This window comes from Anaerococcus sp. NML200537 (assembly GCF_026131715.1).
Classification (GTDB): Bacteria; Bacillota; Clostridia; order Tissierellales; family Peptoniphilaceae; genus Anaerococcus; species Anaerococcus kampingae.
On record NZ_JAMXSL010000016.1, the window covers coordinates 1 to 45,592 of the forward strand.

General features: G+C 31.2%; 51 protein-coding genes and 1 tRNA gene. 47 read left to right on the top strand and 5 right to left on the bottom strand.

Annotation, left to right across the window (positions count from 1 at the left end; translation table 11 throughout):
* The first annotated feature begins 204 nt into the window (after positions 1–204).
* Genes NH288_RS05825 through NH288_RS05850 form a run of 6 tightly spaced genes read left to right on the top strand, consistent with a single transcriptional unit; the run spans position 205 to position 5,627 of the window.
* On the top strand, positions 205–558 hold the full coding sequence (locus tag NH288_RS05825; RefSeq protein WP_106460344.1) for an Asp23/Gls24 family envelope stress response protein: 354 nt from the start codon (positions 205–207) through the stop codon (positions 556–558).
* A 7-nt stretch (positions 559–565) separates the two neighbouring features.
* On the top strand, positions 566–2,128 hold the full coding sequence (locus NH288_RS05830; protein ID WP_265213844.1) for a DAK2 domain-containing protein: 1,563 nt from the start codon (positions 566–568) through the stop codon (positions 2,126–2,128).
* Complete coding sequence (locus NH288_RS05835) at positions 2,121–4,112, top strand: ATP-dependent DNA helicase RecG (protein WP_265213846.1); 1,992 nt, start codon at positions 2,121–2,123, stop codon at positions 4,110–4,112. The genes NH288_RS05830 and NH288_RS05835 overlap by 8 nt, the downstream gene beginning before the upstream one ends.
* Positions 4,112–4,654: a 16S rRNA (guanine(966)-N(2))-methyltransferase RsmD gene (gene rsmD, locus NH288_RS05840; RefSeq protein WP_199792147.1), complete on the top strand. Its 543-nt coding sequence runs from the start codon at positions 4,112–4,114 to the stop codon at positions 4,652–4,654. The genes NH288_RS05835 and rsmD overlap by 1 nt, the downstream gene beginning before the upstream one ends.
* A complete protein-coding gene (gene coaD, locus NH288_RS05845) occupies positions 4,651–5,133 on the top strand; it encodes a pantetheine-phosphate adenylyltransferase (protein WP_106460341.1) in 483 nt (160 codons plus the stop codon). Before rsmD ends, coaD begins: the two co-directional genes overlap by 4 nt.
* 8 nt (positions 5,134–5,141) lie before the next feature.
* Entirely contained in the window at positions 5,142–5,627 is a 486-nt protein-coding gene (locus tag NH288_RS05850; protein WP_106460340.1) for an ATPase, read from the top strand.
* Positions 5,628–5,672: 45 nt separating this feature from the next.
* Here the strand turns inward: NH288_RS05850 and NH288_RS05855 are convergent, their stop codons facing one another.
* Positions 5,673–6,839 (bottom strand): nucleotidyltransferase family protein, encoded by a 1,167-nt coding sequence (locus tag NH288_RS05855; RefSeq protein ID WP_265213850.1) that lies wholly within the window; start codon positions 6,837–6,839, stop codon positions 5,673–5,675.
* A gap of 144 nt (positions 6,840–6,983) precedes the next feature.
* Here NH288_RS05855 and efp point away from each other — a divergent pair, with 144 nt between their 5' ends.
* The 26 genes from efp (at position 6,984) to NH288_RS05985 (ending at position 29,363) form a co-directional block, all read left to right on the top strand.
* Complete coding sequence (efp, locus tag NH288_RS05860) at positions 6,984–7,541, top strand: elongation factor P (protein WP_106460338.1); 558 nt, start codon at positions 6,984–6,986, stop codon at positions 7,539–7,541.
* Between the two features lie 9 nt (positions 7,542–7,550).
* Positions 7,551–7,880 (top strand): Asp23/Gls24 family envelope stress response protein, encoded by a 330-nt coding sequence (locus NH288_RS05865; protein ID WP_265213852.1) that lies wholly within the window; start codon positions 7,551–7,553, stop codon positions 7,878–7,880.
* Positions 7,880–8,266 carry a transcription antitermination factor NusB gene (locus tag NH288_RS05870; protein WP_106460336.1) on the top strand — a complete coding sequence of 129 codons (387 nt, stop codon included), beginning with the start codon at positions 7,880–7,882 and terminating at the stop codon, positions 8,264–8,266. Before NH288_RS05865 ends, NH288_RS05870 begins: the two co-directional genes overlap by 1 nt.
* Positions 8,263–9,447: an exodeoxyribonuclease VII large subunit gene (gene xseA, locus NH288_RS05875; protein WP_265213854.1), complete on the top strand. Its 1,185-nt coding sequence runs from the start codon at positions 8,263–8,265 to the stop codon at positions 9,445–9,447. Before NH288_RS05870 ends, xseA begins: the two co-directional genes overlap by 4 nt.
* Complete coding sequence (gene xseB / locus NH288_RS05880; RefSeq protein WP_106460334.1) at positions 9,440–9,625, top strand: exodeoxyribonuclease VII small subunit; 186 nt, start codon at positions 9,440–9,442, stop codon at positions 9,623–9,625. Before xseA ends, xseB begins: the two co-directional genes overlap by 8 nt.
* The gene (locus NH288_RS05885; RefSeq protein ID WP_265213914.1) at positions 9,618–10,445 is read left to right on the top strand and encodes a polyprenyl synthetase family protein; all 828 of its coding nucleotides are present in this window, start codon (positions 9,618–9,620) and stop codon (positions 10,443–10,445) included. The genes xseB and NH288_RS05885 overlap by 8 nt, the downstream gene beginning before the upstream one ends.
* Before the next feature lie 8 nt (positions 10,446–10,453).
* Positions 10,454–10,906, top strand: coding sequence for an arginine repressor (locus NH288_RS05890; RefSeq protein WP_106460333.1), 453 nt, complete (start codon positions 10,454–10,456; stop codon positions 10,904–10,906).
* Positions 10,906–12,594 carry a DNA repair protein RecN gene (gene recN, locus NH288_RS05895; RefSeq protein ID WP_265213857.1) on the top strand — a complete coding sequence of 563 codons (1,689 nt, stop codon included), beginning with the start codon at positions 10,906–10,908 and terminating at the stop codon, positions 12,592–12,594. The genes NH288_RS05890 and recN overlap by 1 nt, the downstream gene beginning before the upstream one ends.
* Positions 12,587–13,135: an NUDIX hydrolase gene (locus tag NH288_RS05900; RefSeq protein ID WP_265213859.1), complete on the top strand. Its 549-nt coding sequence runs from the start codon at positions 12,587–12,589 to the stop codon at positions 13,133–13,135. The genes recN and NH288_RS05900 overlap by 8 nt, the downstream gene beginning before the upstream one ends.
* Positions 13,125–13,829: a segregation and condensation protein A gene (locus NH288_RS05905; protein WP_265213860.1), complete on the top strand. Its 705-nt coding sequence runs from the start codon at positions 13,125–13,127 to the stop codon at positions 13,827–13,829. The genes NH288_RS05900 and NH288_RS05905 overlap by 11 nt, the downstream gene beginning before the upstream one ends.
* Positions 13,819–14,349, top strand: a complete 531-nt coding sequence (scpB, locus tag NH288_RS05910) for an SMC-Scp complex subunit ScpB (RefSeq protein ID WP_265213862.1) — start codon at positions 13,819–13,821, stop codon at positions 14,347–14,349. Before NH288_RS05905 ends, scpB begins: the two co-directional genes overlap by 11 nt.
* Positions 14,336–15,031: a pseudouridine synthase gene (locus NH288_RS05915; RefSeq protein ID WP_265213864.1), complete on the top strand. Its 696-nt coding sequence runs from the start codon at positions 14,336–14,338 to the stop codon at positions 15,029–15,031. The genes scpB and NH288_RS05915 overlap by 14 nt, the downstream gene beginning before the upstream one ends.
* A gap of 30 nt (positions 15,032–15,061) precedes the next feature.
* A complete protein-coding gene (locus NH288_RS05920; RefSeq protein WP_265213866.1) occupies positions 15,062–16,273 on the top strand; it encodes an NAD(P)/FAD-dependent oxidoreductase in 1,212 nt (403 codons plus the stop codon).
* The gene (gene cmk / locus NH288_RS05925; RefSeq protein WP_265213868.1) at positions 16,270–16,923 is read left to right on the top strand and encodes a (d)CMP kinase; all 654 of its coding nucleotides are present in this window, start codon (positions 16,270–16,272) and stop codon (positions 16,921–16,923) included. Before NH288_RS05920 ends, cmk begins: the two co-directional genes overlap by 4 nt.
* The gene (locus tag NH288_RS05930) at positions 16,913–17,506 is read left to right on the top strand and encodes a lysophospholipid acyltransferase family protein (protein ID WP_265213870.1); all 594 of its coding nucleotides are present in this window, start codon (positions 16,913–16,915) and stop codon (positions 17,504–17,506) included. The genes cmk and NH288_RS05930 overlap by 11 nt, the downstream gene beginning before the upstream one ends.
* On the top strand, positions 17,506–19,578 hold the full coding sequence (locus NH288_RS05935) for a bifunctional 4-hydroxy-3-methylbut-2-enyl diphosphate reductase/30S ribosomal protein S1 (RefSeq protein ID WP_265213872.1): 2,073 nt from the start codon (positions 17,506–17,508) through the stop codon (positions 19,576–19,578). Before NH288_RS05930 ends, NH288_RS05935 begins: the two co-directional genes overlap by 1 nt.
* A 56-nt stretch (positions 19,579–19,634) precedes the next feature.
* Entirely contained in the window at positions 19,635–20,987 is a 1,353-nt protein-coding gene (gene miaB, locus NH288_RS05940; RefSeq protein ID WP_265213874.1) for a tRNA (N6-isopentenyl adenosine(37)-C2)-methylthiotransferase MiaB, read from the top strand.
* Between the two features lie 121 nt (positions 20,988–21,108).
* Positions 21,109–22,089 (top strand): V0D/AC39 family V-type ATPase subunit, encoded by a 981-nt coding sequence (locus NH288_RS05945; RefSeq protein WP_106460322.1) that lies wholly within the window; start codon positions 21,109–21,111, stop codon positions 22,087–22,089.
* A gap of 2 nt (positions 22,090–22,091) precedes the next feature.
* Positions 22,092–22,985 carry a hypothetical protein gene (locus NH288_RS05950; protein ID WP_106460321.1) on the top strand — a complete coding sequence of 298 codons (894 nt, stop codon included), beginning with the start codon at positions 22,092–22,094 and terminating at the stop codon, positions 22,983–22,985.
* Positions 22,969–24,333 (top strand): V-type ATP synthase subunit I, encoded by a 1,365-nt coding sequence (locus tag NH288_RS05955; RefSeq protein WP_399525098.1) that lies wholly within the window; start codon positions 22,969–22,971, stop codon positions 24,331–24,333. Before NH288_RS05950 ends, NH288_RS05955 begins: the two co-directional genes overlap by 17 nt.
* A 17-nt stretch (positions 24,334–24,350) precedes the next feature.
* Positions 24,351–24,785: an ATP synthase subunit C gene (locus NH288_RS05960; RefSeq protein ID WP_199792146.1), complete on the top strand. Its 435-nt coding sequence runs from the start codon at positions 24,351–24,353 to the stop codon at positions 24,783–24,785.
* A gap of 1 nt (position 24,786) precedes the next feature.
* Positions 24,787–25,023 (top strand): V-type ATP synthase subunit F, encoded by a 237-nt coding sequence (locus NH288_RS05965; RefSeq protein ID WP_106460319.1) that lies wholly within the window; start codon positions 24,787–24,789, stop codon positions 25,021–25,023.
* 11 nt (positions 25,024–25,034) lie between these two features.
* Positions 25,035–25,640 carry an ATPase gene (locus NH288_RS05970; RefSeq protein ID WP_265213879.1) on the top strand — a complete coding sequence of 202 codons (606 nt, stop codon included), beginning with the start codon at positions 25,035–25,037 and terminating at the stop codon, positions 25,638–25,640.
* Positions 25,624–27,366, top strand: a complete 1,743-nt coding sequence (locus NH288_RS05975) for a V-type ATP synthase subunit A (protein WP_265213880.1) — start codon at positions 25,624–25,626, stop codon at positions 27,364–27,366. Before NH288_RS05970 ends, NH288_RS05975 begins: the two co-directional genes overlap by 17 nt.
* 4 nt (positions 27,367–27,370) lie before the next feature.
* Positions 27,371–28,747: a V-type ATP synthase subunit B gene (locus NH288_RS05980; RefSeq protein WP_265213881.1), complete on the top strand. Its 1,377-nt coding sequence runs from the start codon at positions 27,371–27,373 to the stop codon at positions 28,745–28,747.
* Positions 28,737–29,363 carry a V-type ATP synthase subunit D gene (locus NH288_RS05985; protein WP_265213883.1) on the top strand — a complete coding sequence of 209 codons (627 nt, stop codon included), beginning with the start codon at positions 28,737–28,739 and terminating at the stop codon, positions 29,361–29,363. The genes NH288_RS05980 and NH288_RS05985 overlap by 11 nt, the downstream gene beginning before the upstream one ends.
* Before the next feature lie 25 nt (positions 29,364–29,388).
* On the opposite strand, the gene rodA is transcribed toward NH288_RS05985, so the two are convergent.
* The gene (gene rodA, locus NH288_RS05990) at positions 29,389–30,555 is read right to left on the bottom strand and encodes a rod shape-determining protein RodA (protein ID WP_265213885.1); all 1,167 of its coding nucleotides are present in this window, start codon (positions 30,553–30,555) and stop codon (positions 29,389–29,391) included.
* Between the two features lie 102 nt (positions 30,556–30,657).
* Between rodA and nth the strand changes: the two genes are divergently transcribed.
* From nth to NH288_RS06060, 14 genes are all read left to right on the top strand, one after another.
* A complete protein-coding gene (gene nth / locus NH288_RS05995) occupies positions 30,658–31,302 on the top strand; it encodes an endonuclease III (RefSeq protein ID WP_265213916.1) in 645 nt (214 codons plus the stop codon).
* Positions 31,295–32,137 (top strand): HAD family hydrolase, encoded by an 843-nt coding sequence (locus NH288_RS06000; RefSeq protein WP_265213886.1) that lies wholly within the window; start codon positions 31,295–31,297, stop codon positions 32,135–32,137. Before nth ends, NH288_RS06000 begins: the two co-directional genes overlap by 8 nt.
* Positions 32,130–32,588, top strand: a complete 459-nt coding sequence (locus NH288_RS06005; RefSeq protein WP_106460311.1) for a tRNA (cytidine(34)-2'-O)-methyltransferase — start codon at positions 32,130–32,132, stop codon at positions 32,586–32,588. The genes NH288_RS06000 and NH288_RS06005 overlap by 8 nt, the downstream gene beginning before the upstream one ends.
* Positions 32,589–32,597: 9 nt before the next feature.
* Positions 32,598–33,524 carry a thioredoxin-disulfide reductase gene (gene trxB / locus NH288_RS06010; RefSeq protein ID WP_265213889.1) on the top strand — a complete coding sequence of 309 codons (927 nt, stop codon included), beginning with the start codon at positions 32,598–32,600 and terminating at the stop codon, positions 33,522–33,524.
* 65 nt (positions 33,525–33,589) lie between these two features.
* Positions 33,590–34,597: a type I glyceraldehyde-3-phosphate dehydrogenase gene (gene gap / locus NH288_RS06015; protein WP_106460309.1), complete on the top strand. Its 1,008-nt coding sequence runs from the start codon at positions 33,590–33,592 to the stop codon at positions 34,595–34,597.
* Between the two features lie 49 nt (positions 34,598–34,646).
* Positions 34,647–35,843: a phosphoglycerate kinase gene (locus NH288_RS06020; protein WP_265213892.1), complete on the top strand. Its 1,197-nt coding sequence runs from the start codon at positions 34,647–34,649 to the stop codon at positions 35,841–35,843.
* A 10-nt stretch (positions 35,844–35,853) separates the two neighbouring features.
* Positions 35,854–36,606: a triose-phosphate isomerase gene (gene tpiA, locus NH288_RS06025; RefSeq protein ID WP_265213894.1), complete on the top strand. Its 753-nt coding sequence runs from the start codon at positions 35,854–35,856 to the stop codon at positions 36,604–36,606.
* Between the two features lie 42 nt (positions 36,607–36,648).
* A complete protein-coding gene (gene eno, locus NH288_RS06030) occupies positions 36,649–37,941 on the top strand; it encodes a phosphopyruvate hydratase (RefSeq protein WP_265213896.1) in 1,293 nt (430 codons plus the stop codon).
* Between the two features lie 106 nt (positions 37,942–38,047).
* Positions 38,048–38,275, top strand: a complete 228-nt coding sequence (gene secG / locus NH288_RS06035; RefSeq protein WP_106460305.1) for a preprotein translocase subunit SecG — start codon at positions 38,048–38,050, stop codon at positions 38,273–38,275.
* 51 nt (positions 38,276–38,326) lie between these two features.
* Positions 38,327–40,444, top strand: coding sequence for a ribonuclease R (rnr, locus tag NH288_RS06040; protein WP_265213899.1), 2,118 nt, complete (start codon positions 38,327–38,329; stop codon positions 40,442–40,444).
* Positions 40,425–40,868, top strand: coding sequence for an SsrA-binding protein SmpB (smpB, locus tag NH288_RS06045; RefSeq protein WP_106460303.1), 444 nt, complete (start codon positions 40,425–40,427; stop codon positions 40,866–40,868). The genes rnr and smpB overlap by 20 nt, the downstream gene beginning before the upstream one ends.
* 7 nt (positions 40,869–40,875) lie before the next feature.
* The gene (locus NH288_RS06050) at positions 40,876–41,310 is read left to right on the top strand and encodes a GNAT family N-acetyltransferase (RefSeq protein WP_106460302.1); all 435 of its coding nucleotides are present in this window, start codon (positions 40,876–40,878) and stop codon (positions 41,308–41,310) included.
* Positions 41,311–41,449: 139 nt separating this feature from the next.
* On the top strand, positions 41,450–42,379 hold the full coding sequence (locus NH288_RS06055; RefSeq protein ID WP_265213904.1) for a serine hydrolase domain-containing protein: 930 nt from the start codon (positions 41,450–41,452) through the stop codon (positions 42,377–42,379).
* Complete coding sequence (locus tag NH288_RS06060; RefSeq protein ID WP_265213906.1) at positions 42,369–42,671, top strand: DUF4298 domain-containing protein; 303 nt, start codon at positions 42,369–42,371, stop codon at positions 42,669–42,671. The genes NH288_RS06055 and NH288_RS06060 overlap by 11 nt, the downstream gene beginning before the upstream one ends.
* A 72-nt stretch (positions 42,672–42,743) precedes the next feature.
* Here NH288_RS06060 and NH288_RS06065 read toward each other — a convergent pair whose 3' ends face one another.
* The 3 genes from NH288_RS06065 to NH288_RS06075 all read right to left on the bottom strand — a co-directional run bounded on the left by NH288_RS06065 (position 42,744) and on the right by NH288_RS06075 (position 44,609).
* Positions 42,744–43,481: an ECF transporter S component gene (locus NH288_RS06065; RefSeq protein ID WP_265213909.1), complete on the bottom strand. Its 738-nt coding sequence runs from the start codon at positions 43,479–43,481 to the stop codon at positions 42,744–42,746.
* A gap of 127 nt (positions 43,482–43,608) precedes the next feature.
* Positions 43,609–43,684: transfer RNA gene (locus NH288_RS06070), tRNA-Lys, on the bottom strand.
* A gap of 49 nt (positions 43,685–43,733) precedes the next feature.
* Entirely contained in the window at positions 43,734–44,609 is an 876-nt protein-coding gene (locus NH288_RS06075; protein ID WP_265213910.1) for a C39 family peptidase, read from the bottom strand.
* Positions 44,610–44,877: 268 nt separating this feature from the next.
* Here NH288_RS06075 and NH288_RS06080 point away from each other — a divergent pair, with 268 nt between their 5' ends.
* A complete protein-coding gene (locus tag NH288_RS06080; protein WP_265213912.1) occupies positions 44,878–45,378 on the top strand; it encodes a QueT transporter family protein in 501 nt (166 codons plus the stop codon).
* Positions 45,379–45,592 lie beyond the last annotated feature (214 nt).

Genomic DNA, 45,592 nt, shown 5'->3' on the forward strand with positions numbered 1-45,592 from the left:
ATATATAATATATATAATTATAGGTATATTCTTATCAGTAGTAGGAATTTATGGTATAATGAATTAAAGGAATACTTACAAAGCTTTGATAAAATTAATTTACTCTTATCTTTGATAGTAGGTTTAGTTTTATAGATATTTTTATAAATATCAATTCAATCTTTTAAGTACAATCGTTAATACTTATATTTATGTGGAGGTATTATGACAATTAGATATGTAAATAATTTAGGAAAAATAACAATCGATGATTCCGTTATTGCTAATATTGCAGTAGCAAGCGTCATGCAATCTTATGGTGTTGTTGGACTTGCAAGTAGATCAGCAAAGGATGGTATATATAAACTCTTAGGTGTAAATAACATGCAAAGAGGAGTTAAGGTTATAAGAAGGGACAATGGTACAGTAGCAATATTTATATCTCTATTTTTAGAATATGGTATTAGAATACCGGTAGTATGTCAAAATATAATCGAAAATGTTAAATATAATATAGAAAACTCTTTGAATGTAAATGTTTCTGAAGTAAATATCTATGTCCAAGGAATCAATAGATAGGAGAAATATGAAAGTTATTGATGCAAATAAGCTCCAACAAATGGTCATTGGAGCCTTTAAATATTTAGAAGAAAACAAATCATTAGTTGATGAGCTAAACGTATTTCCGGTTCCAGATGGAGATACAGGAACAAACATGACCATGACAATGAAATCTGGTGTTGATAAGGTTAATACATCTGCTTTATCAAATGTATACGAAATTTCAAAGGCCCTAAGCCAAGGCACTCTTATGGGAGCTAGAGGAAACTCTGGAGTAATCTTATCTCAACTTGTAAGAGGTATGTCAAAAGCTCTAAAAGATAAAGAAGTGATAGAAGCAAGTGATATAAAAGAAATCTTTATAAATGCTTCTAAAACTGCTTATAGAGCAGTTATGCAACCAACAGAAGGAACAATTCTAACAGTAGCAAGAAAGATGGCTGAAAGAGCAGAAGAGTCCTACTCAGAAGATATAAATTTAGATGATTATCTTATAGATATTATTGGTGAAGGACAGAAGGCTTTAGATAATACACCAAAACAACTGCCGGTTTTAAAAGAAGCAGGTGTAGTTGACTCAGGTGGTCAAGGCTTGCTATTCTTACTAAGGGGAGCATTAAATGCACTAAATAATGATATCGATAGGGATATAGACTTATCAGATGAAAACGAAGAAGAAAAGAATTATAAGCTATCGTTTAGTCTTTCATGTAAGGAATCTGACTATGAAAAAATAATTGATTCCATTACAAATCTTTCAAGTCACCTCGATTCAGAATTTAATAATAATGTAATTGAGGCAAGCTTACAGACAGATCATCCTCATCAAGTTATATCTATATTATTACTAGATGGAGTTTTGTTAAAGGTTGAAATTGAAAACACTAACCCGGAAATCGCTAAAGAAGAAAAAGAAGTTAAGCTTAAAAAATATGGCTTTATAGCAGTATCTAGGGGTGATGGATACGACGATATTCTTAAGTCAATGAATATTGATAAGATAATTTCAGGCGGCCAAACAATGAATCCTTCTACAGAGGATATCTATAAAAATATAGAAGAAATAAATGCAGAAAATATTATTATTTTCCCTAATAATAAAAATATAATTATGTCTGCTAAGCAAGCTTGTGATCTAACAGATAAAAATGCAATGGTTGTTGAAACAAGATCAATACCAGAATCTTTCACAGCTATGCTAGAATTTGATGAATCAGAATCAATAGAAGAAAACATAGAAAACATGGCTGATGTAATTAGTGATATGCATACAGCAGAAGTTTCTATATCCATTAGAGATACAAGCGTGAATAATGTAGAAATCAAAAAAGATGATTTTATCGGGATTCTTGATGGAAAAATCGTGGTAAGTACTGATAAAATCGAGGAAACATTAAGACTTGCCTTAGAAAAAGCTATTGAAGAAGATCAAGATATATCATTAATTACCCTATATTATGGTGAAGAAGCTGATAAGAAAAAGGCCAAAGACCTTGTTAAAAAGCTTTCTAAGGACCATAAGGATATAGATGTTGAACTAATCTACGGCGGACAGCCAGTATATTATTACCAAGCAACCCTTGAATAAGGAATTAACAGACCTAAGAGGTATTGGCCCTAAAAAGGCCAAGACTCTTAACAAGCTTGATATATACACAGTCAGTGATTTATATAATTTTTATCCCAGAGCATATGAAGATAGGAGCAAAAAAATCCTAGCTAGTCAAGCTAGAGGAGATAGAGCCTATTTCTTTGTTTGGAAATCTGTGTCCAAACCATATTTTAAAAAACTTAAAAATGTCTCCTTATCTTATATGTATTTTGAAGATGAACTTGGGAACAAAATTAGAGTTGTGTGGTTTAACGATAGGTTTTCCATTAGAAGTATCGAACTTAATAAAAAATATAAATTCTATACCAAAGTGTCCTTAAAAAAAGGATTTTATGAAGCTATAAACCCCATTTTTGAGGGGCTTGAGGGAAATGAGATAGGTGGAATTTATTCTATCTATCCATTAACAAGTGGTCTGAGCCAGAAAAACATAAGGGCTTTTATTAAGGAAGCTTTATCTTTCTATAATCAAGACGAAGAGCTATTAAATCAAGCCAATAGGGATCAATGTAATCTTTTATCTAGACAGGAAGCCTTAAATATTGTTCATTTTCCAGATAATGTTAATGATTTATTGAGGGCAAAGTCTTATATAAAAATACTAGACCTTCTTAAAGAATTGATATTTTTGTATCATATAGGCAAAAATGCAAAGATAAAGCAAGATATCAACCTTAGCTATAAATTAGATAATATTTTAAGAAGGCTTGATTTTGCTTTAACAAAACCACAGCTAAGATCATTTAATGAAATACTTACTGATTGTTCAGGTAAATATGCTATGAATAGGCTCTTGGTTGGGGATGTAGGCTCTGGTAAAACAATAGTTGGCATTATAGCCATGATTGTATTTGGCTTAAGCTCATATCAATCAGCTATGATGGTTCCAACAGAGGTTTTGGCAATCCAACAATATGAAAAATATAAAGATTTAATTGAGTCTTTTTCTCTAAATGTTGCACTTTTAACAGGTTCTAGCAAAGATAAAGATGAAATAAAAGCTAAGCTATTAAATGGTGATATAGATATAGTAATAGGAACCCATGCTTTAATACAAGCAGATGTATTATTTAATGATTTAAGACTGGTTATAAACGACGAACAACATCGTTTTGGTGTTAAACAAAGACAAGCTCTTGCTAAAAAAGGACAAGCTGTAAACTATTTAACAATGACAGCCACTCCTATCCCAAGAACCCTATCTTTAAAGATAAATCAGATGCTTGATTTAAGTGTTATAAATGAACTGCCTATGGGTAGGGAAATAATTGATACCCATATAATAGTGCAGGATAGAGAAAAAATCCTTTTTGAACAAATCTCTAAAAATTTAGAAGATGGTAGACAAATCTATGTTGTAAGTAATAATATAGATTCTGATGATGATAATTCAGTAGAAAATCTTTATAAGAGATACAAAAAACAATTCAAAAGCTATAGGGTAGAAATCCTTCATGGCAAACTTAATTCTGAAATTAAAGAAAGTATACTTATTGATTTTTCAAGTGGTATTATCAATATTTTAATATCTACAACTGTAATAGAAGTTGGTATAGATGTAGCTAATGCGAATGTAATTGTAATTTATAATGCAAATAACTTTGGCCTATCTCAGCTGCATCAATTAAGAGGCAGGGTAGGAAGAGGTCAATATAAGTCATATTGTTATCTTGTAAATAAGAATGCTGATGCTAATCTTAAACTTAATATTTTAGAGAAAACAAATGACGGCTTTGAAATTGCACAAAAAGATTATGAGTTAAGAGGAGGAGGAAAGATTCTCTCTCTTATCCAACACGGTAAAAATCTCTCAGAGATAGAATACCTAAACATGACCCAAGAAGAAACTGACAGAAGCTTTGAGATTTTTGACTACTTAAAATCGATTGATTTTAAGGGTGTTAATATAGATTTCATAAAGAAATTTTTTGATGAAGATAAGGATATTATTTTAAACTAATGAAAGTAGTAGCAGGGAAATACAAAGGCTTTAATCTAGCTAGTCCAAAATCAAAAACATCTAGACCTACAGATAACAAGGTAAAGGAAGCAGTGTTTGATATGCTATATCCTTTTAAAGATAATTTTCTCGCTCTAGATTTATTTGCAGGTACAGGACAAATGGGAATAGAATTTCTCTCAAGGGGAGGGGCCGAAGTATATTTTAATGAAAAGAATTATTCTAATTTTTCAATATTAAAACAAAATATAGAAAAAATAGGATCAGACAGAGCCGTATTAATTAAAAACGATTTTGTTAAAACTCTTAAAAACTTAGGGCAAAAGAATCTTAAGTTTGACTATATATTTCTAGATCCACCTTATGAAAGTGATTTTTTAGATAAAGCTCTATTTTATATTAAAGAATATGACTTATCCAGTGAAGATGGTATAATTATAACTGAATCGAGCATGGACTTAGATTTTTCAGAAAAATATGACCTACATATATTAAAAGATAAGTCCTATGGAAGGAAATATATTAAAATATATACAATATGAAAATAATTTATCCAGGCAGCTTTGACCCACTAACAAATGGCCATATGGATATGATTAAGAGATTATCAATTCACTTTGACCATGTCATAGTTGCAGTTATTAGAAATGAAAACAAAAACTCTCTATTTTCTCTAAAAGAAAGAGAAGAGATAATAAGAGAGGCTATAAAAGAAGAAAAATTAGTTAATGTAAGCATAAAATCCTTTGATGGCTTACTAGTTAATTTTGCTAAAAAAGAAGATGTTAAACTTATAGCTAGAGGACTTAGGGCTGTCACAGATTATGAGTATGAAAAGAATATAGCTAGAGTAAATTCAACCTTATATGAAGGGCTTGAAACTATATTTCTACTAAGTAATCCTAAATATTCCTTTGTATCATCTAGTGGTGTGCGTGAGATAGCTGCCTTTAAGGGCGATGTATCAGCCTTTGTAAGTACAAGTGTCGAAAAGAGAATTAAAGATAAATATAATTATTAGGAGGAAGTATGGCAAACAAAATAACTGATCTTATCTACGAGATGGAAGACATAATGGAAGAAGCAAGCTCTGTACCATTTTCAAAAAAGGTAGCAGTAGATCCTGATGAAATTTATGATGTACTTAATGAGATGAAAGATTCTTTACCAGAAGAAATCAAACAAGCTCAGTGGGTAACAGACGAAAAAGAAAGAATTTTATCCGAAGCAAGCAACGAAGCTGATAGTAGATTAAATCAAGCTGAAGGTGAAATTAAAAATTTCAAGGAACAAGCAAAAAGCCAATTCCAAAGAATGGTTAGTGAACATGAAATCACTCAACAAGCTAGGGCTGAAGCTGATAGAATCTTACAAGAAGCAGCTGCTGAAGCTAAACATATCAAGGCTCAATCATATGAGTATGTAGATAAACTATTCTCAGGTTCTATAGATAACTTTAGCGGCCTTGTTCAACAATTAGAAAAAATTAGAAATAATTTATTAGAAAATAAGTAATTAAAGACGTCCAAGACATAATAATTATGTTGCTTGGACGTTTTTTTACTTAAAAGGTTTATTATTATGAATATAATCATAATTTATCTCTCTTCCAATAGCTAGATTATAGAGATTGGAAGAATTTATCATTTTTTCATAAATTTTAAAATTATTTTGATCCAATATTTTTGAATCAGCCTTATTTATAACTATATCAACCTTATCGTTGAAATTATTAAATATTTTGGTTGCCTTTTTATTATAAGCTAATATTCTTATAAAATGAACATCTATATAATTAAGTTTAAAGCTATTATCAAGAATATAATTAAGGATAAGCCTTCTTACTCTTGATTTAGTATACCTAAGACTTGTGGCCTCATTAATAAAATCTTCAAAAGTCCTGTTTCTATCTACAAGTTTTATTAGATGGTTTTCAATCCCCTCTTCATAACCGATAATATCTGTCATAGCTTTTTTCTCAACAATTAGCTTATAGGTAAAAATTTTATAGAAAAACTCATCGTTAATTCCATCATAATTTTTAAAAAAATTAGAAAAATTCTTAAAAGATGTTCTAGGCATAAGCTTACTTATATCGCCGGAAATATTATTTCTAATAGCAGTAGATGAGGCATAAAATTTGTCATTAATCGTTTTATCCTTATTAAGGCTTCCAACTCTACAAATTGGGTATGGGATAATTTTAGACTTTAATTTATCAATTGCCTTCATATATTCGAGAGCTAAAATATTGTTGGCTGAAATAAAATCATCGCCTACAAGCTTAGAAATAGCACTGTTAAGGGCTTTTGTATAGGATATACCATTTGAAAGGTACATTTTAAGCTCTTGATTAATAAAGTTATCATTATTTATTACGATTTTAGCTTTATCTAAAAAATCTCTTTCATCTAGTCTTTCAATCCCAAAACATAGGTAATCAATTTCCATTTTATCTAGAATTTCTAAAGATTTTAAGGCGAAAAATTCTGCAGCTTGTAAACTAATGAAATTAGGCATTTCAATTACTAGATCAAAACCATTTTCAACAGCAGTTTTTGCTCGTGTAAATTTATCAACGATAGCCGCTTCACCTCTTTGAACAAAATCACCACTCATAAAAGATATGGCTAAGTCACATGCCAAGTCTTCTTTAGCTTTATCAAGCAAATATTTATGACCATTGTGGAAAGGATTAAACTCTGAGATTATAGCAAGTTTTTTCATATGCACCTCTTTTTATTTATTATACTTATAAGCTTGATTTAATACATCATTCTTATATGTAAAATGATAAAAGCAGATGAATAAAATTTTCAATTAGCTCTTATATATGGTATAATAATGTAAGAATATAGCCAAGGAGGAATTATGATATCAGCTAACGATTTAAGAAAAGGTGTAACATTTGTATATGATGGGGATGTATATCAAGTTGTAGATTTCCAACACGTAAAACCAGGTAAGGGTGCAGCATTTGTTAGAACCAAAATAAGATCAGTAATGAATGGTGGAGCAAAGGATGTAACATTTAATCCTAATGAAAAATTTGAAAATGCCGTAATTTCTACAAAAGAAATGCAATATTTATACAATGATGGTCAACTATATTATTTTATGGACCCAGAAAGCTTTGAACAAATCGGTATAGAAGAAGAAGCAGTTAAAGAAGCTATAATTTATGTAAAAGAAAATGACAGTGTACTTATTAAATTTTATGAAGGCAAACCATTTTCAATTGATCCACCAAACTTTGTAGAGCTTAAGGTAGTAGAAACAGAACCAGGTGTAAAAGGTGATACAGCTACAAATGTTACAAAACCTGCAACAGTTGAATCTGGCGCAGTTATAAACGTGCCAATATTTGTAAACGAAGGTGATGTGATCAAAATAGATACAAGAAGTGGAGAGTATCTATCTAGAGTATAGGAGTATTAGATGACTAATAATTTTAAAGATGGTTCAGTTAAAATTGCTGATGAAATTCTAGATCAAATTGCAACCACAGCTGCTGAGGAAGTCTATGGAGTATATGAAGATACCTCCGAAGAAGGATTTATGCATTCACTACAAAGCAAGGCTACCAAGACAAATATCAGAAAAATAGCTGGTAATCTTGTAATAGACATAGATTTATCCCTAGACAAAAATATAAACGTTAGAAAGACCGTAAAAAAAGTCCAAAAAAATGTCAAAGATGTAATAGAAACAATGACAGGCATTGGAGTTAGTAAGGTTAATATTAACGTTAATAGATTAGAAATTTGATGAACAGAAGACAACAGAGGGAGTGGGTTTTTAAGCTTATCTTCCAAGATTCAATTAACGATATAAAAGAGAATAATGATTTATTTCAAAATCATGACCTAAGTGAGAATGAAACTTATATAATTAAATCTATAGATTCATATAAAAAACATTATGATGAGATTGTAGCAAAGCTTGAAGATAGCCTATCTGCTAGATACTCTAACATAAGCAAGGTAGCAAAGTCTATAATATTTCTTTCAATAAATGAAATATATTTTTTAGATATACCAGTCTCAGTCTCAATTAATGAAGCTGTTGATCTTGCGAAAAAATATACATCAAATGATGAGTATAAGATTATTAATAAAGTACTAGGTGACATCGTTAGAAAAGATAAAAAATGAAAAAACCTCTAACAGTTAAGCAATTTAATGAATATATAAAATCAAATATTAAACACGATCCTATTTTTAGAAGAATTTTTATAAGTGGAGAGCTTTCAAATGTTAGAATCAATAACCAACACTTGTACTTCTCTCTAAAGGAAGACTCAGATTTAATAGACTGTGTAATATATTATTATGAGGATAAGGATATAACCTTTGACTTTGAACCAGGAAAGAACGTTCTTGTTAGAGGTAGCTTATCCTATAATAATTTCTCTTCAAGACTAATTATAATTGCTAGCGAAGTTGAAGATGAAGGTCTTTCCAAGACCTATCTTGAATTTTTAAAAATAAAAGAAGAATTTATAAAAAAAGGCTATTTCGACCCAAAAAATAAAAAGCCAATAGATAAATTAGTCAAAAAAATAGGCCTAATAACATCAAAAGATGGGGCTGCAATTGTAGATTTTATATCAATGATTAATTCAAGACCTAATGACATAAAAATATTTTTAAATTCTGTAAAGGTTCAAGGAGATATGTCTCCGGGCTTAATAGCACAAGGAATTAATAAATTAGATTTACTAGATCTTGATGTTATTGTCTTAACAAGAGGTGGAGGGTCAAATGAAGACCTTTCAAGCTTCAATCATAAAGAAGTTATAGAGGCCATAAATAAAGCGAAGACACCTATTATTTCAGCAATCGGCCATAATATTGATAGAACTCTATCGGATTTAGCAAGTGATTTAAGCCTTCAAACACCGACAGAAGCAGGTTCTTACCTAATAAGCTTCTATGAAGACTACCACAAAAATTTAGAAAATTTATTCAAACAAAGAACTAAAGACATAGAAAATATATTAGAAAATTATGAATTAAAATTAAAATTTCTAAAAAAACGAATCGATATTAGCAATCCTAAGCTAATCTTAGACGCTAAATCCAAAGAGATTTCTAGTTTAGGCGTAAGAATTGAGAAAACAATTAGGGATAATTTTGTTTACAATGATCATAAGCTTAAAAGCCTTTCCTTTAATTTAAAGGCAGTAGAAAAAATTATTGAATATTCAAAAAAACATATACAAATTGAACATAATAATATATTGGTTTTTTCTAAACATTCACTTAAAGCTGATGATATTGTAAAACTTGTATTTAGCGATGGAGAAGTAATAGCAAGGATTATTGATGGATAAATCATTTGAAGAAAATTATAAGAAAATAGAAAGCCTATTAGAAGAAATAGAAAATAACAAAGATAACTTAGATAAGAGTGTAAAACTTTATAAAGAAGCTAAAGAACTCTATAAGAAGTTAGAAGCAAGTTTAGATGACTATAGGGCTAAGGTAGAAATAATTGATAGTGATGAATAAAGAAGAATTTATTAAAATATTAAATAATAAGAAGAAGGACATAGATGAAAGAGTAAGATCTTACTTTCCCAAAAAAGGTCTTATTAATGAAACAATGACCTATGCAGCAGATGGCGGCAAAAGAATAAGGGCCAGCTTGTATCTAGAAAGTAAGAAAATGTTTTCAAGCTCCCTTAGTGAGGAAGATTATAAAATGGCCTTGGCTATTGAATTAATTCATGCCTATTCTTTGGTCCATGATGACTTACCTGCCATGGATAATGATGACTATAGGAGGGGGATGGAGAGCCTTCACAAAAAATATGGTGAAGACTTAGCTATATTAACTGGAGATGCTCTTTTAAATGAAGCTGCTATTATTTTATTTGATGTTGCTATTATTAACAATACATATCTTAAATCTAGTAAGTATATAATGGAAAGAGCCTCTAAAAGGGGAATGATTCAGGGCCAAATCTTGGATTTAAGGAAAGATATCAAGGTAGATAAGTCCTATTTATTGGAGGTTTATAGCAAGAAAACCTCAGACCTTTTCAAGGCAGCATGCATTGGGGCTGCACTTTCAGCAAAGGCTAGCCATAGACAAATAGAGCTTCTTTCATTATATGCTGAAAACCTAGGCCTAGCTTTCCAAATACAAGATGATTTACTTGAAGATACATATGATGATGAACTAAATATACTCAATATAATGACTAAAGAAGAAGCCATTAATCTTCTTGATTCAATTAACAAAGATGCAAGAGATGCTATTTCTAATTTTAGCCATAACGAATTTTTAACTTATCTTATAGATTATTTATCAAAACGAAGTTATTAGGGGATATTATGAAAAAATACACTAGACAAAGATTAATATTAGATATTATTCAAAATAATGATGTCAAAACTCAAAGTCAATTATCTGAGATTCTAAGAGACCAAGGAGTAAATGCTACCCAGGCTACAATCTCTAGGGATATAAAAGAACTTAGAATATCCAAGGTTCAAAGTGATGACTACGAATATAAATACACAGTAGTTGATGCGGTTTATGACACACTTACAGAAAGAATTGAAAAAATTTTCAAGGAAGCAGTCCTATCAGTAGAAAAATCTTCTCAACTTGTAGTAATAAAAACTATATCTTACTGTGCAACTGTTTGCGGACAATATATTACTAATGCAAAGCTTGAAAATGTTGGAGGTATCGTAACAGGTATAGACACAATTTTTATTACTCCAAGAGATTCAAAAACTATTGACGATTTAGTAGAAGAATTAAGAGATCTTGTAAAATAATGCTTGCCGAGCTTTATATAGATAATTTTATAATAATCAAAAAAGATCATATATTTTTTGAGGATAGGTTTAATGTAATAACTGGCGAGACTGGTTCAGGAAAGTCCATTATACTTGAAGCAATAAATTTGCTTTTAGGAAAGAGGGCTAGCAAAGATATTATCGGCAAATTTAAGGACACTACAATTATTGAAGCAGTATTTATCATAGATGAAGATCAAAAATTATATCTTGAGAATAAAGATATAAGTTTTGATGATGACAAGCTTATTATTACCAGAAAAATAAGCGATAAGTCATCATCGATAAGGATAAATGGTAGACTTTCAAATTTAAATATCTTAAAAGATATAGGGGAATTTTTAATTGATATCTATAGACAAGGTGATAGCAACGTCTATATGAATAAGTCTAATTATATAAACTTAATAGATTCTTATCAAAACGACAAAGAAACTAAGTCTTTAAGAGATTCCTTGAAAGAATTATATAGAGAGAAAACAGAATTTATAAGAAAATTTCAAGACTTAGACTTAACCGATGAAGAGTTAAGCAGGGAAAGAGATCTTATTGATTATCAAATAAAAGAGATTGAAGCCATAGATTTATTTAATTTAGATGAAGATGAAATAGAAAGTGAATATCAGAGGCTATCAAATATATCAAGTTTGAGAGACAGCTATTATCAAATGATTGAAATCATTGACTCTGATGATTATCAAATTCCATCTATTAGTAGTTTATTAAATGAAGCTTCTTCTTCAATATCAAATTATGTAGGTATAGATAAAAAATCTGAGGACATATATGACAGACTAATATCAATATCAGATCAACTTAACGATATATATTCAGAAGCTGATTCCTATGTAGAAATTTTGTCCACTGATCCAGAAAGATTACAAGTGCTTGATGATTTAAATAAAAAACTCTTTGATCTTAAGAGGAAATATGGCAATAGCATAGATGATATCAAAGTTTATTATGAAGGAATGAAAGACCGCCTGGATGAGCTCAATCAAATTGAAGACCTAAGAATAAATATAGACTCTAAAATAGCAGATATAGATAAAAAAATGCTAGATAAGGCTGATAAGTTACATGCTATTAGAGTTAAAAAGATAAAAGAACTTGAGTCATCAATCAACAAAGAAATTGTGGAATTAAATATAAAAAATGGTAAATTTAAAGTTGAGCTTAAGAAGACTGATTTAATTGATAAAAAAGGTTATGATGATGTAGATTTCTTGATTAGAACCAATAAAGGAGAAAACCCATCATCTTTAACCAAGACAGCATCAGGCGGTGAGATTTCGAGAATAATGCTTGCCTTTAAAGAAGTTTTTGCAAGTTTTGATGATATAGATACGATGATTTTTGACGAGATAGACACTGGAATAAGTGGAAGGACAGCACAGGTTGTTGGTGAAAAAATCTTAGATTTATCTAAGAAAAGACAAGTAATAGCTATATCTCACTTGCCACAGCTAGCTTCACTTGCTAATAACCATATACTGGTTTGTAAAGAAGATGAAAAAGATGCTACTATTTCTTACTCAAAATCAATAAAAGGGGAAGAAAGAACTCTTGAAATAGCAAGGTTAATTGCGGGTGTTGATATAACTGAAACTACTAAAAAGTCAGCAAGAGAAATCTTGGAGATGGCGGAGGAATTAAGAAATGAATGAGCAAAAATTTTATGAAAAAACCATTAAGTCAGATACAATTTATGATGGTAAAATACTTAAATTAAGAGTTGAAACCGTAGAGCTTGAAAATAAAAGGTATTCTAAAAGAGAGATAGTTGATCACCAAAAAGGTGTTGGTATCATAGCATTTGACGGTGATGACAAGATTTGGATGGTAAAACAATATAGAAAGGCAATTGATAAAATAACCTTAGAGATTCCTGCAGGATTAGTTGATCCGGGTGAGATGCCTATAGAAACAGCTAAAAGAGAATTACAAGAAGAAGTAGGATATTTACCAGAAACTATTTCCTACTTATTTGATATGCATGCTTCACCAGGATTTACAAATGATAAATTATCATTTTTCTTAGCTAAAGATTTAGTTAAATCAAGTCTTGAGCAAGATGAGGATGAGAATGTCGAAGCATGCGCAATCGAGATAAAAGAATTATATAAGATGGTGGAAAATGGTGAAATTACAGATGCCAAAACAATTATAGCGATCTTATATTGTATAAAGTTATTAAATGAAGCTTAATATTGAACTAGAGGCCTTTGAGGGGCCTTTTGACCTTTTATTAAAGCTAATTGATAAACAAAAGATTGATATATATGATGTTAAGATTGAAGATATAACAAGTCCATTTTTAGAAGAAGTAGCTAAAATGAATATAGATTTGCCTTCTCTTTCTGAGTTTATATACACATCATCTATTCTTTTAACAATTAAGGCAAACAAGCTCTTACCAAAAGAGGAAAATGAAGGCTTAGAAGAAGATTTTTTAGCATATCTAATTGAGTATAAAAAAATCAAGTCCGTCCAAGATGATTTCAAGTATTTAGAAGAAGAAGCTCGTAAAATACATGTTAAATTTCAAGAAGATTTGACTAGCTTTGAAAAAGATGAAATAATCATTAATCAAGATATAGATATCCTTTCAAGAGAATTTAAAAAGCTTCTTAATAGACTAAAAAATGAAGAAAAATCTGAATCCAGAATATTTGAGCAAGAGATAATGCCAGATGTTAATGATTACCTTATTAGCCTTAGGAAAACACTGAATTTTTCTAAAGAATTAAAGTTAAACGATATAACAAAAAGGATCAATACAAAAGCTGAATGTATAGCTACTTTCTTAGCTCTTCTAGAAATGGTAAAGCTTAAAGAGATATATTTAAGTCAAGAAGATATTAATTCATTTAAAATAGTTAAGAGGGAAAATGACAGTTGACGAAATTAAAGGACTCATAGAAGAAATTTTATATATTTGGGGTGAACCCCTAGATTTTGCTGACCTATCAAAGATATTATTTGATATTGATAAAAAAGACATAAAAACTGCCCTTAAGGAATCTATTGAGGAGAGAAATAACAAAAATACTGGCCTAATCATTAGAAAATATAGTGACACCTATCAATTTTCTACAAGAAAGTCTACTGATAAATACTTAGAAAAATTAGTAGCCAAGTCAGAAAAAAAACTCACTAACTCAACCTTAGAAACCCTCTCTATAATTGCTTATAAGCAACCAATTACAAGGGCGGAAATAGATAAAATAAGGGGAGTTAACTCTCAATCGACAATTGATTCACTACTTGATAGAGGGCTAATTGTTGAAAAGGGAAGGTTAGATAAGATAGGAAAACCAATAATATTTGGCACAACAGATGAGTTTCTAAAATATTTTTCTATATCTTCACTAGAAGATTTACCTGAAATAAAGATTGGTGATGATAATGAGAATAAATAAATATATAGCAAATACAGGCTTTACTTCTAGACGAAAAGCAGACGACTTAATCAAAGAAGGTAGAGTAAAGGTTAATGATAACTTAATAACTGAGCCAGGATTTAAAGTAGAAGATACTGATAAGGTTACAATCGATGGTCAATTACTTGAGTTAGAAGAGAAATTTTATATTAAACTATATAAGCCTGTTGGTTATATAACTTCTAATTTTGATCCTTATAATAAATTAGACTTAAATGACTTGTTAGAAATTGATAAGAGGTTTTATGCTGCTGGAAGACTTGATAAAGATAGCGAAGGTCTTTTGATTATTACAAATGATGGGGAATTCACCAATAATATTATTCATCCTAAATTCAAACTAGACAAAGAATATATTGTAGATGTTGATAAAACCCTTAGCAAAAAAGAAGAAAATCTTTTTATGCAAGGTCTAGATATAGGAAATGGTGAACATACATCAGATGCTTATATTAAACTAATCGGTAATAAAAAATATCAAGTCATAATTCATCAGGGATATAATAGACAGATAAGGAGAATGTTTGAATATTTTAATAGCAGTGTTAAAAGGCTTAAAAGGATAAGGATAGGAGATATTAGCCTATCTGATCTTAAAGAAAAAGACTATAAATACTTTGACAAAGAAGAAATGCTCTTTGTTAAAAAAGTTAAAAGGTAGGCAACTATCTTTTTTTGTGGGAAAAATTATATGAAAAAAATTGGAATTATTGGAGCAGGACCAGCTGGACTTATGACAGCCATTCTTGCAAAAAACGAAAATAATGAAATATATATTCTTGAGAGGAATTCTAAAATAGCTAGGAAACTCAAAATGACAGGTGGAGGAAGGTGCAACATCACGAACATGTCATATGATGGAGATTTCCTCGATAAAGTTGTAAGAAATAAAAAATTTGTCTACTCTTCCTATGCTAAATTTAATAATTATGACTTAATAGACTTTTTAGAAAGTGAAGGCATTGCAACAATAGCAGAAGAAGATGGGAGGGTATTTCCTAAATCCCAACAGTCACAAAGCCTTATTGACTTTTTCTATAAAAAAATAAACGACTTAGGTATAAATTTATTAACAAATACAAAAGTTGTAGATATTAAGAAGAATAAAAAGTTTATTGTCAAAACTGATGATCATAAATTTGAATTTGATAGTCTTGTTATAGCTACTGGAGGTAAGTCGTATCCTAAAACTGGATCAGATGGACTAGGATATGACCTATGCAAAAAACTTGGTCACCATATTAGCAAAATTAGTCCAGTGCTGGTTCCTATCTTCATTAAAGATAAACTTAATATCAAGGCCCTATCTCTAAAAGATGTAGGCCTTAGTCTGGAGTCTGATGAAAATTCAGTATATCAGGTTGGAGATATATTAATAAATTCTGATTTTATAACAGGACCAGTAGTCCTAAGGGCAAGTTCCTTAATTGATAATGACAAGGTAAATCATATTTATATAGATTTTTTTACAAAATACACTTATAATGAATTAGACGACCTTTTACTTGATTTAATAAATCAAAATCCCAAAAAATCTATTCTAAATATTCTAAAATCTATAATCAACGATAGCTTAGTAGGGGTAATTGGTCAAAGACTTAAAATTGATAAAGACCTAAGGGCGAGTGAGCTTAGTAGGGACTTGAGGATGCTAATAATAGAAAATTTAAAGAAATTCGAGCTAAATTTTCTTAAATTTGGCGGCTATGAATCAGCAGTTGTTACCAGGGGTGGGGTAGACTTATCTGAAATAAATCCAAGCAACATGATGTCTAAAAAAATTGATAATTTATTTTTTGTAGGCGAAATCCTTGATATAGATAGCCTTACTGGAGGGTACAATCTTCAAATCTACTTTTCTACAGCTTATGCTTGCTCACAATATATAAGGGAGAAAATATGACATATATAATAGCGATAGACGGGCCAAGTGGTTCTGGAAAATCAACTGTTTCTGAAATTTTGGCTAAAAAATTAGGAATAGAATACTTAAATACAGGCCTAATGTATAGGGCTGTTACTAAGTTTTTCTTAGATAAGGGTATGGATGAAAAAACTGATGATCAGATTTTAATAAGGTTAATTGATGAAATAGAGATCGATTTTAAGGATGAAAAATTATATCTTTTAGGAAGTGACGTCACTAAAGCCCTAAGAAATGATCAAATTACAGCTAATGTCTCTTGGGTTTCAGCCAAATCCTATGTTAGGGAGAAGATGGTAGACCTTCAAAGACAAATAGCTAAAAATACATCTTTCATCCTAGATGGTAGGGATATAGGAAGTGTAGTATTTCCAAATGCTAAATATAAATTTTACTTAACTGCTTCTGCCCTAACGAGGGCTAAAAGAAGATTTGATCAGGGTGAATCAGAACTAAGTGTAGAAGAGATTGAAAAGGCAATTATAAAGAGGGATGACTATGATTCCCATAGAGATATTTCTCCATTAAAGCTAGCAGAAGGGGCAATATTAATTGATAACTCAGAACTTAATATTGACCAAACAATTGAATTGATACTTTCGTATGTGGAGAAAACTGATGTTTTATAATTTTTTGGTTATACTTGTAAGGATTTTACTTTTTCCTTTTTATAGGATCCACGTTCATGGTAAGGAATTTATACCAAAGGATGCAAATTTTATAGCATGTGCAAATCACTGGTCTAATCTTGACCCTTTTTTCCTTGCTATATCCTTACCTATAAGATTTTATTTTATGGCAAAAAAAGAACTTTTTGAAATCCCTGTCCTTAGAACTTTATTAAAAAAAGCAGGAATGTTTCCAGTAGATAGACAAGGAAATGACCTCAAGGCCTTAAGACATGCTATAAACCTAATTAAGGAAGACCATACCCTAGGAATTTTCCCTGAGGGAACCAGAGTCAAAACCATTGATAGGGAAAATATGAAAGAGGGAGTAGGATTCATAGCTTTGAAAGCTAAGGCTGATATATTGCCAATTGAAATTGTAACAAATTATAAGCTGTTCTCAAGGGTAGATATTTATGTTAAGGAACCAATGAGGATAGAAAAATATTCAAACCTAAAAAATAAAGAAGCGATGAAAAAAATTTCTAACCATATTTTCATAAATTTATATGAACATAGTAAAGAATTGAAAGAGAGTAGATAATGGAAATTATTATTGCAGATAATTCTGGCTTTTGCTTTGGGGTCAAAAGAAGTGTTGACCTTGCCGAAAAAGCTTTAGAATCAAAAAAAGATAAATATACTTTAGGTCCTTTAATCCATAATCCACAATTAGTGGCAGAATTTGAGAAAAAAGGACTAAAAGTTATTGATCACGAAGAGGCTCTTCAAATCAAAGATTCCTTAATAGTCATAAGAGCCCATGGAGAAGACAAAAGCTTTAAAGATAAGCTTATTGCTAATGGCAACGAACTTTACGATGCAACTTGTCCTGTTTTAAACAGTATATATAAGAAGATTTCTGATAAAGAAAAGGAAGGCTATCAGGTAATAATTGTTGGAGATAAGAAGCATCCAGAAATAATTGCTATGGAATCTTTTATAAACAATGGTATAGTAGTATCAGATGAGACTGAAACAAAAAATATTAAGAATTATGAGAAGCTATATGTAGTTAGCCAGACTACAAATAGGTTTGAATTTTTTGTAAATATTGCTAACAAGTTAGAAGAAAATAATGATAGTGTAGTAATAGAAAACACAATATGCAATGCTACAAAATTAAGGCAAGAGTCTGCTAAAAAATTAGCGGCTTATGTAGATTGTATGATTGTAGTTGGTGGTTTTAATAGTTCTAACACAAACAAGCTATATCAAGTAGCTAGTTTGTATTGTAAAAATGTTTTAAGGATTGAAACTGTTAAAGATCTACCTTTGCAAAAGCTCTCTAAATTTAAAAAATTAGGAATAATCGCAGGTGCATCTACGCCTGATTCGATTATTAAGGAGGTAGTAAGTAGTATGGATGAATTCACAAAAGAAGAATTTATGAACAGTCTAGAGGATAGTTTAAAGAAGATTTACCCTAAAGAGGTGATCACAGGTACAGTAATCAATGTTAAAGATGATGAGGTATTTGTAGATATCCAATATCGTGCAGATGGTATTGTTAAACTAGACGAAATGACTGAAGAGGAACAAAAAGATCCTAAAAACAGCTTTGAAGTTGGTGATGATATAGACGTATTCGTTATCAAACTTGATGATGGTGAAGGTAATGTTAGCCTATCTACTAGAAGAGTAGAAGGTATGAAAGCATGGAAAGAACTTTCTGAAAAGTTTGAAAATGACGAATTAGTACATGGTAAAGTTGTTGGCTTTAACAAGGGCGGCCTTACTGTTGAAGTTAATGGTGTAAATGGTTTCGTACCTGCTAGCCAAATAGCAACTTACTTTGTAAAAAATCTTAAGAAATTTGTTGGTGAAGAATGGGATCTAAAGATCATCAGTATCGATGAAAGAAAAAATAGACTTGTTCTATCTAGAAAAGATGTACTTGAAGCAGAACTTGATGACCTTTGGGAAGATTTAGAAGAAGGCCAAGTCGTTACTGGAAAGGTAGCAAGATTAACTGACTTTGGTGCATTCGTAGAAGTTAACGGACTTGACGGATTACTTCATGTTTCAGATATCGCTTGGACAAGAGTTGAACACCCATCAGATGTACTAAATGTTGATGATGAAATCGAAGTTAAAATCCTAAAACTAAATAAAGAAAAAAACAGAATATCTTTAGGTCGCAAACAACTTCTAGACAAACCATTTGAAAGTTTTGTAAATAGCCACAAAGTTGGTGATGTAGTTGAAGGAAAAGTAGTAAACCTACTTGACTTTGGTGCATTTGTAGAAGTAGCTGATGGTGTAGAAGGCCTAGTTCATGTTTCAGAAATTTCTTGGGATCACGTTGAAAAACCATCTGATGAGCTTACAGTTGGTGACACAATCGAAGTAAAGATAATCTCAATAGATACTGAAGATGAAAAAGTCGGTCTTAGCATTAAAGCTTTAAAAGAAGCTCCAGAAAGACCAGAAAGAAAACCAAGAAGACAAGCTAGAACTAACGATAGACCAAGAAGAAAAGTAGAAAAAGATAATTCTTCTTCATCATTTGGTGATGATGACCTAAATAACAACCTTGGAGATATGCTTGCACAAGCTCTATCAGCACAAGGTTCAGAAGATTTACTTGGATCTATTGAAGAAGACGCTGAGTAAGATTAATAAAAATGGAGATGATTTTTATCATCTCTTTTTTTACTTAAAGGAGGAACATGTCTGACAAATTAGATAAATACAAAGATTTCTTTAGAGGAAAGACCTACAATATAACAACCTTTGGCTGCCAAATGAATGAGCATGATTCTGAAAGAATATCCTATATCCTAGAAGATTTGGGTTATAGATATGAAGAGGATAGGAATAAGGCAGATTTTATCTTATTCAATACATGCTTAGTAAGAGAAAATGCAGAGCTAAAGCTATATGGTCAAGTTTCATCATTAAAGAAACTGAAAAAAGAAAATCCCGAAAAAATAATTGCTGTATCAGGATGTATGATGCAAACTGAAGTAGCTAGAAATGTTATAATTGATAAACATAAGGAAGTAGATATCATCTTTGGTACTAAAAACATCAACTCCCTTAAGGATTTAATCTTTAGATATCTTGAAACAAATGAAAGAGTCGTCGATATATCAACAGATAATGTAAAAGATGATTTTGTAAAATATAACACCCCAAATGATTTTCAAGCCTATGTAAATATAATGACCGGTTGTGATAATTTCTGTTCCTATTGCATAGTTCCTGAATCAAGAGGTAGGGAAGAATCAAGACGCCCTTCATCAATTATAGAAGAGGTAGAATATTTGGTTAACAATGGCTATAAAGAAATAACCTTACTTGGTCAAAATGTTAATTCTTATGGCAACAAAGCCGATTTCAAACACACATTCCCAGAGCTTTTAGAAAAAGTAGCTCAAATACCAAATCTAAAAAGACTTAGGTTTACAACAAGTCATCCAAAAGATTTATCCGATGAACTTGTAGAAGTAATTAAAAGAAACGACAATATATGTAAGTATTTTCATTTACCACTTCAATCTGGTTCATCAAAAATTCTAAAAGACATGAATCGTCATTATGATCAGGCAAAGTATCTTGAAAGAGTTAGAAAACTTAAAGAAGAAATACCAGAAATCGCAATTTCAACAGATATAATAGTAGGTTATCCTACAGAAACAGAAGAAGATTTTAAAGAAACACTTAAGGTATGTGATATAGTAGGTTACGACACAGCCTTTACTTTCAAATATTCACCTAGGCCAAAGACAAGGGCTGCAAAACTTACTCCATTAGATGATGATGTAATCCAAGATAGATTTGATAGGCTTTTAGATGTCTTATATCCACATTTTTATGAAAAGAATAAGACTTATATAGGTAAAACTGTAGAGGTATTATTAGAATCAGAAAGTAAAAATAATCCTGAAGTTCTTACAGGTAGAACTGATGATTTCAAGTTAGTTCATGTGAAAGCCGATAAGAGTTTAATTGGAGAATTTGTAAAAGTAAAAATAAACGACAATACATCCTTTACAATATCAGGAGACTTAGTTGAATAGCCCAGCCTTAGCTGGGCTTAAGTCCTTTTCCAGATATATATAAATGATATTAGTTATTTAAAAAGCTTTTTTTATAAAAGAATTTAAGGTACAATATGTTAATGTCAGGAAAGGAGGTTTTATGAAAGATGTTTCTGTAAAAGCTAAGGCTAAATTGGGGAAACTTTTAGATGATTATTTGCTAGAAAGAACTATAAATGAGAATGATTTTGATAGAAAAATCTCATATTTAAAGAAAAATTATGAATTTCTATCAGCTGATGATGATAAACTAATTGTTGAAGAAAAATTAAATAATTATTTTTTCAAGCAAGTAAGGTCAATTGACTTCTTTTTAAGAGGCTTAGATAAAAAATTTTATGAATTATATTTCTCAATTTACAAAATTTATTTGATACAAGAAATAATTACAAGTATATTAAATGATTCTTTATCAGATAACTATAAATACTTCGTAAACAGCCCGTTTTTTGAAGGAATGGAGCTATCAGCTAGTTTTTCTTTACATGATTTTGTTGAATCTATTAAAGATAAACATATAAAAAGGGTCTTGGAGCCGTTTTTAAATGAAAATATGGATCAAGACCAATTGATATTTTTATCTTCTAATGCTCTTATAAAATTGTATTATAGAGACTTACTAAAAATGAGCGAAAAGTTCCCTAGCAATGATTATAAGTACATCAACAGATATATAGCTGAAGAAATCAACTTGTTGAATTTTGAAATGCTTTACAGGTTAAAATCTTTTTTTGAAATAAATAATAACGAAGTTTTTAACTATCTTATAGAGGGTGGATATCTGTTTAATGCAGACAGACTTAGAGAGATATCTAATCTCAATAAGGACGAATTTATAGAGTATTTTTCTGATAGTAGGTATAAAAATATTTTTGAGAATGAAGATTTGGTTTATAAAAGAATACAAGATAGAAGATGGAAGAATTCTAGAGATGAAATAATCAGTGAGAATTGTGACATCCTTTATGTTATTTCTGCAATAAATCTTTTATACTTGGATATTAAAAATATTATTTCCATACTAGAGATGGATGGACGATATGATTACAATCAGAAAAGAGAATTGTTAATAGGAAGGTAGATATGGCAGTAGAAAAAATGAACCTAGTTAATATTACATCCAGACTAGAAAATCTTACCGATTTATTAAAGGATGTAATAAATATAGGTCAAATCGAACCAATTGATGCTTTTGGTCAAGTGGCTAGTAGAGCTTTCTCTGTCAAGGCTAGTAGCGAAAATGTCGAACTGACTGAGGATATGAATAGTATTACAAGCTTTCAAGGTCTTAGCAAAGAAGAACTTGAAAAACTTGATTATCTAAAGAAATTCTTTGATATTAAAGATGATGAAAAAATCGGTAAAATAACTAAAGTTATTGAGAAAGATGAACTTGACAGACTATATACTAGACTTGAGCCGATGATTAAAAGACGAGAAAGCCTTGTTGAAGAAAAAGAAAAATTATTAACTTATAAAAATAATTTGGAGATTCTAAATAGGGCAGATGTTGATATTGATAAGATTAAGCACTTAAACTATTTCGATTTTAGATATGGCGAGGTGACAAAAGATGGTAGATTTATTCTAAAAAATAACTACGAAAATATACCATCACTAATCATCCACTTAAACGATGAAGATACTAAAAGTGCTGATGCGATTAACACTTTGATTGAGCTAGACAATAAAACTAGTGAAAGAAGAAGAAGTGTTGATGCTATAATTGAAAATGAAAAAGCTGAAAGCTTAAAAGTTGCTAATAAGATTGATCAAACCTATCTTGAAAAAATTACAAGAGAAGTTGCGGAGTTAAATAAAAACAACGATGAAGAAATAAGCAAAGAAGCTAGTGAAATTAAAAAATCTTTTTCTGACAAGAAATCTAGCATTGAAAGCCTATACAAGGATGAGGTTGACATGCTCGTAGATGAAGCATTCGAAAAAATAATCAAGGAGGATGGCAATGACAGATAAAATAAAAAACTCTAAAGAAAATTATCTATTAGTCTATCCAAAACAGGTTAGTGAAGATATAGGTAGGGCAGTAAATACAATGGGCTTTATCGATATGGAACTTCCTGATGAGAATCTTGATACAATAAATGCTAAGTTAAGTAGTATAGGAAAGGAATTAGATAATCTAGAAAAAGATATCAAAGATTTTAAGGATAATAACGAAGAAACTTTCGAATCTTTACCAAGTACTGTTGAATACTATGAAAAAAGCGAAAATATCATTAGTAAGATGGCCAAGGGTGAAAAATATTTATACTTAACTGGTTGGGTTCCAAATTCTAAGGTAAAAGAATTTGAATCTTTATCCAAAAAATACGACAAAACAAACGTAGAAGTAAAAAAAAAATATAATCAAGAGCCACCAACAAAGTTAAGAAATAACAAGCTCTTTAGACCCTTCGAATTCCTAGTAAATATGTATGGAGCACCTAATTATAACGAAATTGACCCAACTCCATTTTTCGCAGTAACTTATATGCTCCTCTATGGAATGATGTTTGGTGATTTAGGACAAGGTTTAGTTTTTATTCTTCTAAGCTTTTTTGTAGATAAGATTAATAAAACCTTCGGATCACTAATAAGAAGAATTGGATTTTCTGCTTGTTTCTTTGGTTTGATGTATGGATCATTTTTTGGAATAGAGACATTGATTCCTACATTATTGATTAAACCATTTGATAATATCATGAAAGTCCTTATAGCATCAGTAGCCTTTGGTATAATGCTACTTGTAATTGCATATTGTCTAGGTATTTATAACAAATTAGTAAAACAAAAAAATATCGAAGAAGGAATCTTTGGTAAGGAAGGCCTTGCAGGACTCTTGATGATGATTTCATTTGTTTTATTAATACTTAACATTGTAAATGTAAATCCACTTCCAATGCCTTTTGCTCTTTGTCTGTTGATTCTATCAATAATAATGATAGTATTTTCTAAACCAATATCAGCTAAAATTGAAAAAAGAGATGAGGTCTTTGAATCAAGTGCCTCAGATTATTATGTTGAAAGTTCATTTTCAATAATAGAAGCCTTGCTTTCAGTATTTTCAAATCTTGTTTCATTTACTAGGGTTGGAGCCTTTGCTATCAACCACGTTGGTCTATACATGGCCTTTGAAGTTATGAGCAAACTTGTTGGTGGCGGGATTTTTGGAATAATAATATTAATATTTGGTAATGTTTTAATCATTGGCCTTGAAGGAATGATTGTCTTTATCCAAGGTCTAAGACTAGAATTTTATGAAATGTTTAGTAAGTATTATCAAGGAAACGGTCGTAAATTTAGACCAATTAAGGAAAACTAATTTAAAAGGAGAAGAATATGATTAAATATACAGCATTACTTGCACTAGCAGTTGTCATTATGACAATTTATTCAGGTTTATACCTACTAAAAAATAACGAAGATAGCTCAAAAGCAAAAATAAAAAAAGCATTAAAGATAAATTTATTTACCTTTGTACCACTAATGTTGATGATTATGGTATTAATTCTTCCATCAACATCAAAAGCAGCAGGAGAAGCTGCAGCTGCAACAGCTACAGCAAGCGATGGACTTAAATATATAGGTGCAGCCCTTTCAACAGGTCTTGCTACAATCGGTACTGGTTATGCAGTTGGTACAGTAGGATCTGCAGCACTTGGCGCAATTTCTGAAGACCAATCAATACTTGGTAGAACAATCATCTTTGTTGGTCTTGCTGAAGGTATTGCAATCTTTGGTGTAATTATTTCAATCCTAATCCTATACGCATAAAATGAAAGCAAAGATTCTAACTGATTCAAACAACTTGCTTACAATGTTTCGTCTTGGAGCTATTGAAGCAAGCTTGGTTGATGAGAATAATTTTGAAGAGGAATTTAGGAATTCATACAAGGATGAGAATCTTGCTATATTGATAATTACAAGATCAGTTTATAATAAAAATAATAATAGGATTGATAATTATAGAAGAGATTACACAATGCCTTTAATTGTAATTATTGATGGCTGAAAGGATTGATTATGCTAGACTTAGAAGCAAAACTATCAAGTTTTAGAAAGATGGTTTGGGATGAAGAAAAGATAAAAACGGATGAGGAATTATTCCTATCAACCGAAAAGAATTCATCCTATATCGATAATAAGAATAAACAAAGAAGTCAAGAATTTGAAGAAAAACTTAAAGATCGTAAAAACTTTCTAAAAATAAGAAAAAACGAAGAAATATCAAAAATTAAGCAAGAAGAAAAAAATAACTTTTTTGCTTACAAGGAAGAATTGCTTGATGATTTTTATAATAGATTAATTAGTAAACTAAGGGCATATAAACAAACAGATGCTTATAAAAAATCTTTATCTACTGAAATAAAAATGGTTATGAAAGAACTTTCTTTATCAGAAGATGAGATTGTAGTATGTGTGTTAGAAGATGACTTAGCTTTAATAGATTTTAAAAATAAGCAAGCGATGGATAACACTTATATAGGTGGCTTTATACTAAAAGATATCAATAATGAATTCAGATATAATTTTAGCTATAAAGAAAGAATTAGAGATAAAAAATATGAATTTGGTAAAAAATTATACCAAGTTCTTGAAAGTGAGCGTTTTAATGAATCCAATAATTAAAACAATTAATGGACCTGTTGTTTATGCTCAAAACGCAAGAAGACTTAAAATTAGAGAGATGGTTTCAGTTGGTAATTTAAAACTAATTGGGGAAGTTATTTCTGTCGAAGGTGACCTTGCAACTATTCAGGTATACGAGGATACATCAGGTCTAAAAGTAGGAGAGGATATCATCTCTACATCAATGCCTTTATCAGTAAGACTAGGTCCTGGTCTATTAGGAAATATGTTTGATGGTATAGAAAGACCTCTTAAAGATATAATGGATAAACACGGAGCCTTTATACCATCCGGTATTGGTTTTGACAACCTTGATCTTGAAAAAGAATGGGATGTTAAAATTAAATTTAAAAAAGGTGACAAGATTAAAAAAGCAGATATTTACGCCACTATAAAAGAGACAGAAGTAATAGAGCATAGACTAATGTCTAGCTTTACTGGTGTAATAGTTGAAGCTAAGGAAGATGGTAAATATAAGCTTGAAGATACCATACTAAAGGTAGAAAATGATGAAGGTGTTTTTGACCTTAAACTTTACCAATATTGGCCTGTAAGAAATCCTAGGCCAGTTAAAAAAGCCTTAACCTTACAAAATATTTTAGTTACTGGCCAAAGGGTATTAGATGTATTTTTCCCAATAGCAAAGGGAGGTACAGTTGCAATTCCTGGAGGATTTGGTACAGGTAAGACAATGCTTCAACACCAGCTTGCCCAATATTCTGATGTTGATATCATAGTATATATTGGTTGTGGTGAAAGAGGGAATGAGATGACTCAGGTACTTGAGGAATTCCCAGACCTGATCGACCCAAATACAGGTAAGGACCTTATGCAAAGGACAATCCTGATTGCTAACACTTCAAACATGCCAGTTGCTGCAAGAGAGGCAAGTATATATACAGGTATAACTATCGCAGAATACTATAAGGATATGGGCTATGATGTGGCTCTAATGGCAGATTCTACTTCTAGATGGGCAGAGGCATTAAGGGAAATTTCCGCAAGGCTAGAAGAGATACCTGCAGAAGAGGGCTATCCTGCCTATCTTGCATCAAGACTTTCCAAATTTTATGAAAGAGCTGGATATTTCGAAAACCTAAATGGAACAAAAGGTTCAGTAACCTTAATAGGGGCTGTATCTCCATCGGGTGGAGACTTTTCAGAACCAGTAACTGAAGCAACCAGACGTTCTGTAAATGTGTTTTTAGGTCTTGATAGGAAACTTGCTTATTCAAGACATTACCCAGCTATAAACTGGCTAACTTCATATACTAACTACTTAGAAAAGATGCAAGACTACTACAAAGAGCATTACAATTCTGATATTATCGCTATAAGAAATAAACTTATGAATGTATTGATTTCTGAAGAAGAAGTTAAATCAATAATGATGTTAGTTGGATCAGATGCCTTATCAGATGAACAAAAAAATACCCTAGATGTGGCTGCCCTAATTAGAAATGGTTTCCTACAACAAAATGCTTATAACGCTATAGATAAGTATGTGCCTGTGGATAAGCAAATTATGATGCTTGATATAATAGATAAATACAATAATCTAAGTAACAAAGCTCTTAAAGATGGCATTTCATATAAACAGATTTATGATTCTGACTTATTAAATGAAATAAGCCAGATGAAATACAATGTTGAAAATGATAAATTAGAAAAGCTTAACCAGCTAGGCTCTAAAATTGAGAATTATTTTGCTAATTTGAGGGGGTAAGCTGTTGAGAAAAGAATATACAAAAATCAAAAAAATAGAATCTTCTATCATAGAAATTGAAAAAGTAAGTGATATAGCCTACAACGCCCTAGTTTCTGTTCATGCAGCAGGAATGGAGTTTGTAGGATCAGTTGTAATGGTTGATGATGATACTGTAACAATTGAGGTTTATGCAAATACAGATAATTTCTCTGTAGAAGATATTGTTGTTAGTTTCTACGAAAAACCATTAGAATTACCTCTCAATGAGAGTATTCTAGGTAGGACTTTTAATGGTATAGGTCAACCTATTGACAATGGTGGAGACATTTATTCAGAAGAAACTTATCCTGTCGAAGGTCTTGCACTAAATCCAGTTGCAAGGGAATATCCAAGAGACTTCATACAAACAGGAATTTCTGCTATTGATACCTTGACCACCCTAATCCGTGGCCAAAAATTGCCGATTTTTTCAGGATCAGGTCTACCACATAACGAAATTGCAGCTCAAATTATTAGACAAGCTAAACTAAAAACTGATGAAGACTTTGCCTTTGTCTTTGCTGCTATGGGTATTAAAAAAGATGAGGCAATGTTCTTTGAAGATGCTTTTTCTAAAGCTGGAGTAAAGGACAAGCTAGTAATGTATCAAAACTTAGCCGATTCACCAATAATGGAAAGACTTCTTGCTCCAAAATGTGCCCTTACAGCTGCTGAATACCTTGCCTACGAGAAAGGCTACCACGTGCTTGTAATCATAACCGATATGACAAGTTATTGTGAGGCCCTACGTGAAGTATCTTCTATAAGAGGAGAGATACCTTCAAGAAAGGGCTATCCAGGTTACCTTTATTCAAATCTAGCTAGTCTTTATGAAAGGGCAGGTATGATTGAGGGAGTGAAAGGTTCTGTAACCCTTATTCCAATCCTAACCATGCCTAATGATGATATCACTCACCCAGTTCCAGACTTGACTGGTTATATTACAGAAGGACAAATAGTAATAGATAGGAACCTTTCAAGTAAGGGAGTCTACCCACCAATAAATGTCTTGCCTTCTTTATCAAGACTTATGAAAGATGGCATTGGTGAGGGCTATACAAGAAGTGATCATGAAGATGTAATGAACCAATTATATGAATCATATTCCAAGGTCATAGATGTTAGAAACATTGCACAAATTGTCGGTGAGGATGATTTGTCAGAAGTTGATAAGAAATACCTAGAATTCGGTGATGTATTTGAAAGCAAATTTCTATCACAAGATCAAAGTGAAAATAGAGAACTTGAAGAAAGTTTAGATTTAGCTTGGGATATATTAAAAATATTACCAAGAAACGAACTTCACAGGGTATCTGAGAAAAATCTTGATAAATTTATAGGTAAGACTGATGAACAATGAGCAAATAGCAAGTAAAGCCAATCTAATAAAAGCTAAGGAAGAACTAAAGCTATTAGATGTTGGTCTTGATATTCTAGATAAAAAAAGAAAAGCCTTAATGAATGCTCATGAGAGTAAAATTAAGGATAGGGATGCTTTAAATAAAAAAGTAAACCAAACAATGAATGAAGTAAGTCATAATTTCAATAAAGCTATGACAAGTATAGGCCAGGCTAAGCTAGAAAATTTAGCCGGTCTTATACCGATTGATAATTCAATAGAAACAAAGAATACAAAATTCATGCAGACTGACATAGCAGAAATAAGATTTACTCCTAAGAAATTATCTTTATCTTATTCATTTTATCAGACAAATTCTCTATTTGATGAAGCTTTAATAGCTTTTAATAAATTAAAAGCAGATATTTTTAAATTAGCAGAGCTTGATAGTACGATAAATAACTTGGAAATAGAAATAAGAAAATCAAATAAAAAAGTTAATTCTTTGGAAAAAATACAGATACCACAAAAGTCAGAACTTATCAAAAGTATTTCTCAAAGTATTGAAGAAAAAGAAAGAGAAGAATTCTCTAAAACAAAAATTGTTAAAAGAAATAAAGAAAAAAAGTCATCGTAAAATATTACGATGGCTTTTTACTTTATTATTTTCTTTTAGATGGTCTAACCATTGTAACTTCAAGAGGTGAAACTCGATTATTATCAACAATACCATCATCATACTGGGTCTTTTGCATAGATGATGAAAGCGCCAGTCCCACACAAGATAAGATAATTAACTGGAAGGTACCTCCATTTGAAAAGAATGGAAGAGGTATACCCGTAACAGGCATAAGTCCTATAGTCATTCCGATATTTTCAAAAACGTGTATGAAGATTAATCCAGCAATTCCTGTTACAAGTAGGCTTATAAAAGTATTATTTGAAGTTTTTGCAATTAATACAAGTCTAAGTATTAAGATTGTAAAAAGGACTAGCATGATAATTGCTCCAACAAAACCAAGTTCTTCAGCTAAGACTGAAAAAATAAAGTCTGTTTCTTTCTCGGGTATATAACCATATTGAGATTGGCTTCCGTTAAGGTATCCTCTTCCACCAATCATACCAGATCCTATAGCTATCATACCTTGTTGTTGCTGCCAGTTCGATCCTGATGTATCTCTATTAGGATTTAGGAAGTTTTCAATCCTATCAGCCCTAAAGCCACTCAGATTTGTAAGAAGTATTATTCCTACCACAAGACCAATAGCAAGTAAAATTCCAATCCATTTCCAAGAGATTCCTACTATAAATATCATTGCAGCTATAAAAAACAAATATACCATGGATGTTCCAAAATCTGGCTGCAAAAGTATAAGGAATATTGGAAAGCCGGCAAATAAGATAGTCAAAACTAGAGTCTTTATAGAGTTTATCGAATATTTATATTTATCTAGAAAGGCTGCTAGGCAAAATATCAGAATAACTTTAGCTATTTCAGCTGGCTGGAAGGAAAAAGATCCAATATATATCCAGCTTCTAGCTCCCCATTCATCAAGACCTCTACCTAAAAATAGCGTTGATATTAGCATTATAATCATTCCAGCATACATAATCATATAGGGCTTCTTAATAACATCTAAATCAATTGTACAAAGTGCACCTATAATCAAAAATCCCAATATTGTAGCAAAAATCTGAGTTTTTATTGCGCTCAGATTGCCGCCATAAGCTGAGTACAAAACTACTAATCCGTAGACAGAAAGACAAATCGTTACCAATAGTAAAATTATATCAAAGTCTTTAAAATTTTTCTTTTTTAAATTAAACATATTATCACTCCAATTCTTATTTATTATATAGCAGATGATGAACAAAAACAATTCTTAGCAGGCAAAAATAAGTAAAGTATAATAATTGGGAAAGTTGGTGATATTATTTTATCTAAAAATAACATAAAAAAAGTATTAGATCTTCTAGATATAATGTATCCAGATGTGGATCATTCGATGCTTGACTTTACAACACCCTTTGAGCTTTTGGTGGCAACGATACTTTCTGCCCAAGCAACAGACGTTAGTGTAAATAAAGTGACAAAGGAAATGTTTAAAGAGGCAAATACACCAGAAGATTTTGCAAACATGGATATAAAGAAACTAGAAAATTATATTAGATCTATTGGTATATACAGAAATAAAGCGAAAAATATACAAGCTGCAAGCAAAATTCTTATTAATGATTATAATTCAATAGTACCAAAAGATAAAAAAGAATTACAAAAACTACCTGGAGTAGGTAGAAAGACAGCTAATGTTGTTGTATCAAATGCTTATGGAATTCCAGCTATTGCAGTAGATACACATGTATTTAGGGTTTCTAATAGGATTGGTCTTGCTAATGCTAATAATGTTGATAAGACAGAAGACCAATTAGAAAAAAATATAGATCAGTCAAGATGGACAAAAACTCACCATCAAATAATTACTCATGGTAGGGCCTTATGCAAGGCTAGAAATCCACTATGTGAAGAATGCCAATTAAATAAATTATGCGAATATTACAGGAGGCAAAATGATTAAATTATTTGCTTTCGATATAGATGGAACCTTGCTAGATTCCTCTATTAAAATGCCAGATAATAATATAAAAGCCCTTAGAAAATTAAATGATTCAGGTATCAAGACAATTTTTGCTAGTGGAAGAGTCTTATCATCTATAAGATATTATCAAAAGATAATAGGTTATGATAATCCAATTGTTGCTACAAATGGCTCTATGATTGCTCTTGCATCTAATGATATTTATAAAACATATTATATTGATGACGATATTTTAAAAGAATTATTCGAATTTTGTAAAGAACTAAAACTTGAATTTCATTTTTATGATGAAGAAAATTATTATACAAATAGGGTAAATTTGGATAGAATCAAACATCTTAAAATTGATAATAATTATGGAATGAATTACCAAGTGGATTTGATAATAAAAGAAGACCCAGTTTCTTATCTATTATCTCAAGGTAAGTCTGCTAATAAATTTCAAATTTCAGGTATAGATAAAAATAAACTTAGTAAAGAAGAAATCGTTTCAAAGGTGAATGAGAAGTTTGCTGATAAACTTTATATAACATCTTCCGGTTCAAACCTTATTGAACTATCAAATAAAAATTCTAGCAAATGGAATTCAATAAGTGAGATTTGTGAGATTTTGGGTATAAGTATAGAAGAGGTAGCTGCTATAGGTGATTCATACAACGATATTCCTATGGTGAAAAATGCTAAGCTTGGTTTTGCTATGGGCAATGCCAATGAAACTCTAAAAAAATATGCTGATATAATTGTAGGAGATAATGACTCCTCAGGAATTGTAGAGGCTTGTGATTATGTTCTGAGGTTAAATAAAAATGTATAATGTCGTTTTATTAATGCCAGAGCATCCTGGTAATGTTGGTAACATAGCAAGAACTTGTGTCTTAACAGAGTCACGATTGCATTTAGTAAGGCCATTCAAATTCAACTTATCAGATAAATACCTTAAAAAGGCTGGTATAGATTATTGGGATAAGGTAGATTTAGTTATTCATGACAGTTTGGAAGAATTTTTATCCTATCTTGATGGAAAAAACTTTTATTTAGTTGAAACACCAAGTAAGCAAAAATATACCGATATAAATTTTAAGGATGGTGATTTTTTGATATTTGGAAGGGAAAAGGAAGGGATTGATTCTAACTTACTTGAGAGATATCAGGACAAAATCATAACTATACCGATGACAAAAAAGCTTAATAGATCGCTTAATCTTGCTAATTCAGTTTCAATAGTGGTCTATGAAGCCTTAAGACAAGTAGATTTTAATTTTTAAAGGAGATATATGTACGATTTAATAATAATAGGTGGAGGTCCAGCTGGACTTACTGCTGGTCTTTATGCAGGTAGAAGTATTCTAAAGACACTAATAATTGAAAAAGATATAGCTGGCGGCCAAATTTCTGGAACAGCTTTTGTAGAAAATTATCCAGGATCAATTGAAGATCCAACAGGAATGGCTCTATCAGAAAGAATGGAAGAACAAGCAAAGGAATATGCTGAGATTGTCTTTGAAAATGTTAAAGAAGTTGAGCTTGAAGGTAAAATAAAAAAAGTAACAACTGATTCTAACACCTATGAGGCAAAGACTATTATAATTTCAACTGGTGCAAGACATAGACACCTTGGTGTGCCTGGTGAAGAAGAGTTTGCAAATAGGGGAGTGTCATATTGCGCTACTTGTGATGGACCATTTTACCAAGGTCTTGATATATACGTTATAGGCGGGGGAGATAGTGCCCTAGAAGAGGCAAATTTCCTAACAAAATATGGTAAATCTGTAACAATTGTGCATAGAAGAGATGAATTTAGAGCTAGCGGTGTAGTAATAGAAAATGTTAAGAAAAATCCTAAAATTAAATTTGAATTAAATTCTGTACTAAAGGAAATCCGTGGTTCTAAGGAAGTCGAAGAATTAGTTTTAGAAAATGTTAAAACAAATGAAGAAAAAATCATAAAAGGTGATAATAATTCACCAATTGGGGTATTTATATTTGTAGGTAATGTAGCTTCAACAGAAATATTTGAAGGTAAACTTAATATGGAAAAGGGCTATATTATAACAGATGAAGACATGAAAACCAATATAGAAGGTGTCTTTGCAGTAGGCGATACAAGAAAGAAATCAGTTAGACAGGCAGTGACTGCTGCAAGCGACGGATGTATAGCTGCTGTAATGGCAAATAGATATATTGAAAGCAAAAGCTGGTAAATAATATTGACAAGCAAATAACAAGTCAGTATATTTAATATGTAGAAAGAATTTAGGAGGAAATAATGACAACAAGAGTAGCAATTAACGGATTTGGTAGAATAGGACGTCTTACCTTAAGAAGAATCGCAGAAGTAGAAGACAACATCGAAGTTGTAGCAATCAATGACCTTATTGATAAAGCAGGTCTACTATATGCTTTCAAATATGATACTGCGCAAGGCAGATTCAATGGAGAAGCTGAATTAACAGACGAAGGCTTCAAAATCAATGGTAAAGACATCAAAGTTTTTGCAGAAAGAAATCCTGAAGATCTTCCTTGGGGAGAATTAAACGTAGATATCGTACTTGAATGTACAGGATTCTTTACAGAAAAAGAAAAAGCAGAAGCTCACCTTAAAGCCGGAGCTAAGAAAGTTCTTATTTCAGCACCTGGTAAAGGTGATATGAAAACTATCGTTTTTGGTGTAAACCACGACATACTTGATGGATCAGAAACAGTAGTTTCAGGCGCAAGCTGTACAACAAACTGCCTTGCACCAATGGTAAATGTATTAGCTAAAGAATTTGGCTTTGTTTCTGGACAAATGTCAACAATCCACGCATATACAGCAACTCAAGCTATCCAAGATACACCAGCTTCTAAAAAAGACCTTAGAGGCGGAAGAGCAGCAGCTCAAAACACAATTCCAGCTTCAACAGGTGCAGCAAAAGCTGTAGGTAAAGTACTTCCTGAAGTAGAAGGTAAAATCGATGGTTCAGCTCTAAGAGTTCCAACAATAACAGGATCTATAACAGAACTTTATTCTGTACTTGAAAAGAAAGTAACAGTTGAAGAAGTAAATGCAGCAATGAAAAAATACGAATCCGATGCATTTGCATATACAGAAGATGATATAGTATCAAGTGATATAGTTGGATACCCAGCAGGATCTGTATTTGACTCACAACTTACAAAAATAGTTGAAGGTGCAAATGGCACACAAGTAGTTAAAACAGTTGCTTGGTATGATAACGAAATGGGATACGTATCTAACCTAGTTAGAACACTTGATTATCTAGCAAATCTTTAAGATTATTAAATAGGCGGGATACAATCTCGCCTTTTTTTCGAGGTGAATAATGAATAAAAAAACAGTAAAAGACTTAGATGTAAAGGGAAAAAAAGTTTTAGTAAGAGTAGACTTCAACGTACCTTTATCAAAAGAAGAAAAGGGCAAGATAGCAGATGATGCTAGGATAAAAGCAGCTATGCCAACTATAGACTACCTATCAGAAAATGGTGCAATAGTTATACTCATGAGCCACTTAGGTAGGCCAAAAGGAGAAGCAAACCCTGAATTCGCATTAAAGCCAGTTGCAGATTACTTAGAAAATGTATATGGCAATCAATTTAAATTTTTACCATCTCCAATAGTAGTTGATGAAAAAGTAAAAGAAGAAGTTAACAAACTCGAAGATGGACAAATTGCCTTACTAGAAAACACTAGATATAGAAAAGAAGAAACAAAAAATGGTGAAGATTTTGCAAAAGAATTAGCTTCACTTGCTGATTTATATGTAAATGACGCCTTTGGTACAAGCCACAGAGCACACGCTTCAAATGTTGGAGTTGCAAACATCCTACCATCAGCTGTAGGCCTTCTAATAGAAAAAGAAATTGACATAATGGGCAAGGCTCTAGAAGCACCAGAACATCCATTTGTATCAATCCTTGGTGGAGCTAAAGTATCAGATAAGATTGGTGTTATAGAAAATCTTATAACAAAAGTTGATACAATCCTAATCGGTGGTGGTATGGCTTACACCTTCCTTAAAGCTCAAGGTAAAGAAATAGGAAAATCACTTCTTGAAGAAGATAAGATGAATCTATCTCTAGAATTAATCAAAAAAGCTGAAGCAAATGGCGTAGAAATCCTACTACCAGTTGATGTTGTAATAGCAGATAAGATAGAAGCAGGCGTAGATACAGAAGTTGTTGATATAGATAATATTCCAGCAGATAAAGAAGCCCTAGATATAGGGCCAAAGACAGCTGAACTATTTGCATCAAAAATTAAAGAAGCAAAGACAGTAGTATGGAACGGACCAATGGGAGTATTTGAAATAAAAGAATTCGCAGATGGTACAAACAAAGTTGCCCAAGCTCTAGCTGAATCAGATGCAATAACAATTGTAGGTGGTGGAGACAGTGCTCTAGCTATAGAGATGGCTGGCCTAAAAGATAAGATTACACACGTATCTACTGGTGGTGGAGCAAGCTTAGAATTCCTAGAAGGTAAAGACCTACCAGGTATAACAGCAATAGAAAACAAATAAGGAGTCTTAAATGCGCAAACCAGTTATAGTAGGAAACTGGAAAATGAATATGACAGTTTCTGAAGCAGAAAAGCTACTTGAAGAAATCAAAAATTTAGACCTAGATGAAAATGTAGAAGCTGGAGTTTGTACACCTGCTATAGATTTAGTAATTGCAAAAGAAAAACTTGCAGGTACTAATGTTGCTTTCGGTGCACAAAATATGTACTACGAAGAAAGTGGTGCATATACTGGAGAAATTTCTCCACTAATGCTTACAGATATCGGAGCAAGATATGTAATCTTAGGTCACTCAGAAAGACGTGAATATTTTAAAGAATGTGATTGCCTAATTAACAAAAAGGTTAAATCTGCTCTCGCTCATGACCTAGTACCAATTCTTTGTTGTGGTGAAACTTTAGAAGAAAGAGAAGCAAATGAACACGAAGCAAAAGTTAAATCTCAGATAGAAAAAGATTTAAAAGATGTTTCAGCTGAAGATATAGAAAAAGTAATCATAGCATATGAACCAATCTGGGCAATAGGAACAGGCAAAACTGCATCTAGTGATGATGCTGATGCAATGTGCGGCTATATTAGAAGCCTAATAGCTGATATGTTTGGAAAAGAAGCTTCTGAAAAAGTAAGAATCCAATATGGTGGATCAGTAAAACCAAATAATGTTGTTGAGCTTATGGCTAAAGAAAATATAGACGGAGCCCTAGTAGGCGGAGCAAGCCTAAAAGCAAGCGACTTTGCTGCTTTAGTAAACTTCACAAAATAGTTTAAATTATTTAAAAATATTATAAATAAAAAGGAGATATTTATGAGTTTAATTACAAGTGTATATGCAAGACAAATCCTTGACTCAAGAGGAAACCCAACTGTAGAAGTTGAAGTAGAAACAGAACTAGGCGGCTTCGGTCGTGCAGCAGTACCATCAGGTGCATCTACAGGTGAATGGGAAGCAGTAGAGCTTAGAGATGGAGATAAAGATTATTATCTTGGAAAATCAGTTCTTAAAGCTGTTGAAAATGTAAATGATAAAATAGCTGATGAACTTGTTGGCATCTATGATGTAACAGATCAAATCGGTATTGATAACAGAATGATCGAACTTGATGGAACAGAAAACAAAGGAAACTTCGGAGCTAACGCAATCCTAGGTGTATCACTAGCAGCAGCAAAAGCAGCAGCAGATGAACTAGGTATGCCACTATATAACTACATCGGTGGAACAAACGCTAAACTTCTTCCAACACCAATGATGAACATCCTTAATGGTGGAGAACACGCTGATAACTCAGTAGATATCCAAGAATTCATGATTTTCCCATTAGGAGCTGAAAGCTTTGCACACGCTCTACAAATGGGTACAGAAGTATTCCACAGCCTTAAATCAGTACTTTCAAGCAAAGGCTACAACACAGCTGTAGGTGATGAAGGTGGATTTGCGCCAAACCTAAAATCAAACGAAGAAGCTCTTGAAATCATCTGTGAAGCAATCAAAAAAGCTGGATATGAACCAGGAAAAGACGTTTATATAGCAATGGACTGTGCTTCATCTGAATTCTACAACAAGGAAGATGGTAAATACCACCTTGACGGAGAAGGAACAGTTAAAACAGAAGATGAAATGATCGACTGGTTAGAAGAACTAGTTAACAAATATCCAATTATCTCAATTGAAGATGGTCTAGATGAAAATGACTGGGAAGGTTGGGCAAAACTTACAGAAAGACTTGGCAAGAAAGTACAACTTGTAGGTGATGACCTATTTGTAACAAATACAAGCAAACTTGAAAAAGGTATAGCTGAAGGCGTTGCAAACTCAATCCTAATCAAAGTTAACCAAATCGGTACCCTAACAGAAACACTAAATGCTATAGAAATGGCAAAAGAAGCTGGTTACACAGCAATAGTTTCTCACAGATCTGGTGAAACAGAAGATGTTACAATAGCTGACCTAGTAGTAGCAGTAAATGCTGGTCAAATCAAAACTGGTGCACCTTCTAGAACAGACAGAGTTGCTAAATACAACCAACTTCTAAGAATTGAAGATGAGCTTTGGGAAGATGCAAGATTTAAAGGTCTTGACGCTCTATACAACTTAAAATAATATTTTTAAAAGACTTGCTTATAAAATGAGCAAGTCTTTTTATAATAAATATTGAAAAAATAGCCCATTTGCGGTATTATAAAAAAGTATGAACGGAGGTGTCTATATGTCTAATTTTCTTGCAGTAATAATGATGATTGCATCTGCAATTGTAATAGTTGCAGTAACACTACAAGATCCTAAAACTGACGGACTAGGAGCATTATCTGGTACACAGACTAATGTTTTTGGTAAAAGTGCACATAAATCAAAAAATGAAATGCTTGACAAAGTTGTAATTTTTGGAGGAGTACTTTTATTTTTAGGAAGTATAGTATTTATAGCATTAAACTAAGAGGGGTCAAAGAAATTTGACTCTTTTTTTATTAAATCCTAAGGAGATTTTATGAATATAAAAGAATTAATCCTAAATTTAGTATATGATGAAGACTATATACCAATGACCTTAAAAGAACTTGAAACCTATCTTAAAGCAGATAAGTATACTAAAAAGGGAATAAAGGACATAGTAGACGAGCTAGAAAAAAATGATAAGATTCGTATATCAAATAAAAAAAGGATAATGCCTTTAACTGAAGAAGAAATAAATCTTAAAGGTACAATCTCACTAGCCTCTGGTGGATATGGATTTTTTATATCCGACAATAAAGACTTTGATGATGTATATATTGCAAAAGATAAACTAAGTGGTGCTCATAATAATGATAAGGTAAAAATCAAAATCCTAAGAGATAAGGAAGATGACAAGAATGCTGAAGGCCAGGTTATAGAAATCTTAAAAAGAGCCAATGAGGAAATCATAGGGACCTATCAGGCCAACAAAGGCTTTGGTTTTGTTGTTGCAGATAAGGGATTTTCTGATGATATATATGTAGATCAAAAATATTCCAAGGGTGCAAAAGATAAGGATAAGGTAGTTGTTGAAATTATTTCCTATCCTAAAAATAACAACCCTGAGGGAAGAATTACAGAAATAATCGGCAGCAAAAATGATAAAAATATTGATGTCTTATCAATAATCAGGCAAAATAAAATTCCTACAGAATTTTCAAAGCAAACAAAAAAAGAAATCTTATATATAGCTGATCAAGTTAGTGAAAATGAACTTAAGGATAGAAAAGATTTGTCTGAGCTTTACACAGTCACAATTGACGGTAGGGATTCTAAAGATTTTGACGATGCTATCTCAATAGAAAAATCTGACGATAATTATGACCTATATGTGCATATAGCAGATGTAAGTCATTATGTAAAAGAAGGTACAGCCCTTGATAAAGATGCCTACGATAGAGGAAATTCTACCTACCTTTATAATATTGTAATTCCAATGCTCCCAGAGAAATTATCAAATGGAATTTGCTCACTCAATCCAGGAGAAGTTAGACTAACACTAACAGCAAGGATGACCATAGATCCTAAAGGCAAGGTTTTAGATTACGAATTTTATAAATCATATATTAAGTCTGATAAGAGGCTAGTTTATGATGATGTAAATAACTTCTTAGAAGGTGATGATGGAGTATATGATGATGATCTATTAAAAGAAAAACTAAAGGACTTTAATAAGCTTCACAAAATCTTAAAAAAATCTAGAGATAAAAGAGGTTCCATAGATTTTAATTTTGAAGAAAGTCAAATAGATGTGTCAGATACAGGCAAGGTTTTAAATATAGAAGCCCTAGATAGGGGTCCAGGCAATAAGATGATAGAAGAGTTCATGCTTATAGCAAATGAAACTGTCGCCACACTTTTTGCATACATGGATTTTCCATTTATATACAGGATTCACGAAAAACCTGCTGATGAAAAAATAGAAGCATTTAAAAAGGCCCTTAATGCAATGGGCTATAATATCAGAGGCTCAGAACTTCATCCAAAAGACTTTCAAAACATCCTAAAAGAAGTAGAAGGTAAAAAAGAAGAGCAAATTGTCAATATTTTGATGCTAAGGACCATGAAAAAAGCTAAGTATGCAAACTATAGCGACATACACTTTGGACTATCTACGAGCTTTTACACCCACTTTACAGCCCCTATTAGGAGATACCCTGACCTAATAGTCCACAGACTATTAAAGGCTTATATAGAAAACAAACTTATGGGTAAAAATCAAATATCATTAACAAATAGGTTAGAAGATGCTGCAGACCACCTTTCCATAACAGAAAGAAGAAGTGAGCAAACTGAAAGAGAAGTAGAAGATTTCTATAAATGTAAATACATGAAAAAATATATTGGAGAAATATTTACAGGTAGAATATCTTCAATTACAGAATTCGGTATGTTCATAGAGCTTGAAAATACAGTTGAAGGTCTATTTATGTACAAGTTTTCTGATGATAGATACGAATATATAGAAGATAGCCTAAGAGCTTTTAATGTCGATACTAAAAAATATTACCAAATAGGTCAAGAAGTAAGGGTAATGGTGACTAATGTAGACCTATACAAGAAAGATATAGATTTTTATTTGGAGGAAAGAGATGAAACTTTTAGCCAATAATAAGAAGGCTTACCATGATTATTTTATAGAAGAAAAATACGAAGCAGGACTGGCCCTAATAGGTAGCGAAGTAAAATCCATAAAGGCTGGTAATGTATCAATTAAAGAATCATTTATTTCCGACAAGAAAGGGGAAATGTTCGTATATGGCATGCACGTTACCCCTTATAGCCAAGCAACAGATCAAAATATAGATCCAACACGAACTAGGAAACTACTCCTTCATAAAAAGGAAATAAATAAGCTCATAGGCAAGAAAACCATGACAGGCTATACAATAGTACCCCTTAGAGTTTATGAGCGTGACGGGCTAATTAAGCTTGAAATAGGCCTTGCTAAAGGTAAGAAATTATATGATAAAAGAGATAGCTTGAAGAAGAAAGAAGATAAGAGAAAAATCGAAAGAGCTCTTAAAAATTATTAGTAAGCTTATGAATTATATAAGTATGACTGAAAAAGATTTGGATATAATTACAAGTCTTTATGTTAAATATTATAACGAAAATGAAGATGGATCTTGGACTTATGAAAAAGCCTATAAGAGGATTAGGCAAGTTTTCATAACCCCCGATTCTCTTTGCCTTATACAAAATAATGGAAATGAGTATACAGGTTTTTTAATGGGATATATAAAAGAATATGACGACTTAAAATCATATATGCTAGAAGAAATAGTTATCTTTAAAGAATTTCAAAATAATGGGCTTGGAAAATTGTTTATAAAGAAATTAGAAGAACAATTATTATATAAAAATGTTAGCCTTATAGAATTACTCTCTATAAATGATAAAAAACACGATAAGTTTTATGGCGACCTAGAATTTAAAAATTCTTCTAATTTAAGAATTATGAGTAAGTTTATATAAATAATTCCTCTTCTTAGTTAATCTAAAAAGAGGAATTTTCTTATATAAACAAATCATTAAAATACAACATTTTAATATTATCATATGAACTAATCTTTATTTCTTAAGGTAGACTTGTATAGTAAAATTGAGGGTGGATATGATTGATAAATTACTAAATATTAAAAAAAACAATATTGATTCTTTGATAATATATTCAATGGAAAGGGGGATTTTATATAAAGATGCTAGTGATGATATTATAAATATAAGATCTATTGCAAAATTTGTAACAAGCCTTTCTTGTGGGATACTGATTGATAAATCGAATGGGAATTTTAATGAAGATACTTTAATATATGATATTTTAAAAGATAAGATAAGAATTTTTAATACAAAAAATATAGAAAAACTTAAGAAAATTAGGGTAAGAGATTGTTTAACCCACACCATGGGCTATAGGGATATAATTTTAATGAGTAAAGATATAGCTGAACTTAATAAGGATAATCTCCTTGATTATGCCTTATCATATCCCATATATTTTAATCCTGGTCAAAAATTTTTGTATTCCAATGCTGGTTATTATGTCCTAGCTGCTGCTATGCAAGAATACCTAGGCTATGACTTATACACTTTTATCGATGAAAATATCTTTAACAAAATTGATATAAAAATTCCAAGATGGGACTATTATGGAAAGTACTTGGCAGGAGCTACTAAGCTATATCTATCTGCTGATGATATGCTTAAATTAGGGAAAATAATAATTAATGATGGATATTACAGGAACCAAAAAATAGTATCAAATTCTTGGATAGAAAAGATGCAGGCAAATTTATATAAATCAAACAAAGATTATGATAGTACAAATTTATTATCAGATGACTATTATGGCTATAGCCTTTGGACTGGAAAGGATAATATAAAATATGCCAGCGGAACTGGTGGACAATACATTATTTTTCTAAAAGATTTGGGTATAATAATAATAAGTACAAATAAAAGCAATGTAAACAAGGCATATCTAATTAAGAATGAATTAGATGAAATAATTAAAAATTTGAAAGAGGAAGAAAATGGACTATAAACACATTGAAAAATACACTCAAACTTATGAAAACTATAAAGAGCTCTTAGGAAAGATTAACGAAATCCTAGATCAGCTTGATAAGGATAGGGAAGATTTTGATAAACTGGTAGAATATTATTATAGCGAGCAGTTTAAAAAAGATTTTGATGACTCAAATAAAGGCAAGATTGACCCATCAATAAATCAAGGAATATTGACAGAAGATGCTATATATGACCTTATGGGGGATGATTATTATCTTGCCTTAAGATTTTTAGACTTAGCTAACAGGATGATCCAACAAAAATAACTTTTTATTATAATATTTTCCAAATTAAAAATGCACACTCCCAAATCTTGGGAGTGTGCATTTTTAATTTTCTTACTTTCTTCTCTTTGATAAAGATGTTACAACAGCACTTGCTATTAAGATTGCAACTATAGCTTCTGGAATAGCATTGGTTATGAAGGCTGAGAATATAGCATTCATAGCTAAATCTGGGCTGATTCCAATAGCTTCTGCATATGATTTAGCATAGATGAGATATATCAAACCCAAAACAAGTCCAGAATTTGTCAAAGTTCCCATAAAAGATGATACAGCAATAGCAAAATTAGCTTTTTTATTCTTCACAGATAAATAAAGCATAACTATTGCAAGAATTAAAAATACTAATGAGAATATCTTATTTACAAGCTTAACATCTCCAACAAAAGATTTAAGAGACACTACCGCTAAAACTATGGCAACAACTGACCAAAAAACATTCATAAAGAGTCTTAATTTTGAGTTATCCTTATTTTTTAAAGCCCTATAAACAAGTCCTGTAACTACACCAATTAAAATCCTTGGTATGATAGATATTAGTGGATTGTAAAATACAAATGATATAGGACCTGGTCTTGTAATAGCATTAAAAATACTAAATAAACCAAAAATTAATCCAACCAGGCCTCCAACCAAAGGACCCTCCAAAATACCAGCTATTATTACAGGTATATGTAAGGTTGTAACGGTAAGGACTCCTAGGGGTAGAAATCCTAGCGGTGTAAGACCGAGCATTATTACAATAGCTCCTAAAATTCCAACACTAGTTAGGTTTCTTGTATCAAATTTCATATATTCCTCCTGGAAATAAATATTTTATGATATTATACGTCTTTTTGAAAATTGTAAAGGAGAAATTTAAAATTTTATTGATTTGATAAAGGTAATAAAAAAAGAGGAGTAAATACTCCTCAAAATTTGGTGCACCATCAGAGACTCGAACTCTGGACACCCTGATTAAGAGTCAGGTGCTCTACCAACTGAGCTAATGGTGCTCGCTAACTACCTTTATAGTATAACACCATTTATAGCTTTTGTCAAATTTTATTTTGAAATTTCCCAAATTTTTGCAATTTGATTAGAAATCTGGTCGAAATCCCACTCTATAACTGAGTTTTTGACACTATTTGGATCATTTATTATAAATTTATCACCCTTAACAGAATCTATAACCAAAATATGACCATAGAGTGTAAAGTATCCTTTTTTAACTGATACAATAAGAGGACCATTTTTTAAAGCCTCAATCATTTTTTTCTTATCTAGAGCGATATCTTTTACTTTCAAATTATATTTTTTCGCCTCATGCTCTATAAAAGCCCAATCCATTCCTCCATCATTCATAAATTTAGCGGCATCTTTGGCTACTTCTTTTGGATATATTAGTTTATTTTCAAATCTAGATAAGACCATAGCCACAGAAGTAGGACCACATCCTGATATACCAATGTTTGTAGGGTAGAGGCTATCATATGCCCATCTATTGTCCCATTGTAAAAAATATGGGGTTTCCCTTTTAAGATTAACAGATTCTCCTTCATAAAATTCAAAATCTTTTATATCGTGGTTCATATTATAAATAAATTCTATGGTGTCTGGATCATTTCCGGTAAGATAGGCATCAACATTATTTAGATTGTAAAAATTATTATATATCCATTCTGCTTTCTTGTCTTTTTTTGCCTCAGCTTCCACATTTTTTATGATATCCTCTTTTACATCTGATTTTAATTTTGGTTTTATTTCATATTTAAAATCTAGTAAACTTTTAGTATTAAAGGTATTACTTGCCAAAGATTTTAAATCTTCAATTATTTTTACACTTTCTTCATCAATAAATCCTTTTAAGTCACTATCTGATTCTTTATGACATGCACTTAAAACAATTGCTGATAGAAGTATTATACATAGCTTTTTCATACCTCTATTTTACTAGATTATGATTAAGTCTTCAATATGATAAAATATAAAACTAAATGTAAAAGGGTAGATTTATTTTTATAACATTTTAAATATCGTCATATCTATTATTTATTTCTATATAATGGATTTTTATATAAAAATATCGACTGATTAATTATAATGTGAATATCTCTTTTTATATTTCTTGAAAAAACCTTATTTTATGTTATAATAAACAAGTAATGTTTCTTGGCACCCATTATAAAAAAATCAAGGAGATGAAAAAATGAATGAGAAATATTTTAGTTTTACTGACACTAACTTTTTAGTGAAATCAGCAGTAGTAGCGGCCCTTTATGCAGTGCTTACAATCTTTATGCCTGTGGCATCTTATGGACCTATCCAATTTAGATTTAGTGAAATCTTGGTTTTATTAGTATTTTATAACAAGAGATTTATCCCAGGTCTACTTTTAGGATGTGCCCTTGCTAACTTTATGAGCCCAATGGCTGCATTTGATGTAATATTTGGTACTCTTGCATCTTTTGTAGCATTTAAACTAATGGAGAAAGCTAATAATTTATTTATAGCTTCCTTATTCCCAGTGCTTTTAATGATCGTTCCTGCACTTGGTACCTGGTTTATTCTTGCTAATAACAAAGCCCTACTTGTAATGATTTTCCAATTTATGCTTAGTGAATTTGTCATGGTATCAATCATTGGTGTAGGAATATTTAAAATTCTTGAAAAAAACCAAGGATTCATGTCATATATAAATAATTTTTAATTTTAAAAGGGGCTGTTGCAAAAGTCCTAACATAGAAAAAGACGAGGAAATTAAACATCCTCGTCTTTTTCTGATACAATGTATTTATGAAACAAAATAGTAATACATCATCATTAACTAATCTTACACTAGTTGGTGATACAATTCAATTAAAATTAAACTTTAACACAGAAGTATACATCCAAGATGACATAAAACTAAGGCTTGTAAAAAA

What these genes read in the sequence shown, in the direction of transcription:
- coaD (WP_106460341.1), top strand. Translation starts at nt 4,651, where the DNA reads ATGAAAATAATTTATCCAGGCAGCTTTGACCCACTAACAAATGGCCAT.
- NH288_RS05950 (WP_106460321.1), top strand. Translation starts at nt 22,092, where the DNA reads ATGGCAGTAGAAAAAATGAACCTAGTTAATATTACATCCAGACTAGAA.
- secG (WP_106460305.1), top strand. Translation starts at nt 38,048, where the DNA reads ATGTCTAATTTTCTTGCAGTAATAATGATGATTGCATCTGCAATTGTA.
- NH288_RS05900 (WP_265213859.1), top strand. Translation starts at nt 12,587, where the DNA reads ATGAATGAGCAAAAATTTTATGAAAAAACCATTAAGTCAGATACAATT.
- eno (WP_265213896.1), top strand. Translation starts at nt 36,649, where the DNA reads ATGAGTTTAATTACAAGTGTATATGCAAGACAAATCCTTGACTCAAGA.
- NH288_RS05975 (WP_265213880.1), top strand. Translation starts at nt 25,624, where the DNA reads ATGAATCCAATAATTAAAACAATTAATGGACCTGTTGTTTATGCTCAA.
- NH288_RS06075 (WP_265213910.1), bottom strand. Translation starts at nt 44,609, where the DNA reads ATGAAAAAGCTATGTATAATACTTCTATCAGCAATTGTTTTAAGTGCA.
- NH288_RS05955 (WP_399525098.1), top strand. Translation starts at nt 22,969, where the DNA reads ATGGCAATGACAGATAAAATAAAAAACTCTAAAGAAAATTATCTATTA.
- NH288_RS05920 (WP_265213866.1), top strand. Translation starts at nt 15,062, where the DNA reads ATGAAAAAAATTGGAATTATTGGAGCAGGACCAGCTGGACTTATGACA.
- NH288_RS05905 (WP_265213860.1), top strand. Translation starts at nt 13,125, where the DNA reads ATGAAGCTTAATATTGAACTAGAGGCCTTTGAGGGGCCTTTTGACCTT.
- NH288_RS05830 (WP_265213844.1), top strand. Translation starts at nt 566, where the DNA reads ATGAAAGTTATTGATGCAAATAAGCTCCAACAAATGGTCATTGGAGCC.
- NH288_RS06005 (WP_106460311.1), top strand. Translation starts at nt 32,130, where the DNA reads ATGTATAATGTCGTTTTATTAATGCCAGAGCATCCTGGTAATGTTGGT.
- scpB (WP_265213862.1), top strand. Translation starts at nt 13,819, where the DNA reads ATGACAGTTGACGAAATTAAAGGACTCATAGAAGAAATTTTATATATT.
- tpiA (WP_265213894.1), top strand. Translation starts at nt 35,854, where the DNA reads ATGCGCAAACCAGTTATAGTAGGAAACTGGAAAATGAATATGACAGTT.
- rsmD (WP_199792147.1), top strand. Translation starts at nt 4,112, where the DNA reads ATGAAAGTAGTAGCAGGGAAATACAAAGGCTTTAATCTAGCTAGTCCA.
- NH288_RS05960 (WP_199792146.1), top strand. Translation starts at nt 24,351, where the DNA reads ATGATTAAATATACAGCATTACTTGCACTAGCAGTTGTCATTATGACA.
- miaB (WP_265213874.1), top strand. Translation starts at nt 19,635, where the DNA reads ATGTCTGACAAATTAGATAAATACAAAGATTTCTTTAGAGGAAAGACC.
- NH288_RS05930 (WP_265213870.1), top strand. Translation starts at nt 16,913, where the DNA reads ATGTTTTATAATTTTTTGGTTATACTTGTAAGGATTTTACTTTTTCCT.
- rnr (WP_265213899.1), top strand. Translation starts at nt 38,327, where the DNA reads ATGAATATAAAAGAATTAATCCTAAATTTAGTATATGATGAAGACTAT.
- NH288_RS06055 (WP_265213904.1), top strand. Translation starts at nt 41,450, where the DNA reads ATGATTGATAAATTACTAAATATTAAAAAAAACAATATTGATTCTTTG.
- NH288_RS06060 (WP_265213906.1), top strand. Translation starts at nt 42,369, where the DNA reads ATGGACTATAAACACATTGAAAAATACACTCAAACTTATGAAAACTAT.
- NH288_RS05965 (WP_106460319.1), top strand. Translation starts at nt 24,787, where the DNA reads ATGAAAGCAAAGATTCTAACTGATTCAAACAACTTGCTTACAATGTTT.
- NH288_RS05970 (WP_265213879.1), top strand. Translation starts at nt 25,035, where the DNA reads ATGCTAGACTTAGAAGCAAAACTATCAAGTTTTAGAAAGATGGTTTGG.
- NH288_RS05870 (WP_106460336.1), top strand. Translation starts at nt 7,880, where the DNA reads ATGAACAGAAGACAACAGAGGGAGTGGGTTTTTAAGCTTATCTTCCAA.
- NH288_RS05825 (WP_106460344.1), top strand. Translation starts at nt 205, where the DNA reads ATGACAATTAGATATGTAAATAATTTAGGAAAAATAACAATCGATGAT.
- rodA (WP_265213885.1), bottom strand. Translation starts at nt 30,555, where the DNA reads ATGTTTAATTTAAAAAAGAAAAATTTTAAAGACTTTGATATAATTTTA.
- cmk (WP_265213868.1), top strand. Translation starts at nt 16,270, where the DNA reads ATGACATATATAATAGCGATAGACGGGCCAAGTGGTTCTGGAAAATCA.
- NH288_RS05865 (WP_265213852.1), top strand. Translation starts at nt 7,551, where the DNA reads ATGACTAATAATTTTAAAGATGGTTCAGTTAAAATTGCTGATGAAATT.
- NH288_RS05885 (WP_265213914.1), top strand. Translation starts at nt 9,618, where the DNA reads ATGAATAAAGAAGAATTTATTAAAATATTAAATAATAAGAAGAAGGAC.
- NH288_RS06065 (WP_265213909.1), bottom strand. Translation starts at nt 43,481, where the DNA reads ATGAAATTTGATACAAGAAACCTAACTAGTGTTGGAATTTTAGGAGCT.
- NH288_RS06080 (WP_265213912.1), top strand. Translation starts at nt 44,878, where the DNA reads ATGAATGAGAAATATTTTAGTTTTACTGACACTAACTTTTTAGTGAAA.
- xseA (WP_265213854.1), top strand. Translation starts at nt 8,263, where the DNA reads ATGAAAAAACCTCTAACAGTTAAGCAATTTAATGAATATATAAAATCA.
- recN (WP_265213857.1), top strand. Translation starts at nt 10,906, where the DNA reads ATGCTTGCCGAGCTTTATATAGATAATTTTATAATAATCAAAAAAGAT.
- xseB (WP_106460334.1), top strand. Translation starts at nt 9,440, where the DNA reads ATGGATAAATCATTTGAAGAAAATTATAAGAAAATAGAAAGCCTATTA.
- NH288_RS05945 (WP_106460322.1), top strand. Translation starts at nt 21,109, where the DNA reads ATGAAAGATGTTTCTGTAAAAGCTAAGGCTAAATTGGGGAAACTTTTA.
- NH288_RS05935 (WP_265213872.1), top strand. Translation starts at nt 17,506, where the DNA reads ATGGAAATTATTATTGCAGATAATTCTGGCTTTTGCTTTGGGGTCAAA.
- NH288_RS06050 (WP_106460302.1), top strand. Translation starts at nt 40,876, where the DNA reads ATGAATTATATAAGTATGACTGAAAAAGATTTGGATATAATTACAAGT.
- gap (WP_106460309.1), top strand. Translation starts at nt 33,590, where the DNA reads ATGACAACAAGAGTAGCAATTAACGGATTTGGTAGAATAGGACGTCTT.
- NH288_RS06020 (WP_265213892.1), top strand. Translation starts at nt 34,647, where the DNA reads ATGAATAAAAAAACAGTAAAAGACTTAGATGTAAAGGGAAAAAAAGTT.
- efp (WP_106460338.1), top strand. Translation starts at nt 6,984, where the DNA reads ATGATATCAGCTAACGATTTAAGAAAAGGTGTAACATTTGTATATGAT.
- smpB (WP_106460303.1), top strand. Translation starts at nt 40,425, where the DNA reads ATGAAACTTTTAGCCAATAATAAGAAGGCTTACCATGATTATTTTATA.
- trxB (WP_265213889.1), top strand. Translation starts at nt 32,598, where the DNA reads ATGTACGATTTAATAATAATAGGTGGAGGTCCAGCTGGACTTACTGCT.
- NH288_RS05855 (WP_265213850.1), bottom strand. Translation starts at nt 6,839, where the DNA reads ATGAAAAAACTTGCTATAATCTCAGAGTTTAATCCTTTCCACAATGGT.
- NH288_RS05850 (WP_106460340.1), top strand. Translation starts at nt 5,142, where the DNA reads ATGGCAAACAAAATAACTGATCTTATCTACGAGATGGAAGACATAATG.
- NH288_RS05890 (WP_106460333.1), top strand. Translation starts at nt 10,454, where the DNA reads ATGAAAAAATACACTAGACAAAGATTAATATTAGATATTATTCAAAAT.
- NH288_RS05915 (WP_265213864.1), top strand. Translation starts at nt 14,336, where the DNA reads ATGAGAATAAATAAATATATAGCAAATACAGGCTTTACTTCTAGACGA.
- NH288_RS05985 (WP_265213883.1), top strand. Translation starts at nt 28,737, where the DNA reads ATGAACAATGAGCAAATAGCAAGTAAAGCCAATCTAATAAAAGCTAAG.
- NH288_RS06000 (WP_265213886.1), top strand. Translation starts at nt 31,295, where the DNA reads ATGATTAAATTATTTGCTTTCGATATAGATGGAACCTTGCTAGATTCC.